This is a genomic window from Hyphomonas sp. (genome assembly GCF_016125515.1).
GTDB lineage: Bacteria > Pseudomonadota > Alphaproteobacteria > Caulobacterales > Hyphomonadaceae > Hyphomonas.
Window position 1 is genome coordinate 1 of the sequence record NZ_WGLO01000013.1, and the last position, 53,793, is coordinate 53,793.

A 53,793-nucleotide genomic window follows, 5' to 3' on the forward strand; every position below is an offset into this window, starting at 1 on the left:
AATCTCGGCTCGACTATGCGGTGTGGTGCGGGCATTCTCGTGGATGTCCATTCGGTGTCCTTTCCTGGAGTTGAAGTCTCGCAACCTCAATCTCCTCGGTCAGGCCCGAATGGACAACCTATTGAAAGATCACACCTAGTCGCCGACGCGAATCACACGGGACTGGGACGAGCTGCTGAAGTCCTTTTTGGAACTTGCGGAGACCCCTTTGTTGCCCTCGCCGCGTTTCACTTCGCGGACCGTGATGGAGCTCTCGCCGACTCGGTGGAGCACGAATGCCTGGTTGGCGCCGTCGCATTTGACGCGCACAACCGCCGTGCGGCGACCTGCGTCAGCTGCGCGGTCCAGCGCCGCGCGCGTCGCGGCTTCGGTGGCGGCAGAGCAGGTATCGGCGAAGGCAGGAGCGGCGAGGCAAAGAAGCGCTGGAAGGGCTACGAGGCTGCGTTTCATCGGTGGGCTCCCTGGACGGCAACCCGGACACGCTAACCCATACTTTACAATCCCTTAACCGGTTACGCCCCGTGCGGGAGTTCACACGGGCCGAACAAGCCGGACCCGCGAGAAATTCGCGTCCCATGCCGCTCGGCGTCCGCGCCGGAAGAGGTCACCGCGGCGGCGCCTAATTAACGGCGCGCACGGCCCAGGCCGCGAGGCCCGCTAGGATTGCGATCAGGCCGAACCAGCCCCACCAGGGCGCAAAGCGCTCCGGTGCGGGCGGCGGCGCTGGCTCCACGTCGAGGCTTTTCTCGAAACGGTCCATCAACTCCGGCAACCGTTTCAGCCGGTTCGTCACTTCACGGACGTTTTCGGTGATCATCCGCACGGCGCCCTCGGGACCGAAATTTCGGCGCATCCAGCCTTCGATGACGGGCTCGGATGCGTTCCAGATATTGTGCGACGGATCGATCGTACGGGCCACGCCTTCGACCTGCACCATCGTTTTCTGCAGCAGGACGAGCTCAGGCCGCAGCGCCATGCCGAACGTATGCGTGTAATCAAACAGCTGCAATAATACCCGGCCCATTGAGACTTCTTCGGCCGGCCGGCCGAACAGGGGTTCACCGATCGACCGCAGCGCCTGCGCAAAATCGCCGACCGACTGGTTCGGCGGCACATAGCCCGCTTCGAAGTGCACTTCGGCAATGCGCATGTAATCGCGCTTCAGGAAGCCCCACAGGATTTCCGCAAGGAAACGGCGCTCCATCGGACCGATCCGGCCAATGATGCCGAAATCGACGAGCGCGATCCGGCCTTCCGGCGTGAGGATGGCGTTGCCTTCGTGCATGTCGGCATGGAACACGCCGTGTTCGATGGCGCTGGCGAGGAAGCCTTGCGTGATGTCGTTGGCTAACTTTTTCCGGTCAAGCCCCGGGCGGTCAAGAACACCGGGCGCGGTCAACGGCGTACCGTCGATCCAGGAGATCGTGAGCACACGGCGGCCCGTGCGTTCCCAATCGACTTTCGGGATGTCGAAATAGCCTGTCTTCTGGTGGATGGCGTGCATCTCGTCAGCGCCGCCCGCTTCGAGGCGCAGGTCCAGTTCGCGCAGCATGGCGTTCGAGATGGTCTCGGTGAAGGCTACCGGGCGAAGGCGCCGGCTTTCGCTGGAGACGCCTTCGAGGGTGCGCGCGGCGCGCCGCATGGCCGAGAGTTCAAGTTCGAGCTGGCGTTCGATGCCGGGGCGGAGAATCTTCACCGCCCGGTCGCCGTCCGGCAAGGCCATCTGGTGGACCTGCGCCAGCGAGGCGGCAGCGACGGGCTCCGACAAGCCGGGAAACAGGCGCGCAGCCTCTGCGTCGCCGAACTCGGCGACCAGTGCCGCGCGGGCTTCTTTCATGGAAAAGGGCGGAAGCTGGTCTTTCAGGCGCGACAGGTCGCCGGCCACTTCGGAGCCGAAAACGTCCGGCCGCGTGGCTAGAAACTGGCCGAGCTTGATATAGGCGGGCCCGAGCCCTTCCAGCGCGCGCGCAAGTCTCTGGCCGGGCCGACCCTTGGCGCCGCCGCCAATAAGGCGCAGCACGCTGCCCGCGATGCGCGCCGGCAAAGGCAGGCGGGATTGGTACGCACCCGGCAGAACGACATCATGCCGGGCGAGCGCTGTGCCCGCCCGCATGAGGCGCCTGTAGTCGGAGAGCGCCTTCAGCACCTCTAGACCGCCCAGCCGAAATGGAGCGCGGCGATGCCGCCGGAATAATTGGTGACGGAGACTTGCTTGAAACCGGCGTCTTCGATCTCGGCCTTGAACACGGATTGCTCCGGGAACCGGCGGATCGATTCGACAAGGTATTGGTAGCTTTCCCGGTCGCCTGCAACGAGGCTGCCGAGCGGCGGGATCACGGCAAAGCTGTAGCCATCGTAGGCCTGCTGGAAGAGCGGCGCCGTCATGTGGCTGAACTCGAGCACGGCAAGGCGCCCACCGGTCTTCAGCACGCGCCGGAATTCGCGCAGGCCCGCCACACGGTCGGCAAAATTGCGGATGCCGAAGGAAACGGTGACCACATCAAAGCTCTTGTCCGGATAGGGCAGCTTCTGGCCATCCGCGCACACCCAGTCTAGCCGGCCTGCCCATTTGGCATTGTCGGACCGCGCCTTGCCGGCTTCCAGCATGGCATCGTTGATATCGCATACGATGGCGGTCGCCTGACGGGTATCGCCGCGCCGTGCGCCCGCCTTGTCCGCGAGATCCAGGAAAGCCCGCGCCAGCTCCCCGGTGCCGCCGGCGACGTCGAGATGACGTTCGCCCGGCTGCGGGTTCACCTTGTTCATCGCATCATGCTTCCACAGCCTGTGGACGCCGGCGCTCATCAGATCATTCATCAAGTCGTAGCGGGAAGCGACCGAGCGGAACACGCCTTTGACGCGGGCGACCTTCTCGGCCTCCGTCACCTCTTCGAACCCGAAAGAGACTTTGCGCTGTGTTTCGTCCGTTCCAGCCATGCCGAGCCACCTTACATGCCGCCGCCTGCTTAGCGTATATGCGATAAGGATGCCTGAATTACCTGAAGTCGAGACAGTTCGCCGCGGACTTGCCCCCGTCATGGAGGGTAGGCGCATCCTGCGGCTGGAACAGCGGCGAGCGGACCTGCGCTTTCCCCTCCCCGACCGGTTCGCGGAGCGGGTAGCCAATGCGCGGATCGACCGGCTCGCGCGGCAGGCGAAATTCCTGGCGGCGTATCTCTCCACGGGGGAAGTGCTGGTGATGCACCTCGGCATGACCGGGCGCTTCACGATTGCCGGAGGGCAGCCGGGCAGCTTCCATCACACGACCGGCGGCGCACTGGCGCACGACCATGTCGTCTTCCACATGGAAGGCGGCGAGACGGTCACCTACAACGATCCGCGCCGGTTCGGCTTCATGGAACTCTGGCCGGCCGAGCATTTCGGGGCTTATCCAAGGTTAAAGGATCTCGGGCCCGAGCCACTTTCGAACGGATTTTCAGCCGCTTACCTGGACCGGGCACTCGCCGGAAAGGCTGCGCCGATCAAAGCGGCCCTGCTTGACCAGTCGATCATCGCTGGGCTCGGCAACATTTATGTCTGCGAGGCGCTCTACCGGGCGGGCATTTCGCCCAAACGCCTGTCGCGCTCCGTTCCCGGTCAACGCGCCGCGCGGCTCGCTCCGGCCGTCAATGCCATCATCGCCGAGGCTATTGCGGCTGGCGGATCTTCTATTTCGGACTTCGCCGCGACGGACGGTGCGCTCGGCTATTTCCAGCACCGGTTCGACGTCTACGACCGCGAAGGTGAGCCCTGCAAACATTGCGGATCGATCGTGAAGCGGATCGTGCAATCGGGGCGGTCGACCTTCTACTGCCCGGCCTGCCAACGCTGAGGCCGCGTTGTCTGACGGATGCGGCCAATCCTGCTTTGCAGAGTTCGGCTGATTGCTCAGTTTAGCCCGGCGCCTTGTGCGGGGAGCTGGCCTGCGTAAAGGTAAGTTCCGAAAAGAAACGGGAGAAGGCGATGTCACAGAGCGCAGCATTGATCGTGGGGGCCGGCGATGCGACAGGCGGCGCCATCGCCCGGGCATTTGCAAAGGATGGTCTCGTGGCCTGCGTCACGCGCCGCCCGCGCAATCTCGACTCCCTCTCCAGCCTTGTGTCCATGATCGAAGCGCAGGGTGGCAAGGCGCGCGCCTTTGGCGTCGATGCGCGCGAGGAAGACACAACCATTGCACTGGTCGACCAGATCGAGGCCGAGGTCGGCCCGCTTGAAGTCTGCGTGTTCAATATCGGCGCCAATGTCCGCTTTGGCATTACCGAGACAACGGGGCGCGTCTACCAGAAGGTCTGGGAGATGGCGGCTTATTCCGGCTTCCTTGCCGGACGCGAAGCGGCGCGCGTGATGAAACCGCGAGGACGCGGCACGATCCTGTTCACAGGCGCGACGGCAGGTGTCCGCGGCCGGGACGGCTTCTCAGCCTTTGCCGGCGCCAAGCACGCGTTGCGGGCGCTCGCCCAATCCATGGCCCGCGAACTCGGCCCCCAGGGCATCCATGTTGCGCATGTCGTGATCGACGGCGCCATCGACAGCGGGTTCATCCGGGAAAACCTGCCCGATGCAGATGAACGCCGCGCGCGTGACGGTTTGCTCATTCCAGACGAGATCGCGAAGAATTATGTCTGGCTGCACCATCAGCACCGTTCGGCATGGACCCATGAACTGGACCTGCGCCCCTGGTGCGAGATGTGGTAGCGGGCCTTCGGCTCAGCGCAGGCTGCGTAGGAACTTGACCAGCGATTTGAACCAGGCCGGCCGGGAGGCCGGATTGACCTCATAGCCGAACACCTGCTTGCGCAGGCCCGTGGGCAGGTAGCGCAGCAGAGTGAAGCGCGCTGCGCGAACATGGCGGAACAGGCCCGTGCCTTGCGACAGTGTCAATTCCCGGCAGCGGCGCAGAAGATCGGGAATCGTGTCTGTCGGCACCGGATGCAGGTCCGGCGCATACATCAGCGAAATCAGGCGTTCCTTGATGTGGTAAGAGTCCGACTCGCCCAGCGCAGCGCCAACGGGCAGGTTCAACCGCGCGGCATGATCGCGCAGCACGGCATAGCGCGCATGGTCGTGTTCGATCCGCCAGCGAGCCCGCCTCGCCAAGGCTTCGAGGCTGGCGCGGGTGTGTTGCGCGTCATGCAGCCGATAGGCTGATATGACATCCGCTTCGCAACTGACCGCGCCATACAGCGGCGCAGCCACAGCAACGTGTCCGTCGCCGCCATATCGGAAGGCTTCCGCGTCCATCGGCATATATCTTTCCATCCGCACACGGTCGAAAACCATGCCTGACGTGATGGTGCCGTCATACCGTCCGCGCTCGCGCAGTTCGGCCGAAATGTCGCCCTTGGAAAACCCGCGCGGCGGATGGATACCGCCGAGTTCGGCTTTGGGGTTCGTATAGCGCATCGGGTAAAGGTACAGCGAAACGCCCGGCTTGCGGTTGGCGAGGATACGTTTCACTGCGCCCGGCAGGAGAAAGTCGTCCGCATCAAGGAACATCACCAGTTCGCCATGCGCCTGGGCGAAGCCGGCATTGAAGCCCGCGCCCTGCCCGCTGTTGACCGGCAGGAAGACCGGGATCAGCTTGTCCCCGTAAGACTCGATCACTTCACGCGAATTGTCGGTCGAACAATCGTCCACCACGATCAGCTCGATTGCCTCACCCTGAGACAGAACGTTTTCAACTGCAGCAGGAAGGTATCGGGCGTAATTGTAGTTCGTGATGATCACGGACAATGCAGGTGCGGGCGCCTTTCGAGCGGCGTCCGAGGCCGTCGGCGGCGGCAACGTGTCCAAAGTCCTTGCCTCTTGCGTGAGCATTTATCGATAGCAGCAAATATCAGGCCACGCCGAAAACGTCACCCCCCCCGCTGAGCGGGGTGGTTAACGAACGCCGATCAGATCATGCCGCCATCAGTCGGCAGACCGAACAAGACCCGTCCGACAAGCTCCAGCGTCGAGGGCGCCGTTACGATATGTTGCGTGATCGCATGCGCGTCGCGGAACCGCCGCTGGAGGTCACTCGCCTCGAACAGGGCCGCGCCGCCGCCGAGGTCATACATCGTGCGGCAGATATCGGCGCCGGTGCGCGTCAAATGGGTGCAGGCAAGCCGGAGATCGGCGCGAACACTCATGGGAATGTCGTCCGTTTCCTGCGCGATCGACCAGACCCGGTCGATCTCGGAATATAGGTAAGCCCTCGCGGCCCGCCATTGCGCTTCGCACGCGGCGAAGTCCGCCTGCATGGATTGCCGCTCGGAAAGCGTCTTGGACGAGCCCTGGCTCTTCTTGACCGTCGCGAGGGCATGGAACGCGTCGAGCGCCCCGCGCGCATTGCCTAGCGCAACGGCGCAGACGCCCAATGACAACAGCCCGAACGCCGGAAACTTGTAGAGCGCGCCCGCTTCCCGCGGCTTGTCGGATACGAGCGAGACCGAGCGGCCGGCCGGAACCAGGATGTCCTTCACCTCGAAGTCGCCGGACCCGGTGCCCTTCAGCCCCATCACATGCCAGGTGTCGATCAGCGTGGCCTCGGCAGCGGGAAACACCATCATCCGCGTATCCGGCGCGCCGGACGGCAGGCGTTTCATCTCGCCATTCTCCCAGATCGTGCAACTACCGCACAGCCAGGTGCAGTTGGCCGAACCGGAGCCCCACTGCCACCGGCCGCTGACCCGGTAATGATCGCCCTCGGCCACGGCGCGGCCCATGGGCGCAAACACGCCGCCCGTGATCGTCATCGGATTAGCATAAATTTCCGCAGCATACTGCGGCGCCATATAGGCGGCATTGAGCGCTGTCGTGGAGGCAATCATGGCGCACCATCCGGCGCTGGCATTTGCGCGCGCCAGGGTCTCGGTGATCTCGACGATCTCGCGCGGCGTCGATTCCAACCCGCCGAAACGCTTCGGCGTCACCATACGGAACACCCCTGCGGCGGCGAGTTTCTGCGCAAGGTCGGCCGGCAGGCGGCGGGCGTCTTCCATCTCGGCGGCGCGGGCCGCGAGTTCAGCCAGCAGAGGTTGGACGGCAGAGATCGGATCGTTGGACGGGACGGTATCGGGCATGGGCTGACGCTAGCCGCTTTGTCGCCGGGTTCAAGGCTTGAGTTCGCTGTGCAGCCGCGCCGGCGCCGCATGACGCCAAGACATCGCCAGTACCGAGCGCAGCGTGGCGGCGTCGCAGGCCTTGAGATGGATCGAGGTCGCGCCCTTCTCACCCCATTTGTTCGGCACGGGAAAGAAGATCGATGGCTTGACCGAGCAGAGCATCTGCTGTTCGTCCGGCGTCAGGAACACGTTCGCGAATTCGTTGTGTGGTGGCAGCGTGCAGAAAATCTTCCCCTTCAGCGCATCGACGCGGAAACTCGTCCAGTCAAAATGGGGCTTCTCGATCGCCCGGGGCAATGCCAGCGCGGCGGCACGCAGAGTGACGGGCTCGATCACACCATCCTCCTCACAGGGACAGGGCACCCAGGATTGCCGCTGCAAGCAGGGCTGAAAGGATGATGCCGAAATAGACACTGTCCAGCAGGGCGGTTCGCACAATCGAAGCAAACTTCCCGCGCCCGTAGACGACCCGGTTCAGCCGGTAGAGATACCAGTTCGAATAGACCACCAGCGCCAGAACCACCCACCCCATCCCGATCAGCATCGACACCAGAAATCCGGCCGACATGGCAAGAAACAGCGCCGCATGGAAATGCAGCGACACGATCAGATGATCGAAGAACAGGAATTGCCGCCGCCAGAGGTAAACCACACCCAACAGGCAGGCATAGACCGGAAGCAGCACGAACATCATCCGAGGGATCCATTCCTGCGTCTTGGCGGCCAGGCGCATCGGATCTTCCATGACCTCGGCGAAGGAAGCAGCTTCCGGATTGCCACGCTCGCCGGCCTCCCGCATCGCATCAATGGCTTCCTGCGGCACGAAGCCAGCCCATTCTTCCTGCGGCGCACTGTCGGCACTCACATCGCCCGGCGCAGCCGGCGGTTCGGGCACCAGACCCGGGATGCCGCCCTTCCAGGCGGCCTCAACCGCGTCGAGCGCATGCACCTGCTTGAGATATTCTTCTTCGGTGGTCTCTCCGTCCGCGTAGGATTGTTCGATCTCTGCGCGAGCCTCTGCGATGGAACGCCCGCCATCGGTCCGGATGCTGATCCCCTGCCCTGTCACCAAAGGCAACAGGACAAAGAAAACCAGTGACGCGAACACATACAGGCGGAAAGGCGGGATGAACCGGGTGCGCTGGCCATCAAGATAGGCGCGTGTGATCCGGCCCGGATGCAGCATCAAGTCCGGCAGGGTGTGGGCAATCCGGCCATCCAGCGAAAAGAACGTCTCGAGACTTTCGCCAAGCAGCGACCAGAACGGCTTGCGGATGCTGCGTCCGCTCTGGCCGCAATCCTGGCAGAAATCACCCGCAAGCATGGCGCCGCAATTGAGGCAGGTTTCGCCGCCCGGACCCGGCTTTGCCCCCGCAAGACCCGCAACCGAATCGGCCGCCAGATGCTCGAAGGCCCCCTCCGCCGCGCCGCTGAACTCGTCACTCATGCCTGTTCCCCTGAACGCATCCAGACATAGCGCACGTCCGGTTCACGCTCTTCATTCGCTGATCCATCGGTGAACTCAACAACCTTGAACCCAAAGGATTCGTAAAACCGGCGCGCGCGATCATTGCGCTGGAAGGTCCACAACTCAAGTTCGGCGCGGGTTGCCATCGCTTCCTGCAGCAGCCGCCGACCCAAACCTTGGCGCCAGGTGTCCGGCGCGAGGTAGAGATGATCGATCCAGTTACCGCGAAGCGCCATGAACCCGGAAATCATACCATCGATCTTGGCAACCCGGACATCGGTACCGGGCAAGACGACCGTCTCGAAATGGTGCCGCACGTCGCGGGGCGAGTGCACGACCGTCAGCCATGGCATCGCGGCCGCGCGCGCCGCCCTGTGGATCTCAGCAATTTCCGACGCATCTTCCGGCTGCGCCGAACAGATCTCGACGCCGGGCTTCATCTGAAGATCTTCGGCTTGTTGGCCTGGAACCTCGCGCCCGCCTCGCGATAGCGCGGCGCTTTGCCGTCAGGCGCCAACGCATAGGTCTGCTCGCGCAGGTATTCCATCAGGCCACGGCGCTTTCCGGCCATCTCGATGGCCTCAGGCGTCAGGGTTTCGCCGATCTCGACGCGCAGCGTCTTGCCCATACGCCTGCGCACTTCGCGGAAAACCAGCGCAAGCCGGAGTTCCAGCGACAGGTGGGAGGCGATCTGAAACAGGCGCGAGTTCTGGCCATCAAAGAAGACCGGCGTGACGTGCGCACGTGACTGCGTGATCAGTTTCGCCGTAAAGGGCTTCCATTCATCGTCCACCGCCAGCGGATCAAAAGGCCTCGGCGTCGTCGCTACACCGCCGCTTGGAAATACCACAATACACCCGCCGCCTTTCACATGCGCGAGCGCGTCCCGCCGCATGGTCACATTAGCCTCGACGGCTTCGCGCGTTCCGGCAAAGTCTACCGGCAGCAAGTATGGCCGCGCCTCGGGCAAGGCGTCGAGCACGGAATTGGTCAGCACCTTGAAGTCCGTTCGGCGCAGGCTGATCAGCCAGCTGATGATCAGACCATCGAGTACGCCAAAGGGATGGTTTGCGACGACGACCAGAGGACCGTCGCGCGGGATCAGTGCATGTTTGCTGGCGGAGAACTGGACGTCGAGATCCAGTAGCCGGATCGCCGCCTCAAAAAAGGGGACATCGCGCGACAGGTCGGCGCGGTAGTGATCATACAGTTTCTTGATTCTGGGCTGGCCAGACAGGCGCTCAACCGCCTGGACTAGGCGCCGCTTCAGCGGATCGCCGAAATACGCGGCGTAGGACAGCTCCGGGACGTGGTCCACGTTGCTCAAAGCCGCCACATCCGCGCCAGATTGTTCTTCTGCATGTCCGACGAGCCGCCGACGATCGGCATACTGAGCAGTTCGCGAACGTTGCGCTCGATGTCATAGGCATCAGACAGGCCATACGCTCCGATGACCTGCTGGCAGATCAGGCCGATCTCTATGCCTGTATCGGCGACGAACAGTTTTGCCATCGCGGTCTCGGCCGAACAGGGCTTTCCCTCCCCCGCCAGCCAGGCCGCATGGTAGAGCATATGCCGGCAGGCCGCGAGCTTGGTGCGTGCCGTCACCAGCTTATGCGCGACCGCCTGATGCTTGCCGATGGGTTTTCCGAACTGGACACGCTCGCCGGCATATTTCCAGGCTTCTTCCAATGCCGCCCGTGCGATGCCGTAGGCCACAGCCGTGATCTCGATCTTCTCGACGTCCAGGGCGCGTCCCGCCAGCGCTTCCCAACCCTTGTTCCACTTTTCCGGTCCGCCGACGATGGCCGTTTCCGGCAGGCGCACATCGTCCAGGTAGACGTCCATCGAATGGGTGTAGCGCAGGTTCGAATGTTCGATGGGCTGCATCGACACGCCCTTGGCCTTGGTCGGGACCAGCACGAATGTGAGATTGCCGTGCCGGTCGCCCGGTTCGCCCGAGCGACACAGGCAGTAGATATAGTCCGACCAGTCCGCGCCTGTGCACCAGCGCTTCGCGCCGTTGAGGACGAGCTCTCCGTCTTTGCGCACTACCCGCGTCTCGACACTCGGCAGGTCCCCGCCCACGTTCGGTTCAGACAGACCGTAGCAAAGGAACATCTCACCGCGCGCCAGCTTCGGCAGCAGCGCTTCCTTCTGTTCCTTCGATCCGTTCTCGGAGATATTCAGCCCGCCATAGAAGGCCGCATGAATGAACGGCCCGGCCATGCTTGGCCCACCTTGGCAGAGCTCCTCGATGACGGCCGCGGCCGCATAGATATCTTCGCCCTGTCCGCCATATTCTTCGGGGATGGTCAGTCCGATCAGGCCCATCCCGGCGAGTTCGCGGAACAGGATACGGTCCCAGGTGGCGGCCTTGTCCCATTCCCGCCGTTTCTCGCGCGGCATCTTCTCCGCCACCCAGCGCGACAGCTGGCGGCGGATCTCGGTCACGTGTTCAGGCTCGGCGGCAAAGCTGGTGGTCATGGCGGGATTAGAGCCTTCTTTGGCGCGGTACGAAAGGGCCTGGTGTCGCCATCTTCAAGCGCGAAGCACGCAGTCGTCACGATCAGCCGTGCCCATGGGCCGACTCGCCATGCGTGGAGGAATCGAGTCCATTGGTTTCATCTTCGGCACTAACCCTCAGCGCGACGACGCGACGGATCGTCAGAAGGATCCCGGCCGACAGGATCGCCGAATACAAGCAAACACTGACGACGCCGGTCAATTGAGCCAAAAGCTTGTCGGCGAATGTGATGTCACCCAGACCCGGCGCCAACGGACCGAAGGAAGCCAGGAATGGAATCAGCAATGTGCCGAGGATTCCCCCCACTCCGTGAACCGCGAAGACGTCGAGGCTGTCATCGATCTTCCAGCGGCCTCGGACATAGACGACCGCCATGTAGCAGGTACACGCCGCGGCCGCGCCAATCAGCAGCGCTCCGGCAGGACCGACCGAGCCTGCGGCCGGCGTGATGGTCGCAAGTCCGGCGATTGTGCCGGTTGCAATGCCGACAAGGGTCGGCTTGCCATACTTGACCCATTCGATCGCCATCCAGACCAGCGCCGCAGTTGAGGCTGAAAGATGCGTTATCAGCATCGCGTGTCCGGCCGCCGCATTTGCGCCGAGCGCGGAACCTGCGTTGAATCCAAACCAGCCGACCCAGAGCATCCCTGCGCCCAGCATAACGAAAGCCGGATTGTGCGGCGGGCGCAATTCGGCTGGAAAGATAGCACGCTTACCCATCAGCAGTACGAAGACGAGTGAACTCACTCCGGCCGTCGCGTGCACAACCAGACCTCCGGCAAAATCGCTCACGCCCAATTCGGCCAGCCAACCACCACCCCAGACCCAGTGGGCGACTGGCGCATAGACGAGGAGAAGCCAGAGGCCGCTGAAGGCCAGGACGGCCGCAAAGTTCACGCGTTCTGCATAAGCCCCCACTATCAAGGCTGGCGTGATGATCGCAAAGGTCATCTGGAACATCACGAAGACCGTCTCGGGTATCGTTCCGACAGTGGCACCAGGCGCAATTCCGGCAAGGAACGCTTTGCTGAACCCGCCCCAGATCTGGCCCGCGCCTGCCGCCGGCCCGTTTCCGTCACCGAACGCAATCGAATAACCGGCAACGAACCAGAGAACCGACATCAGGCAGGCAATCGCCAGACACTGCGACAAGACCGACAGCAGGTTTTTCCATTGGACCAGGCCGCCATAGAAGAGCGCCAGGCCGGGCAACGTCATGAACAGCACCAGCGCGGTCGAAGTGAGGATCCAGGCCGTGTCACCCGTGTCTGCCCAAGCGGCGCCAGCGCCGGACAGCATCATCGCGAGCATGATCGCCGCGCGCGCCAGACCGGCACGGGAAGCTGGTTTGGTATTCATCATCGGAGCCCTCCCAAAGCGTCCTGCTGCAGCGCTATTCCCGAACGCGGGCGTTGTGACCGCCCGCTATTGAGTCCGCCTGCACTCTGGTTGGACTGACCAAAATTTCGACGCGCGGGCAAGCACACATTTGTGCTCGCGCACCGTGCCGCTACGGAAGGCGGGACGCCGTTCCGATTTCTTCGATCAAATAGGGCGTCGACTGGTAAACTTGGTTGATCCAGTTGCCGAACAGGAGATGCGCGTGGCTACGCCAGCGGTTGAGAGGCGGGCGCGACGGGTCATCGCCCGGGAAATAATTATGAGGCACAGTGATCGGAATGTTCTGCGCCCGGTCACGCTCGAACTCTTCCTTCAGCGAGAAGGAATCGTATTCAACATGGTTGAACATGAACAGGCTGCGCCGGCCGGCATCCTGCAGGAGGCACGGCCCCGTCTTCTCGCAATCGACCAGCAGGTCGAGCGACGGGCGCGCCAGCACGTCTTCGCGTTTCACCTCGGTCCAGCGCGAAACGGGGATCAGGAAATCATCGGAAAAACCGGAAAGGTAAGGCGACGCCGGGGCCAGGTTGCGCTGGCGGAATACGCCGAACGCCTTCTCCGCGAGCTGGTATTTCGGCAAGCCATGGAAGTGGTATGCCGCGGCCATCGCCCCCCAGCAGATGTAGAACGGCGAATGCACATGCGTGCCCGTCCAATCGAAGATCTGCCGCAGCTCGTCCCAGTAGGTCACTTCTTCGAAGGGCATCTGTTCCACCGGCGCACCAGTCACGATGAAGCCGTCAAACTTCCGCTCACGGATCTCTTCCCAGGTCTGATAGAAGCTGATCAGGTGTTCCGCAGACGTGTTCTTCGGCTGGTGCCCGCCCACCCGCACAAGCGTGAGCTCGACCTGCAAGGGCGAGGCCCCGATTAGACGGGCAATCTGCGTCTCGGTACGGATCTTGTTGGGCATCAGGTTGAGCAGCGCGATCTGGAGCGGGCGGATATCCTGCCGGATGGCATCGGAATCACGCATCACCGCCACGCCCTCTTTCAGCAGCGTTTCCGCAGCCGGAAGCGAATCGGGAATCTTGATCGGCATGACAAACTCGTCCTCATCGGCCCGCTTCAGAGGACAAACAGCCGCTATGGAGGGTGAAAGGCGGGAGCTTTTCCCCGCGTCTCGGCCCTTTAGCGACTTGTTTAACGTGGCTGCAAGCCGGCCGGCCAAATCACCACGAAGGCGCATTTAGCGCGGGCCGGGTGGCGCGGCAAGTCCTGGCGTGACGGCGGCTCGCCCGCAAAGATAGCCTGAAATTGCGAACCCACCCGCGATCACCGTATGGAACATCAGCATTACCGGCGCCTGGGCATTGCCGGCAACTGATATTGCCGCCAAGCTGGCCGCCCCCGTCGCCGTCGACAAAGCATACAGGCTTCGTCGCATGCCCCCCGGGCTGAAGCGCACGGCGCAGGCCGCGACAAACCCGCCAAACAGGATGGCCGCATACATCAGATCCGCCGGATCCCCTTCATCGCCCACAATGCCGACCGCAAGCGCCGACCATATTACGGCGAGGCCCGTGAGCAGAGCCAGCGCAAAGCCAGCCCTGTAGGACCAACTGTTCGAAGCCCTGAGGCCCATTACGAATACGCCGCCGAACGCAGTTATCAATCCGCCAGCGACCAGGAAATCCACCAAGCCCCAGCTCATCGGTCACCCACCGGTCAGTTTCGGCGCGCGCTTTTCCTTAAATGCGGCCACGGCCTCACGCCGGTCGCCCAGATAGTTTGACACGCTCTCCCAGCCGATACTGGCATCCATCAGCTGGGCCGCAAGCGCCCGCAGCGGGATGTTCGCTGTCGTCTTGGTCCAACGCACCGCCCATTTCGGGTTGGCAAGGATCTTGCCGGCAATCTCATCGACTTTCGCGTCGAGATCTGATCCGGGTACGGCATAATTAATCAAGCCGAGACGCTGGGCTTCCGGCGCGCTGAGCAGGTCGCCGGTCATCAACAGCTCCTTGGCCTTGGCGAAGCCGATTAGCTGCGGCCAGATCAGCGCGCCGCCATCGCCCGCCACCAGCCCAACCTTCACATGTGGATCGCCGATCTTCGCTGTCTCGTCGGCAATGATTACATCGCAGAGCAGCGCAATCGTCGCACCGAGGCCGGCCGCCGCACCGTTCATCCGGCAGACGATCGGCTTCTCCATCTGCAACAGGGTGACCACGATCTGCTTGGCGTCCCATCCGATCGCGCGGAAGCGCTCCGGATGCGCGATCTGTTCCTCGAACCAGTCGAAGTCCCCGCCTGCACAAAAGGCCCTGCCCTTGCCGGAGAGGATGATGAGGTCGCTTTCACTGTCCCGCTGAAGACAATTGAAGATCAGGGCGAGTTCCGTATGCATCTGTTCGTCGACGCCGTTCACCGGATGGGACGATGTGATGAAGGCCGACAGCACACGGCCTTTCCGCTCGAACGTGAACCGCTCCCATTTGTCTTTCGTGATGTCGTAGTTCGCGCTCATGCTATCCTCCGGCGTTCTTGGACCAGACTAACTGTGTCGGCGCCAATGTCACGGGGGATGACCGCGACTTGCCGCCGGGCTAGAAGACGTAGTCCAACAGAGAGCGCCTATGATCAGAGACACCCTCTTCCTCCTGCCGCCCGGTTTCGAAGCCAATGGCCGGCGTGAATTCTGCCCCGAATGTGCCGAGATCTGGGGCGTGCTGTCCTGGTTTCCCGCCCTCAAGGAGACGCTGGACATCGTCTATGTCGGCATCGACCATCCCCGCGGGCCCATCTCGGCCCTTCTGGGTGAGGGGCGCCACAATGCGCCGACCCTCGTGTTGCACCCCGCCAGCCCGCGCGGGCCCGGCCTGGACTATGCCGAAGCGGGCGGCCGCGCCTACCTGCCGTCCGCCCGCCTGATTGCCCGTCATTTCGCCGCCGTCCACGGAACGCCTGTGCCGCGCGGGCATTGATGCCCCCTTGCCTCCCGCTGCGTCAGGCCGTCCAACTCACGCCCGATAACACTGAGGAAGAACGACATGCCCGCAGCGCCGATCAGAACCCGCATCACCGACATGCTCGGCATCGACAAGCCGATCATCCAGGCCGCTATGGGATGGATCGCCCGCTCGCAGCTGTCCTCCGCCGTCTCGAATGCCGGCGGCATGGGCATCATCGAAACCTCTTCGGGTGAACTCGACGCCATTCGCGAAGAGATCAAGAAGATGAAGACCCTCACCGACAAGCCCTTCGGTGTGAACGTCGCGCAGGCCTTTGTGCGCGATCCGGGCATCATCCCCTTCATCATCGACCAGGGCATCCGCTTCGTGACCACCTCGGCCGGCGACCCGATGAAATACACCGCCGCGCTGAAGGAAGCGGGCCTCACCGTCTTCCACGTCGTCCCCTCCCTCGCCGGCGCCTTGCGCGCCATCGAGGCGGGCGTTGACGGCCTGATCGTGGAAGGCGGCGAAGGCGGCGGCTTCAAGAATCCCAAGGACGTGGCCTCGATGGTCCTCATCCCGCAGGTCTGCGAACAGGTCTCCGTGCCGGTCGTCGCGGCCGGCGGCATCATGGATGGGCGCACTATGGCCGCAGCCTTTGCCCTCGGCGCCGAAGGCGTATTGATGGGCACCCGCATCCTCTCGTCCGCCGAAAGCCCGGTCCACCCGAACTGGAAGGAGGCCATCATGGGCGCCGATTCCACCGACACCGTCTTCCTCAACCGGTCCGGCCCCGGCCCGGCCCTGCGCGCGCTGCGGACCGAGCGCACCACGCGTCTTGAAAAAGAAGGCAGCCCAAACATCTTCGGCGAGTTTGCCGGCACTCAGGAAGTCTATTTCGGCGGCAATCTTGAAGCGGGCATCGCCCTCACCGGCCAGGTCGCCGGACGGATCCACGCGGTGAAGCCGGTCGCGCAGATTTTCGAGGAGACGCTGGAGGAATATCACCGCGTCGTGGCGCGCCTGCCGGCCTGAGCCGACTCTGCCGACCGCACTGGATATCCGCGCCGAGCCCCGCTAGATCCCCTGCAAACGTCTTTTGCTGAGGATCCGTGATGACCATGACTGAAGCCCTGAAAGGCGGCGCTGCCGCCCTCGCCCTTGCTGCCGCGACCGCCTGCGCCAGCACGCCCGCCGAAGCGCCGGTGGAGCGCATTGCCGAGGAAGCCAAGCCGGCGCTTCCGGAGATCCAGGTCACCGACGCCGAACTCGAGGGCAATCCCTTCCGCGCCGAGTGGGCCACGCCCTATGGCCTGCCGCCGTTCGCCGATATCAAGGACGAGCATTTCAAGCCCGCCATCCTCAAGGGCATGCTGGAATCGCGCGCCGAGATCGCTGCGATCGTCAACAATCCGGAAGAGCCCACGTTCGAGAACACCATCCTCGCGCTCGAAGTGTCCGGCGAGTCACTCAACAAGGTGCTCAACGTGTTCGGCAACCTGTCCAACACCGACACCAACGACACGATCCAGGCCCTCGAAGCAGAAATCTACCCAATGCTGACGCGCGAGCGCAACGCCGTCACCTTCAATCCCGTGCTTTTTGCGCGCGTGAAGTCGGTCTACGACCGCAAGGACAACCTCGGCCTCGATCAACAGGACGCGCGCCTCGTCGAACTGACCTATCGCAACTTCGTCCGCGCAGGCGCCGGTCTTTCGCCGGACGTGCAGGCCGACGTCGGCGCCATCAACGAGCAGCTTTCGACCCTGACCACCCAGTTTGGTCAGAACCTGCTCAACGCCACCAAATCCTTCAAATACGAAGTCACCGATGAAAGCCGCCTGGCCGGCCTTTCGCCCGACCTCAAGGCTGCTCTGAAGGTTCCCGGCGAAGACCGCTGGCTGATCGGTGTCGACCGCGCCGTGTTCGAGGACGTCATGAAATCGGCCGAAGACCGCGAGCTGCGCCGCGCGCTGTTCGACGGCTACCGCCTGCGCGCCTCGTCAGGCGAATATGACAACGGTCCGACCGCTATCAAGATCGCCCAGCTGCGCGCCCGCAAGGCCGAACTGATGGGCTACAAGAGCCATGCCGACTATGTGCTCGAGAACCGCATGGCGAAAACGCCTGACGTGGCGATGGACTTCCTCGCCCAGGTCCTGGCGCCCGGGCTGCAGCGCGCAGATGAAGAGATCGCCGACATGCAGGCCCTCGCCGGCGACACGTTGACGATCTCCGGCGAAGACTACTGGTACTATTCGGAGAAAGTCCGCGCACAGAAATATGCGTTCGACGAATCCGCGCTACGCCCCTATCTCGAAGCCAGCGCCGTGCGCAAAGGCACCTTCGCCGTGGCTTCCAGGCTCTTCGGCATCGAATTCACTCCGGTCGATGTGCAGGCCTGGAACCCCGTCGTCGAAGCCTGGGACGTCACGGACAAGGAAACCGGCGAGTCGCTCGGCCTGTTTCTGGCCGACATCTATGCCCGCCCGTCGAAACAGGGCGGCGCCTGGATGAGCGCCTACCGCGAGGAATCCAATATCGGCGGCAAATCGATCCGTCCACTGATCACCAACAACCTGAACCTCACCCAGCCGCCGGCCGGCGAGCCCACGCTGCTGGCGTTCACCGAAGTTGAAACCATGTTCCACGAGTTCGGCCACGCCCTGCACGGCCTTCTGACGAATGTGCGCTACGCGTCCTACTCGGGCACCTTCGGTGGGCCGGACTATTCGGAATTCCCGTCGCAGGTTCTGGAACACTGGGCGATCGAGCCGGAAGTGCTTGCGATCTACGCCCACCACTACGAGACCGGCGAGCCGATCCCGCAGGACCTGGTCGACAAGATGAACAAGGCCGCGACCTTCAACCAGGGCTTTGCCACCACCGAGTTCATCGCCGCCTCGCTGATCGACCTCAGCTGGCACATGCTGTCCTCGGAAGAAGCCGAGAAGATCACCGACGCGCGCGCTTTCGAGCTTGAAGTCCTCAAGAAGTACAACTTTCCTGAAGTCATCGAGCCGCGCTACCGGACGAACTATTTCAGCCACATCTTCGCCGGCGGCTACTCGGCCGGCTACTACGCCTATCTCTGGGCCAATATTCTGGACTCGGATGGTTTCGCTGCGTTCAAGGAAACCGGCGACATCTTCGACCCGGCACTGGCCGCGAGCCTGAAGCAATGGGTCTTTCAGTCCGGCGGCCTGCGTGAGACGGATGAACTCTACCGCAATTTCCGCGGCGCGGATCCGTCGATCGAGCCCCTGCTCCGCGACCGGGGCTTTACCGAAGCCGCGCCGAACTGAAACAGCGCCTGCCTCGACAAACAAGAGCCCCGCCAGCGAAGGCGGGGCTTTTTCTTTCCGGCGCGAGATCGCCGCGCGTCAGCCGCTGACTGATTCCTTGCAGATCACGGCACGCACATCCTCTTCGGTCCGCGCCTTGCGCAATGCATCGCGCACCGTGCTCTGGCGGAACACGCGGCTTACCTGGGCCAGCGCCCGCAGATGATCCGCGCCCGAACCATCAGGCGCCAGCAGCATGAAGACGAGATCGCAGGGCCGCTCATCGATGGCTTCGAAGTCGACGCCGTGCAGCAGGCGCATGAACCCGCCAACCGGCTTTTCCAGACCCGGCAAGCGCGCATGCGGAATCGCCACGCCTTCGCCGACACCGGTAGACCCCAGTCGTTCGCGTTCCATCACGGCATCCTCGATGGCCCGCGCGCCGATCCCGGTGGCCTCGCTGAGCGCTTCACACAGGACATGAATCGCCTGTTTGCGGCTCGAAACGTCCTGAAGGGGGATGATCACCCCACCATGAAGCAGGGCACTCAAATCGGTGGCCATCAATCTACCGTTCCGTTTCACTCAAGTGCGAGGTGCGTTTTCTGGGTCGACCCAGCCAATGTGCCCGTCGGGGCGGCGGTAGACCATATTCAGGCCGTCATGGCCAGCGTTCCTGAACATTAATGCTGGGACATCTTGCAATTCGAGCTGCATTACTGCCTCCGAAACAGTCATTGTGCGGATCTGCACGCTCGTTTCTGCAACCGTCAGGGGAGCGTCACCTGCTTCCATACCCCCATCTTCTGAATCTTCCGTTTCCGACACACGGATCAGGGCCTCGGAGGCCGGCATCGCCGGCATGGGCTGCGGGGCGGATGCATGGTGGTCCTTCAGGCGGCGCTTGTAGCGGCGCACCCGTTTCTCCATCTTGTCGAGGCTGACCTCCAGCGCAGCATAGGGGTCGTCGGCGCGGCCGGTCGATTGCAGCACGATTCCAGACGGCAGGTGCACGTTGCAATCGACTTCCACGAACGGGCCATGCTGCGAGACGAACACGTTGGCTTCGCCGGTCCGGTTGAAATACTTGGCGACCGCGGCTTCCAGGCCATCCTCGATCCGTCCTCGCAGCGCCTCACCCAGGTCCATATGCTTACCGGTGATCTGAATCTGCATGGGCGTCTCCTTTGCGCATGTCGGGTCTGAAGTATGGCGCAAACTAAACCCCGGCGCGACCCCCATTAGGACCGCGCCATGGCAAAAATCTGTAACCTTCAAGCGTTTGTGTGGCGCACAGCCTGCCAGATCCGGAAGATGGCCGGCCCTTCGACCAGGTGGCGCCAGGCGAGCCGCCGGGGCTGCGAGGCCAGCAGGAACAGCCATTCCAGACCCGCCGCCCGCATCCAGCGCGGCGCCCGTACCACCCGGCCCGAGAGGAACTCCGGGCTCGCTCCGCACCACAGCGCCACGCTCCCTGCGTCGCCGCGTCCCAGGGCGGCGGCAGCCAACATTTCCTGCTGGGGGCCGCCGACACTTAGGAAGTGGAACCGCGCCGGGTGTGCAGGGATGAAGGCGGCTGCCGCCGAGATCGCCTTCGGATTCTTGCGTCGAGGGTTGGGCGGCTGATGCCAGCGGATGTCGGTCAGGCCATACCTCGCCCTGAGTGCCGCGATGTCCTCGTCCACGCCGCCGATGATCACCACCGGCACATCGGCGCGGATCACGTTCTCGAACAGGCCGGCCACGACATCGGCGCCGGGCGAGGCCGGCAGGTCCATCCCGTCAAACCCGGCCAGCCGGGCCAGGATCCGGCTGTCATTCAGCATGAGGCCGTCTGACCGGTAGAGCGGCCACAGGTCCGGCTCCCGCTCCGGCTGCACCCGGTGATCAGTATTCGGCGTCACGACATAGGAAAACGGCGCCCCGGCAGACGCCGTCGCCGCCAACCACGCCACCGCCGCCGCCGTCTCCATGGGCTCGAACGCGAGCCCATGGACCAGACCTTGCCGGCGTGTGCGTTCACCTTGTCCATCCCTGCCCTTTCACGGAAGCGTCCAAGCCAAGCAAGCCACGTTCCAACTCACGCGCTTTTCTTCTCCGCTTTCGCGTAGCCGTGTTTTTTGAGGAGGCCGCGCAGCTGGTGGTAGGTAAGGCCCAGCGCTTCGGCGGCGCGGCCCTGGTGGCCGCCGGAACGTGCGAGCGCCGCGTCGAGGAGGCGCAGCTCGTAGAGGCGCACCGCCTCCGGAAATCCGCCCGGAACAGTCCATAAGTCAGGGGTCTCTACAGGGCCGTTTTCTGGACGGTTTATGGACTGCTTTTCGGGCGCGCCTGACGGTCTCCAGGGCGAGGCAAACGGGTCCAGTGCGGCGGGGTCGAACTGCACCGGATCGTCCGGCGCGGTGATCAGCGCGCGGTGCGCCAGCCGCTCGGCGAAGTTGCGCAGCTCGCGCACATTGCCCGGCCAGTCATGCGTCTCGATTGCGGCAATCGCTGACGGAGCAAAGCCCGGAAAGTCCTGCGCCAGCTCCACCGCCATGCGTCGGGCGAAGAAATCCGCCAGCAGGCTCTTGTCGCCCGGCCGCGCCCGCAGCGGCGGCAAGGTGATCACGTCGAAGGACAGACGGTCGAGCAGGTCCCACCGGAACTTGCCCGCCTCAGCGAGGCCCGGCAGGTCCGCATTGGTGGCCGCTACGAGCCGCACATTCGTGTTCAGCACCTTGGAGCCGCCGACGCGCTGGAATTCGCCATACTCGACCACGCGGAGAAGCTTTTCCTGCAGCGCCTGGCCGGCTGTGGCGATTTCATCGAGAAAGATGGTGCCGCCATCGGCCAGTTCGAACCGGCCGCGGCGCATTTCGGTCGCACCGGTGAACGCGCCGCGCTCATGTCCGAACAGTTCGGAATCAAGCAGGGTCTCGGTCATCGCCGCGCAGTTGACCTTCACAAACGGCCCTTCCCAGCGCTTCGACAGGAAGTGCAGACGTTCGCCCACCAGTTCCTTGCCCGTGCCGCGCTCGCCGATCACCAGCACCGACCGGTTCAACGGCGCGACGCGGCTCGCATGCTCGAGCGCGGTCAGCCAGGCCGGGGATTCACCGATGAGCTGTGTCGGACGGTCCATGATGCGGTGTATTTAGCCAATATTGATTGCGAAAACGACTATTTTTTTAGCTATTTTGACCAACCAAGTCGCTCACGCAGGCGCTCGAAAACTTTTTTATCAAGCTTTTTCAATGCACTATAAAATTAATTTTGAACTGGCACGGACCTTGAAAACAGAAAAGGCATCAGGCGACGGGCGTTGCCAACCCCATGAAGGACCAGAAAAGACCATGAGTGACCACGACTACCGCTACCCACCCCGTTCCGACTCCGGCCGTTTCGGCCGCTGGCTGTCCACGCGGTCGGCCGAAACGTGGATGTTCTTCGCCGCAGGCGTGTTCCTCGGCGGCTTCTTCTTCTGATCCCGGCTAAAGAAAGGAATTCAAGATGGGTCTGTTCTCCCGCCTCAGCGACATCATCAACTCGAACCTCAACGCGATGCTCGATGGTGCCGAAAACCCCGAAAAGATCGCCCGCCTGATCATCCAGGAAATGGAAGACACGCTGGTCGAAGTCCGCACCGCTGCCGCCCGCGCAATGGCCGACAAGAAGGAGATGGAACGCGACATCGTCCATTTCTCAAGCATGCGCGACGAATGGGCCGCCAAGGCCGAACTTGCCATCGACAAGGGCCGCGAGGACCTCGCCCGCGGCGCGCTTCTGGCGAAACAGAAAGCGGAATCGGAAATCGAACGCCGCGTTTCCGCCATGGGCTATGCCGAGGAGGCTTTCGCCAAACGTCAGGAAGACCTCACGAAGCTGCAGGCCAAGCTCGACGAAGCCAAGTCCAAGCACCGCGCCTTGGTGATCCGCCGCGAGGCCGCCGAGCAGCGCATCCGCATGCGCAGCCAGCTTTATGATGGCCGCGCGGACGAAGCGATCGCCCGCTACGCCCACCTCGAGCGCAAGGTCGACGAGATGGAAGCCTATGCAGATGCCATCCGCGGCGCCGAGCCGAACCTGGCGCAGGAGTTTGCCGAACTCGAGCAGAACGAAGCAATCGAGAAGGAACTCGCCGCATTGAAAGCCCGCAAGGGCAAGACCGCTGCGAAGAAAGCGGAGGGCTGATCCATGCTGATGTCCGTAGTCACCCTCATCGGCGTGCTTGCAATCATCTGCGCACCGGGCCTGATCGCGGAAAGCCGCGCCAATGCCCGGACCCGCAAAGCTGAGGCAGATGCCTGATGGATGAAGCCGCCATCGTCCTTGTTGCGATCACCGGTACGGTCGCGCTGTTCATCATCCTTCCGGGCATGATCCTGCACTACGTCACCCTGTGGCGCCGGCAGAAGACCTTGCAGCCGGATGATGAACGGATGCTCGAAGACCTGTGGCGGTCCGCCAAGGCCATGGAGCGCCGCATCGAGACTCTCGAGGCCCTTCTGGAAAAAAACGAGGCGGACGCGCCGCGCCGTCCGCCTCGCCCCACCCGATCAACTTTTGAAGACTGAGGAAACACCTCCATGTCCCGCTCTTACGATCCTTACGGTTCGCCCAATCCCAAGCGCTTCTTCCGTTCACGTACAGACAAGGTGGTGGCCGGTGTATGCGGCGGCCTTGCCGAACGCTACGGCTGGGATCCACTGCTGGTGCGCATTGCGGCCGCCGTGATGTTCTTCTTCATGGCCGGCCCGCTGATTGTCGTCGCCTATGTCGTCGCCTGGGTGATCACCCCCTATGCGCCGATCGGCTATGGCAGCTTCAGCGCCGAGGAAGACGCTTTCTGGCGCGGCGTATCTGATCGCCCGCGCGCGACGTTTGGCAACATCAAATACACCTTCATGGATCTTGACGAGCGCCTGAAGAACATCGAACGCACCGTGACTTCGGACGAATGGCGCCTGCGCCAGGAATTCCGCGACCTTGAAAAGGGCAACTGAGGACAAGCCTCATGCAACCGTCTCAACCACTTCTTTTCAGACCAAGGACCGGACCAATGACCAAGGGGACACTTCTTCGCAACAACCGAGTTCTGGGCGCGCTCGCCTTGACGGTCCTGATCGTCGCGATTGGCCTGACCCAGTTGCAGGGCGGCCTGTCGATGGAACTCGGCGACTTGCTGCTCAGCGTGCGTCCGCATCAGGAAGGCGGCCTTCTGGTCTCCTTCGTCCGGGCCTCCTGACGCATTCAGGCGCGGCGCAGGCCGCGGAACACGAAGCGCATCGGGCTGACAGCCTTCAATGCGCCGAGTGACGCCGGACGCGGAGCGCCCGTCAGCTGCGCCGCCAGAATGCCGGCGGCCCACGGCGCCCAGGTAAACCCCCGCGCACCATACCCACCCGCCACATAGATACCCGGCAAGAGAGGGGCGTCCGAATCCACGGAGCGCCCCTTTTTCATGGGCTCAAACAGGGCCGCGGCAGCCGACTCATCGGGCACCGCGCCGATCAGCGGCAGACGATCCGGCGTTGTGGCGCGCAGGCTGGCGCGGGACGAGACCTCGCCGTCCCTTGCGTCGCGCACCCACCAGGGCGACAGGTGTTCGAGGCCTGCGAGATTTTCAGCGCGCGCCGCTGGCGTGCCGCCGGGCGCATAATCCGGGCCAGAACGTTCGAACGTGGCGCCCCAGAGGCGCAGCGAGCCGGCCGCGAGCGCGTAGGTGCCCGAGGCCATGCCGGATGGCGGCGCCAGGACCGGACGCTCCACAAAATCCACCTGCCCCAGTCGCGCTTCAAGCGGCAGGACCGGCGCAAGCGCGGCGGCGCCCATGCCATTGGCCAGGATGACAGCGTCGAATGTCCGTCCGTTCACGGACTTGTTTTCCAGCCGCACATCTACGGCGCTGCCGAAATGGCACGTCACATCTGCAAGCAAGCGGGTCACGAGCGACGCGGGGCGCAGCACCAGCGCCCGCTTGTGCAATAGCCTGCCGCCGCGCACGACTTCCAGATCCTCGAGCGGCAGCGGCGGATCGGCCAGCAGCTTTTCGAAGCGGGCGACTTCAGTCGCATTGCGCGGCGATTGCAGGACGTCGGCCGCCTCGGCCTCGGGAAACGCCTCATAGAAACTGCGGGCTGCGAGGTAGGCGTCCAGCAGCAGCCCGGCTTCGACCGTATCCCCGGCATCGAGACGGGGCATCAGAAGGCCGAGCGGGTTTCCGCTCGCGCCGTGAGCCGGACCGGGCGCCGGATCGAACAGTTCGACCTCGATGCCCAGGCCTGAAAGCGTGTGCGCCAGCGAGGCGCCCGCGATGCCCGCGCCCAGGATCGCCACACGCCGCGGCGACTGCGCCGGGCTGCGCAGGCCGAACGTGTCCGCGCTTGCGGCCGGCGCCGAAGCGAGGCGGGCTTCGAGGCGTTCCCGCTTGCGGCCATGACCCCCTGCCTTCGCCACATCGAAACCCGCTTCCGATAGGCCCCGCCGCACTGCGCCGGCGACCGTGAACGTGCCGAGGCGCGCACGCGGCGCAGAGCGGGCGGCGAGCTCCGGATAGATCCACGCGCCCCACATGTCGGCATTTTTCGCCGGGCTGAATCCATCGAGGAACCAGGCATCGGCGCGCAGCACACTTTGCGGCAGCGTCTCGCTTATGTTGCCGAGATGGAGGATCAGGCGGAGACCGTCTTCCGGAAAGTGCAGCGTGCGGACACCGCGCACCGGGCCTGGCCATTGCGCGATGAGCTGGTCTGCCAATCCGGCGAGCTCCGGCCAAGCGCCGAGCGCGCGGCGCGCATCGTCCTGCCTTAGTGGATAACCTTCGAAACTGACGAAGGTGAGCTGCGCATCCCGCGCCGGACGATGCGCCCGCCAGAGCTGCCAGAGCGAAAGAAAGTTGAGGCCCGTGCCGAAACCGGTTTCAGCGACCGTGAACTGATTGCGGCCCTCCCACGCCTCCGGCAGGCCGCAGCCTTTCAGGAAAACCGTGCGCGTCTCCGCGAGCCCGTCCTGCGCAGAAAAGTACACATCGTCATGTGTTTGCGCGACGGGCGCGCCGTCTGCGCTCCAGTTGATTATGGGAAAGGTGAGGAGGCGTGCCATTGAGTCCCCCTACCCCGGACCCCATCTGTTGAGTAGAGGCTGCATGCTGGGACGTTTCGTTCCACCGCCCTCCGTTGACTGAAGGGCCGCATTCCTTGCGGTTCACTGAAAGGAGACACTCATGGACAAAGAACATCTCAAAGGCACTGCGAAACAGGCAGAAGGCCAGGTCAAGGAAACCGCCGGCAAGCTCACCGGTGACAAGAAACTGGAAGCCGAAGGCAAGCTCGACAGAGCCGAAGGCGAAGCCCGTAAAGCTGTCGGCGACGTCAAGGACGCGCTGAAGAACTAGGCCTGACAGGCCATTTCCGGGGCTGGGGCCCTGTCGCTGCATAAGTGCTATCGCGCACCCCCCATTGCTGAATGCAACAAGCCACTCCACCTTCTGCCCGGCACGGCGCATGAGGAACCCGAGATGAGCGAACTTGTCGTCACCCGCGAAGATGGCCCGACTGGCGGACGCTATCTCACGACCATTGATGGCCACACCGCCGAAATGACCTACTCGAAAGCCGGCACGACCCGTGTGATCATCGATCATACGGGCGTGCCGGATGCGCTGCGCGGCAAGGGCGCGGGCGTTGCGCTGGTCAAGCGCGCGGTGGAAGATGCCCGTGCGGCCGGCGTGAAGATCATTCCGCTCTGCCCCTTCGCGAAAGCACAGATCGAAAAACACCGCGAATGGCAGGACGTGCTGGCATGACACCCGAAATCCGGCATGACGCCGACCGGCGCCGCTACAGCCTCGTGATCGACGGCGTGGAAGCTTACCTCACCTATGAGCGGCCCCGCCCCGGCGTGCGCCACATCACCCACACGATCGTGCCGGATGCCGTCGGCGGCCGCGGGATCGGCAAGAAGCTGGTGACCCGGATCATGGATGACATCCGCGCGAAGGGCGAGACTGTGTCATCCTCCTGCTGGTTCGCCACAGGCCTTATTGACAAGACGCCGGACTGGTCCCAGCTGCGCGCATGACACGCCTGCCCTTCTGGAAAACCAAGACCCTCGACCAGATGGACGAGGCCGAGTGGGAATCGCTCTGCGATGGCTGCGCCAAATGCTGCCTGCTCAAACTCGAAGATGAGGACACCGGTGAGATCGCCTACACGCGGCTGCACTGCAAGCTGCTGGATGCAGGCACCTGCAAGTGTTCGGACTATCCCAACCGCAAGCAGCACGTGCCCGACTGCGTGAAGCTGACGCCCGCCGGCATTGAAGAGCTGCGGTGGATGCCGAAGACCTGCACCTACCGGCTTGTGCACGAAGGCAAGGACCTGCCGGACTGGCACCATCTCGTCTCTGGAGACCGGATGCGCGTGCACACCGAGGGCCATTCCATCCTGGGCCGGACGGTTTCCGAGGAGACCGTGTTCGACGAGGACCAGGAAGACTGGATCGTCGATTGGGAAGGCAACGAACCCTAGACGACCGGAGGATTCGAGAGATTCGAGGGGCTGGCGTGGCGGCGCAGGAACGGCGCCGTCACGAAGCGGACGAGTGCCGGCGTGCTTTCATCGACAACCCAGCGATAGACCCGTGCAAACGGATGGCGCGATTTCCGGATGAAGTTCGAGTCGCGGACCCTTGCATAGACAACGCTCAGCGACAGAGCTGCGGCAGAGGACCAGGCAAAGCGGAACGGATCGGCCGGCGCAGCCGGATCCCAGAGGTGGATGGCATAGAGCAGGATATTGCCGAAGCAGAAGGTGAACAGGCTCGTCCGCCCGAAGATCATCCAGAAGGATTTCGTGCCCATGCCCGACAGGCGGCGGATGGCTGTGAACGCTTCCACGAAGATCACCGTCGCTGTGCAGCCGAACAGCAGGTAAATTGGGTGGTTGGTGTTGCGCAGCAGGTTGCGCACATCCGGCAGGCCGATGTTGTAGTTGCCGAGGATCAGCCAGAGCGCTGTCACGCCGAACAGGGCGGCAAAGGCGAGTCGGAGGGTCCAGCCTGGTCCGGACAGCAGGAATTCCCGCCCCGGACGAGCCTGCCACAGCCGGCCCAGCAGCATGCCGAAGACGACAAAGCCGAGACCGTGGATCACGGACGGGCCAGTATGGCCGAGATACTGCCCGCCATAAAGGAAGGCCGACAAGGTTTCCGAACCGGCAAAGCCCTGCAGCGGCGGAAGTTTCGAGATCAACGGGAAGCAGAGCTGGACCAGCACAACCATCGCCACCAGGGGCGCGATGCCCCGCGTCACGCTGACATGTACGAGCAGCGGCGCGGCCAGAAGCAGCATCGAATAGAACTTAAGGATGTCCGTGAACGGCGTATCGCCGAGGAACAGTGCGCACCGGATGAAATAGGTGAACGGCAGGCCGGCGGCGATGCACATGCCGGCGCAGGTCAGCACGTAGAGCAGCCAACATTGCAGCGAACGGGTCAGCAGGCGCTGGGTGACTTCCACCTGACGCCCGGCTTCATACTGGCGCGCATAAACGAGTTGTAGCATGCAACCGAAGAGGCAAAAGAAGACCGGCGGCGAGACACCCAGGAAAAACCGCAAGGAATAGATGGCAAGGCCGCCCTCCCCCATATTGGTCGCCGTCAGGGCATGCCCGATGATCACGAATATGATCGCGACTGATCGTGCAAGGTCGATCCCCAGATACCGCATGCGTCATTTCTCCAACCCGGTTCAACGCAGGCCCTAGCAAATTCGGCGCCAGATACACCGCGACGGCGAGGCCGCCGGCGCTAAACGGGGCCTTAAGGTAAACCGGCCTAACTGGCGCTATGGACGTCTTGCCCGCTTTCCTGTCCCATCTTGGGAACGAGCGCCGAATGGCGGTCAAAACGGTCGAGGCCTATGGCTCAGACCTCTCTGCTTTTTTCGGTTTCCTGCGCGGCCATCTTGGCGCCGAGCCGACACTGAAGGCACTGGGCCGTCTCCAGGCACGCGATATCCGCGCCTATCTCGCAGCCCGCCGGCGGGACGGCCTGTCGGATGCGTCGATCGCCCGGCTGCTGTCCTCGATCAAGGCGCTTTACCGCTGGATGAGCCGGGCACACGGAATCGAGAATGCCGAAATCGGTTACCTCCAGGGGCCGCGCCGAGCGCCGCGCCTGCCCCGACCCGTCTCGATCGAAGCGGCGAAGGACATCCTGCACGAAGCCGACACCGAGCCCGATGCTGACCCCTGGGTCGCCGCGCGCGATGTTGCCGTGTTGTCGTTGCTCTATGGCGGCGGCCTGCGCATTTCCGAAGCGCTCAGCCTGACAGGCGCCCATCTGCCAGCACCCGAGCGGCTGCGCATCACCGGAAAAGGCGGCAAGGTGCGGATCGTGCCACTGATCGCGCCCGTGCGCGAAGCGATCGACGCCTATGGGAAACTGTGTCCCTATACGCTGACCCGGTCGGGCGCATTGTTCCGAGGCGCCAAGGGCGGACCGCTCAGCCCACGGATTATCCAGGCGCGGATGCAGATGCTGCGCGGTGTGCTGGGCCTGCCCGAAACGGCGACGCCGCATGCGCTTCGCCACGCCTTTGCGACGCACTTGCTCGCCAATGGCGCGGACCTGCGTGCGATCCAGTCCCTTCTGGGCCACGCCTCGTTGTCGACGACCCAGGTCTACACCGCTGTGGATTCAAGCCGGCTGCGCGCCGTGCATGCCGCCGCCCACCCCCGGGCCTGACGTCAAGGACTGAGCGCTGCCGTGATGGCATCGGCCAGCAGACGCCCCGCCGGTGTGAGGCGCAGCTCTGCGCCCTGCATCTCCGCCCAGCCCTTTTCGACGAACACATCGATCTTGTCCTTGGCGAGCGGCGCGCCCGCCACCGTTTCGATCCGGCGCAGGTCAATGCCCTCCCCCGCCCGCAGGCCCATGGCGAGAAGCTCGCGGGAAATCTCGAGCTCGGTCAGCTTGGCGGCATTTCCCCAGCCATTCTGCAAGGCTTGGATGTTGGCGATGTAGGGTTCGGGGCGGCGTTCCGCCTCGCTCGCATAACGGCTGCCGCCGACCGTGATCCGGCCATGCGCGCCGGGGCCGACACCGATCCAGTCACCACCGCGCCAATAGATCAGATTGTGCCGGGACTGATGCTGCGGTGAGGCGGCATGGTTGGACACTTCATAGGCCGGCATCCCGGCGGCCTGTGTTACGCTCTGCGTCAGTTCGTAGAGGTCCGCCTGCGCATCATCCTCCATCGGCTTGATATCGCCGCGGCCGACAGCCAGGCCGAACGGCGTCTTCGGCTCGAAGGTCAGTTCGTACAGGGACAGATGAGGCGCGCCGAGTGCCAGTGCGTCCTTCAACTCCATCTCCCAGCTCGCCGGGCTTTGCCCGGGACGCGCATAGATGAGGTCGATCGATACCGACGGAAACACTTTCAGCGCCCGGCTGACCGCCTCGGCGGCCGACACCGCATCATGATCGCGCCCAAGAAAAGCGAGCGACGCATCGCGCAGCGACTGCACGCCGATCGAAAGACGCGTGACACCGGCGCGCTGCAGTCCCACGAGATCGGCCCGCAGCACATCGTTCGGATTGGCCTCCAGCGTGATCTCAGCGCCGCGCTTGATGCCGAAGGCCTCTGCGGCGGCCAGAAGGATCGTGCCCATCTCGTCCGGTCGCAGCAAGGCCGGCGTGCCGCCGCCGAAATAGATCGTGTCGAGCGCACCGTGATCGGGCATCCGGGGGCGGTGCGCGTGGACGTCTGCGGCAATGGCCTCGACCAGCGGGCCACTGTCGCGGTCCTTGGCGGCGTAGACGTTGAAATCGCAATAGGGGCATATGCGGGTGCAATACGGCCAGTGCACGTAGAGCCCGAAGCCGAAGTGCGGTCCGAAAGGCGCAGGGGTTGGGGTCACGGCAGGAGCGCCGCGCGAAGTTTCTTCACCGCAGCGGCGCGGTGGCTCATCGCATGCTTCCGGTCGGGGTCCATTTCACCGAACGTGATCGTCTCGCCATCGGCGACGAAGACCGGGTCATACCCGAAGCCATGCGTGCCCCTCGGCGGCCAGACCAGCTTGCCGTGCACATCGCCTTCAAACACGGCCTCTCGTCCGTCCGGCCAGACGACCGCCAGGGCGCAGACAAACCGGGCCGACCGGTCGGCCGATCCGCTGGCGGCCAGTTCGGCCTCGACGCGCTCCATGGCGCGGTAAAAATCGCGCGGCTCGCCCGCCCAGCGGGCGGAATATATGCCCGGTGCGCCGTCCAGCGCAGTCACCGCCAGTCCGGAATCGTCCGACAGGGCCGGCAACCCGGTCGCCTTGGTCGCGGCGCGCGCTTTCAGCAGCGCATTTCCCGCAAAAGTTGCTTCGGTTTCCTCGGGCTCATCCAGGCCCAACTCGAGTGCCGAGACCACCTGAAACCCGTGCGGTTCGAACAGGGCCTTCAATTCTTCGACCTTGCCGGCGTTATGGGTAGCCGCCAGAAGGCGTCCGGGGGCGAGCCTCTGCGACGATTCGGCGGAAATAACTGCCATAATGGCTCCATTCTTGCGTTGTGCGCGAACTCATATATCGTTATTCGGTAATATTGGGACAAGGTTCACGCTGAGTCCCGTTTCATAAACCATCAAGGATAGAGGGTGAAAAGACCACGCATGCCAATCACCGGTCGCAACTCCATGGCAGAAATCATGACCGTGCTCGTCACGGTCGCCATGTGGATCGTGGGCGCGATGGGCGTGATCGGCATTCCGGTCCTCGGAATCGGCCTGGCCGCCAGCCTGTCGGGCGGCACGACCGAGTTCTCCGGAATCAAGGCGCTGGCGGACGGTGTGGTGCCGGGCCAACTGGTGATCGGGCTTGCGGGCCTCATCGTCATCGTCCCTGGCGTGATCTACATATGCCTGCAATTGCGCCGCATCCTCCTGACCCTGGCCGACGGCGACCCGTTCGTGCCGGAGAATGCCCGGCGCCTGTCGAGCATCGGCATTGTGATCGCGATCATGGAACTGATCCGTATCCTCACCGTGATGGTCGTGCGCCTGGTTCCCACGCTGGTGGGAGACGAGCCGCCGCGCATGTCGACTCAGTTCATACTGTGGATATCGGTTGCAGCACTGTTCGTGCTTTCCCAAGTTTTCCGCGAAGGCACCCGCCTGCGCGACGAAGAAAAAATGACCATCTGAGGAGCGCCCTAGGCATATGACCATTCGTGTGACCCTCGACCGAGTTCTGCTGGAGCGACGCATGTCGCTCACGGAACTTTCCGAACGCGTCGGCGTGACGTTGGCCAATCTCTCCATCCTGAAAACCGGCAAGGCCAAGGCCATCCGCTTCTCGACGCTGGAAGCCCTTTGCCGGGAGCTGAAATGCCAGCCCGGCGACATTCTCGTGTTCGACACGGAAGACGAAGAAGGTGCCCGGCGGGTTGCCGCGGAGTAAATTGCTCTGTCGCCGCGGCTAGATTCAAGGCATCTTGCCCCAGACCGGAGCTCCGAAACGGCGCTCATGGGCGAAAGGAATGGACAACCACCAACCGGTATTCGGACGCCTTCGGCGTGACCTGAATTCGGCTGTCCGGCTTTCCGAGATCAATTTTCAATGCAGAGGTTCTGCGACACGCTCGGCCTCCGGATGATGAGCATTTACATGTTCCTCCTATCAGCGCGGCCGATTTCGGGTCGGACATATTCATCTATGCCTTCGGCTATCCACAGGAATGGTCGGCGAAATACAGGAGTGAGATTCTCAAGTACGTCGACCCGCTACGCCGGCTCTCCATCCAGCGCACCCATCCATTCTGGTGGTCGGAAATTGCATACCTGACTCGTCTGGCCCCGGATGAAACCGAATACATAAAGGCTGCAAGAGCGGCAAACCTTCCGGAAGGCAGTTGCGTTCCAGTTTTCGGACCGAACGCCCACAATGGATATTGCACCGCGAGTTTTGGAGAGGAACCGCCGCATACTGACGATCAACTGATCACGGAAATCCACGCAGCCTGCCAGTTTGCGCACCTGCGCTTCTGCGACCTGATCCTGAAATCCCTTCCCGCGTCGACAACATTGTCCGACCGTGATCGGCAGATCGTTGGCCGGGTGGTCCGTGGGCAATCAAATCAGAATGTTGCTTCGCAGCTCGCGCTGTCCACGAACACGATAGATACCTACGTGCGTCGCTGTTTTGACAAGCTTGGTGTTAATGATCGGGTCACTGCAGGATTGAGAGGGCTCGCCCTCGGACTTGTCGATTGATCCTGCGCCCGACTGCACGGCCTTATGCCTCAGTCAGCTTTTTCGCTGGTGTCATGGATTTCTATGGCAAGCGACATTCTTGGATCAGATATAATGAGTCCCATGAGTTGGATGAACGTCATTGCGTCGGAGTTGCCCCGTATGCGGCTCTATGCGTCCGCAGCGCTGGGCAGCCCGGTCGACGGCGATCTCGCCGTCGAAAAGGCGCTTGGCCCATTTTTCATCACTTACCTGCCCGGAAAGCCGGACCGGATGGTCCTGTTCCGGCTGCTCGACCTCGGCATCCGCAGCACGACCTCCCTGACGGACTTCGAACGCGAAGAGCTGCTCAAGCACATGGCCGGTTTCGATCCGTCCGAAGCGGGTGACATTGTCGAGTGGGATCCCACCCGGTCGCTAATGCGTTCAACCAGCTAAGACGGCGCGCTGGGCGGCAAACAGCTCATTGCAGCCCTTCTCCGCCAGCGCAATCATCGCCTCCAGCTCAGCGCGCGTCATCGGGCGGGCTTCGCCGGTGCCCTGCACCTCGATGAACCCGCCATCCGAGCTCATGACCACGTTCATGTCGGCTTCACCGCTGGAATCTTCAGGATAATCAACGTCCAGCACCGGATGGTTCTGGAAGAGGCCGACCGAAATGGCCGCCGCCTGTTTCTGGACCGGATCTGCCTTGATCACACCCTCGCGCTGCAGGTAGCGGCAGGCGAGCGCCAGCGCGACAAAGCCGCCGGTGATCGAGGCCGTCCGCGTACCACCATCCGCCTGCACCACGTCGCAGTCGATGGTGATCGTGTTCTCGCCGAGCGCGGCAAGATCGATGACCGAACGCATCGAGCGGCCGATCAGGCGCTGGATTTCCTGGGTCCGGCCGGACTGCTTACCGGCGGCCGCTTCCCGGCGTCCCCGCGTATGGGTGGCGCGCGGCAGCATGCCGTACTCGCCGGTCACCCAGCCCTGCCCCTTGCCTTTCATCCAGCCCGGCACACCCTTTTCCCAGCTGGCCGTGCACAAGACCTGCGTATGGCCGAACTTGGCGAGGCAGGATCCTTCGGCATATCGGGTCACCCCGGTCTCGAGGGAAATGGGGCGCAATTCGTCGAAAGCGCGCCCGGACGGGCGGAGAAGGCTGGGCATGACGCGGAATCCTTATAGGTTCCGGCCTGATTTGCGGGTTTTGTGCGGCATGTCCACACCCAAAGGACGTGCTGGAGGAGTAAAGGCCGGACATGGCGAGTGATATCGAGATTGCGCGGGCCGCCAAGAAGCAGCCCATTCTGGACATTGCCGAACGCGCCGGCATCCCTGCAGGCGAAGTCATGCCCTACGGCCACGACAAGGCCAAGCTGTCAGCCCGGTTCATCAAGGGCCTGCGCCCGCAGAATCTTGGCAAGCTGATCCTCGTCACCGCAATCAACCCTACCGCCGCCGGCGAAGGCAAGACTACGACCTCGATCGGCCTCGCCGATGCGCTCGCCCGTATCGGTGCCAGGACGATGCTCTGCCTGCGCGAGCCGTCACTTGGCCCCTGCTTCGGCATGAAAGGCGGCGCGACCGGGGGCGGCCTCTCGCAGGTCGTGCCGATGGACGATATCAACCTGCACTTCACCGGCGACTTCCATGCCATCACGGCCGCGCACAACCTGCTCGCCGCCATGGTCGACAATCACATCCATTGGGGCCACAGCCCGCGGATCGATCCGTCGCGGGTCACCTGGCGCCGCGTGCTGGATATGAACGACCGCAGCCTGCGCAGCGTCGTGTCCGGACTGGGCGGACCGAGCAACGGCACGCCGTCCGAAACCGGATTCGACATCACGGTCGCCTCCGAAGTGATGGCCATCCTGTGCCTCGCCCGCGATGCTGGCGACCTCGAATCCCGCCTTGCACGGATCATTGTCGGCTACACCCGCGAACGCGAGGCCGTCACGGCAGCAGACATCAAAGCCGTGGGCGCCATGATGGTGCTGCTCAAGGACGCGATCCAACCCAATCTCGTGCAAACGCTGGAGAACAATCCCGCGCTCATTCATGGCGGCCCTTTCGCCAACATCGCGCACGGTAGCAATTCGGTGATCGCCACACAGGCCGGCATGAAGATGGCCGACTATGTTGTCACCGAAGCCGGCTTCGGCGCCGATCTCGGTGCCGAGAAGTTCCTCAACATCAAATGCCGCCAGGCCCATCTGACCCCGGACGCGGCCGTGCTGGTCGCGACTGTCCGTGCCCTGAAGATGCATGGCGGGCTTGCGAAGGAGGATCTGGCGACTGTGAGCTACAGCGCACTCGAAAACGGATTGTCCAATCTGGGCCGCCATATCGAAAACCTGCGCCAGTTCGGGCTTCCGGTCGTCGTTGCCGTCAACCGCTTCACCACCGACACCTCCGGCGAGCTGGCCGCAATCGAAGCCTACTGCGCCAAGGTCGGCGTGCCGGTGGCGCTGTGTACGCACTGGGCCGAAGGCGGCCGCGGCGCCGAAACGCTCGCCCGCACGGTCATCGACCTGACCGCCCAGCGCCAGGAGCCGTTCCAGCTGCTCTATCCGGACGACATGCCCCTCTTCGAGAAGATCGAGACGGTCGCCAAACGCATCTACCGCGCCGCACGTGTCGAGGCGCCGCGCGCTGTGCTGAGCCAGTTGAAAGCCTGGGAAGCCGCCGGCTTTGGCAAGCTGCCGGTTTGCATGGCCAAGACGCAGTACAGCTTCTCCACCGACCCTTCCCTGCTGGGTGCTCCGGAAGGCCATGTCGTGCGCCTGCGCGAGGTGCGCCTGTCCGCGGGGGCAGGTTTCGTGGCCGCGATCTGCGGGGACATCATGACGATGCCCGGCCTGCCCCGCCGCCCCGCCGCCGAGGGCATGCACCTCAATGCAGGCGGCCAGATCGAAGGCCTGCACTGAAGCTGTTTAGCCAAAATAGAAAATAGGCTTGCTGGCGATTAGCATTTTTGCTAATTAGCAGACATGGAAAATTCCGTCTTCAAGGCCCTGGCCCACCCGGCCCGCCGTCAAGTCCTGACAATGCTGCGCAAAGGCCCCCGCCTTGCCGGCGATCTTGCGGCCGAATTCGAGGCGAGCTGGCCGACGATGAGCCGGCACCTCGCCGTGCTCAAGGACGCCGACCTGATCACCGCCGAGCGGCAAGGCAACCAGATCCTCTACCGCGTCAACACGAGCGTCCTGGAGGACGCCGCCTCCGCCCTGCTCGGCCTGATCGGCCGGGACGAAGGAGACGATCAACTGAAGGAAGCTGCCGAATGAAACCCTTTGCAAAAACCGGACTCATCTGGACCGCAGGCGCAGTTCTCGTCACGTCGCTGATCACTGCCGGAACCTGGACCTCGCTGCCTGCCACCGGCGAAATCCCGGTGCATTGGGGACCGGACGGCACGCCGGACCGCTTTGGGGGGCATCTGGAAGCGGGCCTGACCCTGCTGGCGATGCCTGTGATCAGCCTGTTCGTGGGCCTGATCCTCGCTTTGGCGCCCAGCTTTGATCCCCGCAAGGAGAATATCGAAAAGGGCCGGCGCGCCTATCTCGCGGTCTGGATCAGCGTCATGCTGCTGCTCGTGCTGGTACACGGCGGCGTCGCGCGCATGATGACCGCGGGGCCGGAGGCCGAGTCGGGCAGCTTTGTCCGCTGGGTGATCGCAGGCAGCGCGCTCATGATCATCGTGATCGGCAATTACCTGCCCAAGACGCGCTCCAGCTTCTTTTTCGGCGTCCGCACGCCCTGGACCCTGTCTTCGGACATCGCCTGGGAGAAAACCCACCGGTTTGCCGGCCCGCTGTTCATGCTGGCGGGCGGGCTGGGCCTTGCCGGCGCCTTCCTGTTCAACGGCATCTGGCTGGCCCTGCAGCTGTCGGCGCTGATCATGGCGGCGGCCCTCGTTTCGGTCGTTTACTCCTATTTTGCCTGGAAAGGCGCCGCCGACCGCGACGATGGCACCGGCCTGACCGTCTGAACGGCTATTGAACACATGGCCTGCGCTCCTTACTCCATGAGCATGGCCGAGCGTTTCGAAACAGAATCCCTCATGCAGCGCCTCGATCAGCGCTCCCGCGACATTTTCCGGGAGATAGTCGAAGGCTATCTCGCAAGCGGCGAGCCGGTCGGCTCACGCACCCTGTCCAAGGGCGGCATCCACCTTTCCCCGGCCTCCATCCGCAACGTGATGGCCGATCTCGCCGAACTGGGCCTGCTGGACGCGCCCCATGTCTCGGCTGGCCGCACGCCGACCCACAAGGGGCTGCGCCTCTTCGTGGACGGGTTCCTCGAGTATGGCGAGCCATCCAGGCAGGACAAGAATGCGATCGAAGAGCGCCTCGCGGCCGCCGGGGCTGACCTGGAACGTGTGCTGGGCGAGGCGTCCGACATCCTGTCCGGCCTGACTGGCGGCGCCGGGCTCGTCTCCTCCCCCACCCGCGACGCCCCCGTGCGCCATGTGGAATTCGTTCCGCTGGCCGGCGGCGACGCGCTGTGCGTGCTGGTCACCGACGACGGCGACGTCGAAAACCGCTTCATCAAGGTGCCGGAGGGCCTGCCGGTCACTACGCTGATCGAAGCCGGCAATTACCTCTCCACCCGCCTCAAGGGCCGCACCCTCGCCGAAGCAACTAATGAAGTGCGCGAGGAATTGCGCACCCGCCGCGCCGCGCTGGACAGCGCCGCCGCCACGCTGGTCGAAGCCGGCCTTGCCCAATGGGGCGGCGATGCGCCCGGCCGGGGTCGCAGCCTGATCGTGCGCGGGCGCGCCAATCTCCTGGAGGACTCCAAGGCGGCTGAGGATCTCGACCGTGTGCGCCAGCTGTTCAACGAGCTTGAACGCCAGCAGAGCCTCCTCGAAATACTCGACACGACACGGGGCGCCGAGGGCGTGCGCCTTTTCATCGGGTCGGAGAACAGGCTTTTCCCGTTATCGGGTTCAAGTGTGATAGTGGCTCCCTATATGGGGGGCACTAAGCAGGTGATCGGGGCACTCGGCGTGATCGGGCCAACACGGCTCAATTATGCCCGGGTTATCCCGATGGTCGATTATACCGCGAAAGTGGTCGGCGAAATCCTCGCTGGCCGGCGCGGCAAGGATGGGAAGTCATGAGCGATACTTCGAACACAGGCGAAACGACGGATATCGAAACCGCCCCCGAGGCTGCGGCCGCCGAAACCCCGGCGCCGGCCCCGACACCCCAAGAGGTGATTGCAACCCTTGAGGCCGAGAAGCGGGAACTGAACGACAAGTTCCTCCGCCTCTTTGCGGACCTCGACAACACCCGCAAGCGCGCGGAGCGTGAAGTGGCCGAAGCGCGCGTCTATGCCATCGGCAAGTTTGCAGCCGACCTTCTCAACGTGGCCGACAATCTCGCCCGCGCCCTGGCCGCCCTGCCGCAGGCCGAGCGCGAGACGCTGACCGATGCGGGCAAGAACCTGCTCGGCGGCATCGAGATGACCGAGAAGGAACTGCACACCGTACTGACGCGCTACAATGTCGTGCCGGTCGACGCCGCCCCCGGCGCCCCGTTCGACCCGAACGTGCACCAGGCTGTGGCGCAGATCCCGTCCGACCAGCCCGCCGGCACCATCGCGCAGCTCTTCCAGCCCGGCTGGCGCATCGGCGAACGCACCCTGCGCGCCGCCATGGTCGCCGTCAGCGCGGGCCCGGCGAACTAGGGAATGATCTTCCACGCCGTGACGGTGCCGGGCTCCCAGTTCGGAACGATCACGATATCTCCGTACACGTTCAGATCGTTCTGAAGGATGCCGTCGGCCTTGGTGTCGATCACCTTGGTGACTGTTCCGTCTTCGCCGACATGGTAGATCTCGCCCGGCCAGCTGGACACGAGATAGCCGCCGCCGGGGACGAGGCCGATCCCGTCTGCATCCTTCATGCCGGTGGCGATCACGGTCTCGGCGCCGGGCCCGCGATAGTCGATCAGTTTGCCATCCGCCATCGTCGCGATCAGCAGCCGGTCGCCATCGCCGAGAACGCCATTGATACCGGCCCAGCCGTCTGACTGGGCGAAGACTGACGCCCCCTCTGGGGTGATCTTGTGGATCGTCGCGGTGCCGGAATCGGAGACGAGCACATCGTCCTTCCACACCGTCATGTCGTTCAGGAAGCCCGCGCCTTCGATCAGCGCCTTTCCCTTCGCCTCACCCGTTGCCGCGTCAAACATCGCCACACCGTCCCGGTCTGCGGCATAGAGGATGCCGTCCTTGACGGCGAGACCCGCCGGGGCGTCCATGCCGTCCACGAACCTGGCCGCCGCCACCGTGCCATCCGCATTCAGCCGCGAGATATAACCGTTGCCGTCCTTGGCATCTTCCGGACCCGGACCGATGTTCGAGATGAAATAGCTGCCATCCGACGCGAGCGCCGCGCCCTCCGGTGCCTCGAAGCCCGAGGCGGTCCACATCAGCTCCAGTGAGCCCGGAATGGGCGCGGGCGGCGCGGCGTCTTCGGCAGGCACAACGAGTTCCGGCTCAACCGGCGCCGGCTGGCTGCAGGCGGCCATCATACCGAGCGAAGCGGCCAGAATCAGAAATGTGCGCATGCGTTTGTCTCCCCGAATGGCGTGTCGGGGAAACTATGACACGAGTGACGCCCCCAGAGCCAGCCTTCCGGGGCCCCGAGCAGGCTCAGACCTGGCTGCGCCGATCCATGCCCTGGCGGTCCAGCATCCAGCCCGGATATTCCGGCGCCAGCGCCGAGACGGCGTCGAGCGCAGCAAGGTCATCGCTGTCCAGCGCCACATCCAGCGCGCCGAGATTGTCCGCCAGCTGGTCCATCGTCCGCGTCCCGATGATCACGCTGGTCACATGGCCCTGGTGCAGCAGCCAGCCGAGCGCCACCTGCGGCACCGTCGCGCCGTGCTTTCCGGCGATCCGGCGCATCTCGTCGATGATGTCGAAGCCTTTTTCCTTGTTCACGGGCGGGAAGTCGAAAATCGTGCGGCGCGCATCATTGGGGCCCGCGCCGTCCCGGCTGAACTTGCCGGACAGGAATCCGCCGGCCAGCGGGCTCCACGGCAGGATGGCCAGCTGCTGGTCTTTCGCCATCGGCACGACTTCGCGCTCGAGATCGCGCCCGGCGATCGAATAATACATCTGGCAGCTTTCGAACCGGGCCAGCCCGCGCCGCTCGGCATAGGCCACCGCCTTCATGATCAGCCAGGCAGGCATGTTGCACAGGCCGACATAACGCACCTTGCCGGACCGGACGACCGCGTCGAGCGCCTCGACGGTTTCCTCGATCGGCGTGAGCGGATCGGTGCCGTGCACCTGGTAGAGGTCGATAAAGTCGAGGCCGAGGCGCTGCAGGCTCGCATCGACCGCATCGAAAATGTGTTTGCGCGACAGGCCGGAAATGTTGCGGGCCGCCGTCTCGCGCCGCTCGGCCTCTGCCTTCTGGGCCCCGGTCGCATCGTCCGGCACCCGCATCGAGACCCGGCCGAAGACCTTGGTGGCCACGACGACCTCGTCGCGCGGCAGCCCGTTATTGCGGATAGCCTGGCCCAGCATCGTCTCGGACACGCCCGCCGAATAGACGTTCGCGGTGTCAAAGAAGTTGATCCCCGAATCCCACGCCTTGCGCACCAACGCGTCGGCCTCGTCCTGCTGCTGTTTGCCGATGAATTTCCAGATGCCGCCATCCCCGCCAAAAGTCATCGTGCCGAGGCAGAGTTTCGATACGATCAGGCCGGTCCGTCCAAGTTTCGCATATTTCATCTAGGGCAAATCCTCTGTCTGGCGGGCTAAGATGGGGGGCAAAACGGATATGTCGAGCCAAACCGCCGGCCAGCTCCTCGCCGGATCGCCCGGCAGGGCGCCTTCTCGCGCCTACTGAGAACCGTTTTCAAAGCCGCGCAGGCCTGTGCTTGCTGGGAACGCGGCAGATCGTCCACGTCATCCAAATGTGCATCCGCCCCTTGAGCGGCGGGGTATTCTTCCCATATCGCAGACCGAACAGGTGAGTGGATTTAAAATCCGTCGTCACCGCTCAAAACGTGAAACTTGAAAGAGCCATTGGCGGCCGGGGCTGCTGAGCAGACCGAACCCAAACCCCGCGAACGGCAGCTGACAGAAGAGAGAGACAGTATGAGCAAGATCATTGGCATCGACCTCGGCACCACCAACTCGTGCGTGGCCGTCATGGAAGGCGGCGAAGCAAAGGTCATCGAGAACGCCGAAGGCAACCGCACCACCCCCTCCGTCGTGGCCTTCACCGAAAGTGGTGAGCGCCTGATCGGCCAGCCCGCCCGCCGGCAGGCCGTCACCAACCCAGACTTCACCTTCTACGCCATCAAGCGCCTGATCGGGCGCACCTTCGACGACCCGACGGCCCAGAAGGACAAGGCGATGAGCCCCTTCGGCATCGTCAAGGCGCCGAACGGCGACGCCTGGGTCAAGGGCCGCGACAAGGACTACGCCCCGCAGGAGATCTCGGCCTTCATTCTCACCAAGATGAAGGAAACCGCCGAGGCCTATCTCGGCGCGAAGGTCACGCAGGCGGTCATCACGGTTCCGGCCTACTTCAACGACGCCCAGCGTCAGGCCACCAAGGATGCCGGCAAGATTGCCGGCCTTGAAGTGCTGCGCATCATCAACGAGCCAACCGCAGCCGCCCTCGCCTATGGCCTCGACAAGTCGGGCAACAAGACGATTGCGGTCTACGACCTTGGCGGCGGTACGTTCGACGTCTCGCTGCTCGAGATCGGCGACGGCGTGTTCGAAGTGCTCTCCACCAACGGCGATACCTTCCTCGGCGGTGAAGATTTCGACCTGCGCATCGTCGACTTCCTGACCAGCGAGTTCAAGAAGGATCAGGGCATCGACCTGAAAGCCGACAAGCTCGCCCTTCAGCGCCTGAAGGAAGAAGCCGAGAAAGCCAAGAAAGAGCTGTCCTCGACCACGCAGTACGAAGTGAACCTGCCGTTCATCACGGCAGACGCGACCGGCCCGAAACACCTCAACATCAAGCTGACGCGCGCCAAGTACGAAAGCCTTGTCCAGGACCTCGTCGACCGCACGATCGAGCCTTGCAAGAAGGCCCTGAAAGACGCGGGCAAGACCCCGGCGGACATCGATGAAGTCGTCCTCGTGGGCGGCATGACCCGCATGCCGGCCGTGCAGGACGCGGTGAAGAAGTTCTTCGGCAAGGAACCCCACAAGGGCGTGAACCCGGATGAAGTGGTTGCCATCGGTGCGGCGATCCAGGGCGGCGTCCTGCAGGGCGACGTAAAGGACGTGGTCCTGCTCGACGTGACCCCGCTCTCGCTGGGCATTGAGACGCTGGGCGGCGTGTTCACCCGCCTGATCGAGCGCAACACGACCATCCCGACGAAGAAGTCCCAGGTCTTCTCGACCGCCGAGGACAACCAGCCAGCCGTGACGATCAAGGTTGCGCAGGGCGAGCGCGAGATGGCCGCTGACAACAAGCAGCTCGGCCAGTTCAACCTCGAAGGCATTGCCCCTGCCCCACGCGGTCTGCCGCAGATCGAAGTCACGTTCGACATCGACGCCAACGGCATCGTCTCGGTCTCGGCCAAGGACAAGGCCACCGGCAAGGAACAGCAGATCACCATCCAGGCGGATGGCGGCCTGTCGGAAGCCGACATCAAGAAGATGATGGCCGAAGCCGAAGCCAATGCGGGCGCCGACAAGGCCCGCCGCGAACTGGTGGAGGCCAAGAACCATGCCGAAGCGCTGATCCATCAGACCGAGAAGCAGCTGGTTGAGCACGGCTCGAAAGTGTCCGATGCGGTCAAGGGCGAAATCGAATCGGCCATTGCCGACCTGAAGACAGCCGCCGCCGGTGACAACACCGCCGACATTCAGGCCAAGCATCAGGCGCTCATGACGGCCGCGATGAAACTCGGCGAAGCGATCTATGCTGCCGCCGGCACGGCCGCTGCCGAAGCGGACGGCGCCAAGGATGACGGCGTGGTGGACGCCGACTTCGAAGAAGTCGACGACGCAAAGAGCGCTTGAGGCATCCTCCTCTCAAAGACAGAACCCGCCGGAGCGATCCGGCGGGTTTTTTCTTTGGAGGCGCCGGCGCTCCTGCCGGAAGACGCGGCCAGAATCCTAGATCACCACAACCACCTTGCCGGTCGCCTTGCGCTCCATCAGCTCACGGATGGCCTCGCCGCCTTTTTCGAGCGGATAGGTGTTCGAGATGTGCGGGCGCACCTTGCCGGCCTTGTAGAGCTCGAACAGTTCCTTGACGTTCTGCGCATGCGCCTTGGGATCGCGCGCCACGGCGGCGCCCCAGAACACACCGCGCACGTCGCAGCTTTTCAGCAGCGTGAGGTTCAGCGGCAGTTTCGGAATACCGGCCGGGAAGCCGATCACGAGGAAACGCCCTTCCCAGTTCAGCGCGCGCACCGCCGGCTCGGCATAATTTCCGCCCACACCGTCATAGACGATGTCAACGCCGCCGCCGGAGATCGCCTTGATGTCGTCGGCAAATTTCTTCTGGCCGTCGCGGTCAAGCTCGCTCGCATAGACGAGGCCGAGATCAGCGCCCTTGGACAGACAGAAATCGACCTTCGCCTGCGACGAGGCCGCAGCGATCACTTTCAGGCCCATCGCCTTGCCGAGTTCGACCGCGGCAATACCGACCCCGCCCGCCGCGCCGAGCACCAGCAGCGTTTCGCCCGGCTTGGGATCAGCCCGGTCCTTCAGCGCATAATACGAGGTGCCGTAGGTCATCATGAAGGCGGCAGCCTCATCGAACGGCATGTTGTCCGGAATCGGCATCACGGAGTGGGCGGCGGCCAGCGCGTATTCCGCCATTCCGCCGCTACCGACCGAGGCCAGCACCCGGTCGCCCGGTTTCACATGACTGACGCCTTCGCCCAGCGCGGAGACAAATCCGGCCACTTCGCCGCCCGGCGAGAACGGGCGCGGCGGTTTGAACTGGTAAAGGTCCTGGATCATCAGCGAATCGGGGAAGTTCACCCCGCACGCCTTCACCTCCACCAGCACCTGGCCTTTGCCCGGCGTGGGCGTGGCTACGTCTTCGATCACGAGGGCCTCCGGCCCGCCTACGGTTTTCGACAGCACGGCTTTCATGCGCCACTCCCTTCACGGCTTGTTGTTTGTCCGCCCTGACGGTAGCCATGCGCCACACCCACGCCAAGCCTGACGCGAGGGGAAAGAGGCAAAAAGAGATGGCAAAAATCTGGGCACTGGCCCTGCATGGCGGCGCGGGACCGATCTTCGGGCGCGACTATGCGCCGGAAGAGGCGCACATCCGGGGCCTTCTGCGCGACGGCGCCGGCCGGCTGGCCGCCGGCGAGGCCGCCCTCGACGTGGTTGAAGCCATGGTGATGGAGCTCGAAGCCTCGGGTCTCTACGTGGCGGGGCGCGGCGCCAGCCCCAATACGGCCGGAAACTGGGAACTCGACGCTGCCATCATGGACGGGCGTACCCGCCGCGCCGGCGCTGTCGGCGCCCTGCAGGGCTTCGAGAGCCCCATCCAGGCCGCCCGGGCCGTGATGGAGCGCACGCCCAACGTGATGCTCGTGGGCGATGGCGCCGCCAGCCTCGCCGACGCTGCGGGTCTTGCGCGCGTGCTCGACCCCTACAGCTATTACGGTGCCGTCGATGAAGACACCGTCCAGGAAGATGATCCGCCCCCCGGCTCGAACATGGGAACGGTCGGCGCCGTTGCGCTCGATGTCTACGGCGACCTGGCTGCTGCCACGTCCACCGGCGGCGTTCTCTCCAAGACGCCCGGCCGCATCGGCGACACGCCGATCATCGGCGCCGGCACCTGGGCCGACGAGCGCTGCGCGGTCTCGTGCACCGGCCTCGGCGAGTATTTCATCCGCGCCAACGCCGCGGCCGACGTCTCCGCACGGATCCGCTATGGCAACCAGCCGTTTGCATCCTCCGTCCAGGGCGCCCTCGATGATGTGAAGCGCCTCGGCGGCAATGGCGGCATGATCGCTGTCTCCGCCTCCGGCGAACTCGCCTGGGGCTTCAACTCGTCCGGCCTGAAGCGCGGCCTCGCCGACTCGCGTGGCCGGTTTGAAGTGGGCACATTCCTGTGATCGCCGTGTTCTGGATCCTTGTCGCCGCGCTCGGCTTCGCCATCCTGCTGGCAGCGCAGATGCGGATGCTCTTGTCCATCGTGCTGCGCCGCGCGCTCGCGGACAAGTTCGGCGGCAAGCACAAGGACGCGCGCTATCGCACCGCCCTTTTTGAAGTCGGGCGCGGCGCACCCACCAGCGAAGACACGCTTTACCTCACCACGGAATATCCCCGTCCCCTCGCCCATCTCGCACTGGCGCGGCGCGTGTCGCTGATCGCACCCGGCCTCCTGCTGATCGTCGTCCTTGCCGGGCGCTTTGCCCTTGGAGTCTTCGGACCATGAGGGGATATTTCGCCATCGGCGCCGAACGCATTTCCAAGCCGCGCAACCTGGGTGCCCTGATGCGCACAGGCCATGCCTTCGGCGCGAGCTTTGTCTTCTCGATCAATGCCGCCAAGGACATCAAGGCCGCGCATTCGGCGGACACGTCCAAGAGCGATGGCCAGATCCCGTTCTACCAATGGGACTCGATCAACGAAATGCAACTGCCGCGCGGCTGCCAGCTGGTGGGCGTGGAACTCACGGACGACGCCGTGATGTTGCCGACCTTCCGGCATCCTCCGCAGGCGGCCTATATCCTTGGACCGGAAAAGGGAAACCTCTCACCCGCGATCATGGAACGCTGCGCCCACATCGTGAAGATCCCGACCAAGTTCTGCATCAATGTCAGCCTGGCGGGCGCGCTGGTCATGTACGACCGTCACCTTTCGATGGGCAGCCATGCGCCGCGCCCGATCATGCCGGGCGGGCCGGATGCACCGCGCCGGAAACATGTTCCGGGCCCGGATCGTCAGAAACCGGGCAGCGAGTCCTGATCAGTCGCCCAGCAGGCGCTGCAGGAAGCCCATCACGCCAGTGAAGCGCAGGCCGCCATCGCGCACCGCCAAGGCGTAGCAGATCTCGCCCTCGTCCCCGACCGGCTGGTGCAGGTCGTTCGGGCCGTTGATCACCACTTCGCCCGGACCATAGCTGCCGCGCTCGTCAGAAAACCCGCCGGCCACGACCAGAGTGTATTCGTTGCCCGCATGGGCGTGGCGCGGAATGCGCGCGCCCGGCGAGATCCGGTAGAGTTCGGTTTCAAGCTGGTCGCCGCTGCGCAGGTTGAGGCGTTTCAGGCCCCGCCCCATCGATTGCCAGCCGGTCTGCACAATGGCATCCAGCGCCGCGCTGCGCAGGGGTTCAGGCAGCGCCAGAACCTCGTCCATGGCCTCGCCGGCCGCGCGGCCCGCTTTGACCGAAAGGTCGGCGCTCACCTCAATCGCATCGATTTCCGCCAGCGCCCGGTCGAGCGCGCCCGCACTCAGCGCGGCCTCCGGCGCAGTCTCCAGCAGACCGCCGGCGATCATTTCGCTGGCCGCCACAGAGCGGCGGATTTCGGGCCGCAGCACGCTCTGCGTCTCCACCATCAGGGTGAAGGCGGGATCAAGGCAACCGGCCGCATAGGCGGCATAGAGTTCGCTGAAAGAGGGGGCGGCAGTATCTGTCATTGGGTCTCGGTATTCTGGGCGTCTGTCAGGAAGATTGTCCGGCAGGGGCAATCGTCAAGGCCGGCCGGTCATTCACGTTCATGCAGGCCTCCCCTAAGCTTCTGGAAAGCCAGCCGGATCCGGGATTTTACCGTGCCCAGCGGCAGATTGAAGGCTGCGGCGATCTCGGAATGGGACAGCCCCTCATAGAAAGCCGCCCGCAGCAGGTTCTGCTGGTCCTGCGGCAGTTTCAGCAGTTCGGCCCGCACGGCCTCTTCCATCTGGTCCTGCGCCATCAGCGCATCCGGCTGCTCGATCTCCGGCGGGCGCAGGATCGGGTCATCGGCGGGCAGTTCCGGCCGGCGTTGCCGGCGCTGCGCGTCGATGCGGCGGTTACGGGCGATCCGGAACAGCCAGGTCGACACCGAGGCCTGCTTGCGATCGTAGAGATCTGCCTTGCGCCACAGCGAGACCATCACGTCCTGCGCCAGCTCCTCCGCCTCCCCGTCCGAGGCGCCGAGGCGCAGCATGTAGCTCTTCAGGCGGGGCGCGTAGAAGGCAAACAGCTCCGCAAAGGCCTCGCGCGAGCGCGTCTGCGCGATCGCCGCGATACAGTCGGCGTGCCGCTCACGTTGAGCGGTGTCCCCTGTACGGACCGGTTTATCGAACACGCGTAAGCTCTTCCCCTGGGCAGTCGTCGCAGTTTCAACTGCTCATGGCTGTAAAGCAACCAGGGTGGTTAACCCATCCGTGCGAGACGCGTTATATGTGATTCCCGTGGTCGCGCACGCGCGCGACTGCCCTTACAGTTAAGTCGCAGCCAGCCTATGGGAAGAGACCATTGAACACACCTTTCAAGCCCTTGCGCCGCTTCTTGCAACTCGCGCTCATGATCGCGCCCATCTGCCTCGCCGCGCCGGCCTTTGCTGAGCCGACCGCCGTGGGCCGGTTCAAGGACTGGGCGGTCTTCACCGAACCGGCTGGCGACGACCTGATCTGCTATGCGGCGACCGAAGCGACCTCCAAGTCGCCCTCCAAGGCCAATCACGGTGCGGTCTGGTACTATGTGACCAGCTGGAAGTCCGGCAAGGCGAAGGCCCAGCCGAGCATCAAGGTCGGGTTCAATTTCAGGGAAGGCTCCAGTCCGAAGGCCAAGGTCGGCCGCTCCGTCTGGACCCTGTTCACGGCCGGCGCCGAAGCTTTTGCCGAGGATGCGGATGACCCGGCCATCGTTGAAGCGCTGCGCAAGGGCTCCAGCCTCGCCGTCGAAGGCACGTCTGCGCGCGGCACCAAGGTGTCCTACAAGTTCTCACTGAGCGGCTCCTCCGCCGCCATCGACAAGGCCGCCGAGGCCTGCAGGTAAGCGCTACCAATCCGGCCGCACGAAGCGTTCGGGGAACTTCCCGTCGGCTTCGGCGTAGTAGGACAGCACCTTCGCCATGTCGCCGGCCGCATCATCGGTCACCGGCAACGGCCCCTCGAGGCGCAGCACATGCGTGCGATAGTCCAGCACCGCCATCAACAGCGGCACACCGGCCGAGCGCGCGATATGATAGAAGCCCGTCTTCCAGTTCGGATTGGCCTCCCGCGTGCCCTCCGGAGCGACCGCCAGATGCATCGTCTCGCGGCTCGCAAAGGCCTGGCGCATCTGCTCGACATAATCGTTAGAGCTTGACCGTTCGACCGGCACGCAGCCCGAGCGCTTCACGAGCCACCCCAGCGGCCCGCGCACCAGCGCGGCCTTGCCCATCCAGTTCAGCTTGACGCGGTACCAGCCCGCCACCGCCACCATCGTCAGCCCGTCCCAGTTCGACGTGTGCGGCGCGGCCACGATCACCGATTTGGGCACCTGCACGGGCCAGTCTGACCCCACCCGCCAACCGGTGGCCTTCAGGTAGAGCCAGGACAGGCCCCGGATAAACTCGGAAAAGACGCCGCGATACGGCGCGCTGCGCCCGAATGGCCCCTTGGGCCGCCGCGTCGGTGCTGGACTGGTCATCACCGCACACGATCCGTGCTTTGCACACGATTACCATATACCGGTACGCGAATTCCTGCACAAAACGAGGGAAAAGACAGCGCGTGCGGGAAAAAGAAAGCGGGCGGCGATCCTGAGACCGCCGCCCGCCTGTCAGCCTTAAAGGCCGGACACGATTACTGGGTAATCGGCGTCAGGATGATTTCCACGCGGCGGTTGGCAGCGCGGCCTTCAGCGGTCGAGTTGTCCGCGATCGGCTGGGTCTCACCCATGCCGATGGCGTTGATGCGGACAGCCTGGGTGCCCCGATTGATCAGGTAGGTGCGCACCGCGGCGGCGCGCTGCTGCGAGAGGGTCATGTTGTAGTCGTCAGCGCCGTCAGAGCTTGCATGGCCGATGATGTCCACGGCGGTCGACGGATATTCGACCAGCGTTTTGGCGACATCGTTCAGCGGGCCGTAGAAGCCCGGCTGGATGGTGGCCGAGTTGACCGTGAAGGTCACGTTCGACGGCATCGTCAACTGGAGCTGGTCGCCCTGGCGGGTCACTTCGATACCCGTACCGGCGGTCGCTTCCTTCAGCTTGCGCTCCTGCTCGTCCATGTAGCCACCGACAGCAGCGCCGGCGATTGCGCCGACTGCGGCGCCGATCGCAGCGTTGCGCTTGTCGTCACCGCCGGCCGCCATGCCGACGCCAGCGCCGAGGATTGCGCCAGCTGCGGTGCCGGTCAGGACGCGCTGGCTCGGGCCGTTCTGACAGGCCTGGACCAGCGGAAGGACCAGAGCGACGGCAATAAATGCGTATTTCTTCATGTCTTGGACTCCCTTGCATGAAACTGTTGGCCGGGCTTGTGCCGCATCCGACCTGAACCCTGCCCAACGGAGCCGGAAATCACCCTGAATCTAGGTCAGAATAAGGCTTTTGCAGGAAACCCGAGGCTTAAAATCCGTCCATGTTGGGCGGGTTTTCCTTAATCCACAGCCCATGATATAGGCCCGCCGATGAGCACGACCCTCGATCTTTCCCGGCGCCCGGCGCCCCAACCCGGCCCGCGCACGCTGGCCGGGCTGTCGATACCAGCCCTCAAGGCCGAAATGGAATCGCTGGGGCTGGATGGTAAACAGGCCGGCATGCGCGCCAAGCAGCTGCGCCGCTGGATTCACCATTTCGGCGCTCGTGATTTCTCGGTGATGACCGATATCGCGAAGGATTTGCGCGCCCGCCTTGCGGACACCTACACGCTGACCCGCCCCGAAATCGCCGACCACCAGATCTCGAAAGATGGCACGCAGAAGTGGCTCACCCGCTTCGCCCCCGGCGTCGAAGGCGAAAGCGTCTATATCCCGGATGTCGGCAAGGCGGGCGCGCTCTGCGTCTCCAGCCAGGTCGGCTGCACCCTGAACTGCACCTTCTGCCACACCGGCACGCAGGCCCTGGTCCGCAACCTGACCGCCGCCGAAATCGTCCAGCAGGTGCTGATCGCCCGCGACGCGCTCGATGAATGGCCGAGCGCGGACGAAGACCGCCTGCTCACCAACATCGTCTTCATGGGCATGGGCGAGCCGCTCTACAATCTCGACAACATTGCCGAGGCCATCGACACGATCTCCGACGGCGACGGGCTCGCCATCGGCCGGCGCCGCATCACCGTTTCCACCGCCGGCGTTGCGCCGAAGATCCCTGAACTCGGCGCACGCACCAATGCCATGCTCGCCATCTCGCTGCACGCGACGAATGACGACCTGCGCAATGAACTCGTGCCGATCAACCGCAAGTACAACCTGGCCGAACTGTTCGACGCGATCCGCGCCTATCCCGGCGTCGGCAACTCGCGCCGCGTAACCTTCGAATATGTCATGCTGAAGGGCGTCAATGACACGATTGCCGAGGCGCACGATCTCGTCCGCCTGCTGAAGGGTGTGCCGGCGAAGATCAACCTGATCCCGTTCAACCCCTGGCCGGGCAGCCCGTATGAGTGTTCCAGCTGGGACACGATCGAGGCTTTCGCCGAGATCCTGAACCGCTCGGGCTACGCCTCCCCGATCCGCACCCCGCGCGGACGGGATATCCTCGCCGCCTGCGGCCAGCTGCGCTCGGAAAGCGTCAAGAAGTCCGCCGCTGAAAAGCGCCGCGAAGCTCTCACCGCCGCGCCCCAACCCGACGCCTGAGGCGCCGCCTCAGGGCGCCGCGCCGTCCTGGCCATTCCACACCCCGTGCAGGACCCGTGTTTGCGAATCCGTGCATGCCCGTTAGAATTGTGTTGATGATACGCCCCCTCCTCCTGGCAGCCATTGCGGCGCTCCTGACCGCCTGCTCGGGCCGGATCGAGGGGCCCTGCCGCAACCTGACCTTCGAGTCGGTGCCCTACCTCGTCTGCACCTTCGACCCCGCCGCCGACGACATCCGCCTCTTCCTGCGCGACGAGACCGGCGCCCCCTTCGGCCAGTTCGACCGGCTGGCCAATTATGTCGCTTCCAAGGGGGGCAGCCTGGTCTTCGCCATGAATGCCGGCATGTACCATGAAGACCGCCGCCCGGTCGGCCTCTATGTCGAGGAGGAGAAGTCCGAGATGGGCCTCGTCCGGAATGCCGGTCCCGGCAATTTCGGCATGCTGCCCAATGGCGTCTTCTGGATCGATGGCGGCAAGGCGGGCGTCACCGAAACCCTCACCTATGACGCGCAGTTCACGGACGATGTGCCCCGTTTCGCCACCCAGTCCGGCCCGATGCTGGTGATCGACGGCGAGCTGCATCCCGTGCTGAACCCGGACGGCACCAGCACGCGCCGGCGCAACGGCGTCGGCGTCAGCGCCGATGGCCGCCGGGTCTATTTCGTCATCTCCGACGCGCCGGTGAACTTCCATTCCTTCGCCCGCCTCTTCAAGGAAGGTCTCGGCGTGCCCAATGCCCTCTACCTCGACGGCGCCGTCTCGAAGGTCTACGCGCCGGCGCTCGAGCGCGACGAATCCGGCCTCGATATGGGCCCCATCGTCGGCGTCGTGCGCCAGACGAAGAAGTAACGCGTGTGAAACAGATCAAGCTCTCGCCCGAACGCCGCCAGCGCCTGATCGAACAGGTCCAGACCCTCTTCGCCCGCGACTTTGACGAAACCCTCAGCAGCTTCCGCGCCGGCGAGATCGTGGACCGGATGACCGCCCTGATCGGCCCAGGCGTCTACAACCAGGCGGTGGAGGACGTGCGCGCACATCTGCAGGCCCGGCTCGACGACCTGAACGGCGAAGTCTTCGTCGACGATCCGGCCTGACCCTTCAGCCTGCCTCAACCGTCGCTTCAGACGGTTGCGTGCCGGCTTCTGTCACCCCACTTGCCGCTCACGCCGCTCAGGAGCCCCCATCATGTCCACCAAACTCTTCGGCCTGAAGAATTGCGACACCTGCAAGAGGGCCCTGAAGGAGCTCGAAGCCAGCGGCGCCGCGCCGGAATTCGTCGATATCCGCGCCGAGGCCGACCTCAAAACCCTCCTGCCCCGCTGGATCGCGGCGGCCGGCGACAAGCTCGTGAACCGCTCGTCCACTACCTGGCGCGGCCTCTCGGAAGAAGACAAGGCGCGCGCCTCCGGCTCCAGCCTCGAAGGCCTCCTCCTCGGCAACCCGACCCTGATCAAGCGCCCCGTCATCGAAACGGAGCGCGAAATCCTGGTCGGCTGGACCGCTGAAACCAAAGCCCGCCTCGGCTGAGCGCCGTTCAAGCGACGGAAACCCGGACCGGATACGTTCAACCCCTGAGCCGCCAGCCCGGAGCCCTCCCATGCGCCGTCTTTTCCTCGCCCTTGCGGCATTCGTCGCGCTCGCTGCCCCCGCCTTCGCCGCGCCCGAAACCCTCACCGTCAAAGCCGGCAAGGCCGACAGGGAGCTGATCCTCTACGCCCCAGCCGGCGCCAAGGGCCCCGCCCCCCTCGTCATGGTCTTCCATGGCGGCGGCGGCGGGGATGACTGGATGGCGGGCAAGTCCCGCGCCCTGACCCGCACCCTCAACGACGCAGGCTACGCCGTCGCCTTCATGGACGGCTCCTCGCGCCGCAATTCCGAAAAGCTGCGCACCTGGAATGCCGTCCATTGCTGCGCCTATGCCCAGAAGGCCAAAATCAACGACGCCGCCTATGCCGACGCCGCCATCGAAGCGCTCGACAAGCGGATCGGCATAGACCGTTCACGGATCTTTCTGATGGGCCATTCCAACGGCGCAATGCTGAGCTACCGGCTCGCCGGTGCCATGAAGGAGGCGCCCCGCGCCATCGCCCCGGTCAGCGGCGCCATCTTCGCCGACCAGCCGGACGTGCCGGACCGCACCTCGATCTTTATGTACCACGCGCAGGACGATGACGTGCTGAGCTTCAACGGCAATCCGGACGACAAGGCCGAGCGCTGGCGCACCGCGCCCCACCTCGCCTTCCCCAAGGCCGAGGCCAAGCTTGCCGATCTCAAATCCTGCGGCCCGGCCACGCCCGTGCCCGCCCCCGCCGGCCTTGCCACCACCACCCGCGCCTGCGCCGGCGGCTCGGTCCTCGTCGCCACCGCCGCCGAAACCGGCGGCCATGAATGGCCCGCCCGCCCGCAGGCTGATTTCAGCATCGAACAGGCCCTCCTCGCCTTCTTCGACAGCCAGCGCTGAGGCCGGCCTCCCTTCGGTAAAATCCGGATTGCAGGCGCGCCGCGGCGCACGCTAAACATCGGGCCTGCGTCCCACCTCCCGGAGTCTGCATGCGCGTCCACCTTCCGCTGCCCATGCTGGCAGCCGCCCTGAATGATCGCAGCAAGTCCGGCCTTGTGGCCGCCATGATGCTCCTCGCCTGCGGGACCGCCTCGGCAGATCCCGGCGCAGCGCTTGTGGACCGGTTCGACCCGGAAGTCCTCACCGCCATCGCGGCCGAAAAAGGCTGGACCGGCGAGACCATCGCCGGCGCATCGGACCCGATCCGTGTGCGCCTTACCGGCGCCAGCGGCATATCCTTCTTGCTGCAGGGCCATGCGTGCGAAACCGGGATCTGTCGTCAGGCGCTGGTGCGGGCCCACATCGTCACGGATACGCCGCCGGATGCACCGCATGAAATGGCTGACTACTGGAATTCCAATTCCGGCCCGGTCAGCGCCGCCTGGACCGGCAAGGACTACACGCTCAACTACCATATCATTTTCACGGGCGGCCTCACGCGAGCGAACCTGTCCGCTTTGCTGGACCAGATTGACTCCAACGCCAACTCCCTGCGCTGGCTCCTTGAACCATGAACCTGAAACGCACCGCCGCTCTCCTCTGCAGCGCACTTTGTCTGGGCGCTCTTACAGCCTCCCCCGAAAACGACCGCCTCGTCACAAG

Annotated in this window: 66 protein-coding genes and 1 riboswitch (1 of these 67 only partly in view); of the genes, 36 read left to right on the plus strand and 30 right to left on the minus strand. The window is 64.1% G+C overall.

Translation table 11 applies throughout. The features are described 5' to 3' along the window. Positions 1-135: 135 nt before the first annotated feature. The 3 genes from GC148_RS11490 to GC148_RS11500 all read right to left on the minus strand — a co-directional run bounded on the left by GC148_RS11490 (position 136) and on the right by GC148_RS11500 (position 2,937). Complete coding sequence (locus GC148_RS11490; protein ID WP_291070898.1) at positions 136-450, minus strand: hypothetical protein; 315 nt, start codon at positions 448-450, stop codon at positions 136-138. 169 nt (positions 451-619) lie between these two features. Then, positions 620-2,146 carry an AarF/UbiB family protein gene (locus tag GC148_RS11495; RefSeq protein WP_291070899.1) on the minus strand — a complete coding sequence of 509 codons (1,527 nt, stop codon included), beginning with the start codon at positions 2,144-2,146 and terminating at the stop codon, positions 620-622. A gap of 2 nt (positions 2,147-2,148) precedes the next feature. Further along, positions 2,149-2,937, minus strand: coding sequence for a class I SAM-dependent methyltransferase (locus GC148_RS11500; RefSeq protein ID WP_291070900.1), 789 nt, complete (start codon positions 2,935-2,937; stop codon positions 2,149-2,151). Positions 2,938-2,986: 49 nt separating this feature from the next. On the opposite strand from GC148_RS11500, the gene mutM reads away from it, so the two are divergent. Together mutM and GC148_RS11510 are read left to right on the plus strand one after the other, a co-directional pair. Then, positions 2,987-3,832 (plus strand): bifunctional DNA-formamidopyrimidine glycosylase/DNA-(apurinic or apyrimidinic site) lyase, encoded by an 846-nt coding sequence (gene mutM, locus GC148_RS11505; RefSeq protein WP_291070901.1) that lies wholly within the window; start codon positions 2,987-2,989, stop codon positions 3,830-3,832. Between the two features lie 131 nt (positions 3,833-3,963). Next, positions 3,964-4,695: an SDR family oxidoreductase gene (locus GC148_RS11510; protein ID WP_291070902.1), complete on the plus strand. Its 732-nt coding sequence runs from the start codon at positions 3,964-3,966 to the stop codon at positions 4,693-4,695. A gap of 12 nt (positions 4,696-4,707) precedes the next feature. Here the strand turns inward: GC148_RS11510 and GC148_RS11515 are convergent, their stop codons facing one another. The 11 genes from GC148_RS11515 to GC148_RS11565 all read right to left on the minus strand — a co-directional run bounded on the left by GC148_RS11515 (position 4,708) and on the right by GC148_RS11565 (position 14,972). Next, complete coding sequence (locus GC148_RS11515; protein WP_291070903.1) at positions 4,708-5,793, minus strand: glycosyltransferase family 2 protein; 1,086 nt, start codon at positions 5,791-5,793, stop codon at positions 4,708-4,710. 101 nt (positions 5,794-5,894) lie between these two features. Further along, on the minus strand, positions 5,895-7,064 hold the full coding sequence (locus GC148_RS11520) for an acyl-CoA dehydrogenase family protein (protein WP_291070904.1): 1,170 nt from the start codon (positions 7,062-7,064) through the stop codon (positions 5,895-5,897). Positions 7,065-7,094: 30 nt separating this feature from the next. Then, positions 7,095-7,442, minus strand: a complete 348-nt coding sequence (locus GC148_RS11525) for an MmcQ/YjbR family DNA-binding protein (RefSeq protein ID WP_291070905.1) — start codon at positions 7,440-7,442, stop codon at positions 7,095-7,097. 10 nt (positions 7,443-7,452) lie between these two features. Then, positions 7,453-8,553: a DUF3667 domain-containing protein gene (locus tag GC148_RS11530; protein WP_291070906.1), complete on the minus strand. Its 1,101-nt coding sequence runs from the start codon at positions 8,551-8,553 to the stop codon at positions 7,453-7,455. Next, on the minus strand, positions 8,550-9,014 hold the full coding sequence (locus tag GC148_RS11535; protein ID WP_291070907.1) for a GNAT family N-acetyltransferase: 465 nt from the start codon (positions 9,012-9,014) through the stop codon (positions 8,550-8,552). Before GC148_RS11535 ends, GC148_RS11530 begins: the two co-directional genes overlap by 4 nt. Next, positions 9,011-9,892 carry a lysophospholipid acyltransferase family protein gene (locus tag GC148_RS11540; protein WP_291070908.1) on the minus strand — a complete coding sequence of 294 codons (882 nt, stop codon included), beginning with the start codon at positions 9,890-9,892 and terminating at the stop codon, positions 9,011-9,013. Before GC148_RS11540 ends, GC148_RS11535 begins: the two co-directional genes overlap by 4 nt. Positions 9,893-9,897: 5 nt before the next feature. After that, on the minus strand, positions 9,898-11,061 hold the full coding sequence (locus tag GC148_RS11545; protein WP_291070909.1) for an acyl-CoA dehydrogenase family protein: 1,164 nt from the start codon (positions 11,059-11,061) through the stop codon (positions 9,898-9,900). 82 nt (positions 11,062-11,143) lie between these two features. Next, complete coding sequence (locus GC148_RS11550) at positions 11,144-12,463, minus strand: ammonium transporter (RefSeq protein WP_291070910.1); 1,320 nt, start codon at positions 12,461-12,463, stop codon at positions 11,144-11,146. A gap of 148 nt (positions 12,464-12,611) precedes the next feature. Beyond that, positions 12,612-13,544: a homoserine O-succinyltransferase gene (gene metA / locus GC148_RS11555; protein ID WP_291070911.1), complete on the minus strand. Its 933-nt coding sequence runs from the start codon at positions 13,542-13,544 to the stop codon at positions 12,612-12,614. Between the two features lie 69 nt (positions 13,545-13,613). Then, positions 13,614-13,691: riboswitch (SAM riboswitch) on the minus strand. Next, positions 13,692-14,156, minus strand: a complete 465-nt coding sequence (locus GC148_RS11560; protein ID WP_291070912.1) for a hypothetical protein — start codon at positions 14,154-14,156, stop codon at positions 13,692-13,694. It abuts the riboswitch before it with no gap. Positions 14,157-14,159: 3 nt separating this feature from the next. Next, positions 14,160-14,972, minus strand: coding sequence for an enoyl-CoA hydratase-related protein (locus GC148_RS11565; protein WP_291070913.1), 813 nt, complete (start codon positions 14,970-14,972; stop codon positions 14,160-14,162). A gap of 109 nt (positions 14,973-15,081) precedes the next feature. Here GC148_RS11565 and GC148_RS11570 point away from each other — a divergent pair, with 109 nt between their 5' ends. From GC148_RS11570 to GC148_RS11580, 3 genes are all read left to right on the plus strand, one after another. Continuing rightward, on the plus strand, positions 15,082-15,429 hold the full coding sequence (locus tag GC148_RS11570) for a DUF3088 family protein (RefSeq protein WP_291070914.1): 348 nt from the start codon (positions 15,082-15,084) through the stop codon (positions 15,427-15,429). Between the two features lie 66 nt (positions 15,430-15,495). Continuing rightward, positions 15,496-16,434 (plus strand): nitronate monooxygenase, encoded by a 939-nt coding sequence (locus GC148_RS11575; protein ID WP_291070915.1) that lies wholly within the window; start codon positions 15,496-15,498, stop codon positions 16,432-16,434. 80 nt (positions 16,435-16,514) lie between these two features. Further along, entirely contained in the window at positions 16,515-18,704 is a 2,190-nt protein-coding gene (locus GC148_RS11580; protein WP_291070916.1) for a M3 family metallopeptidase, read from the plus strand. A 78-nt stretch (positions 18,705-18,782) separates the two neighbouring features. Here the strand turns inward: GC148_RS11580 and GC148_RS11585 are convergent, their stop codons facing one another. From GC148_RS11585 to pspF, 4 genes are all read right to left on the minus strand, one after another. Beyond that, positions 18,783-19,247, minus strand: a complete 465-nt coding sequence (locus tag GC148_RS11585; RefSeq protein WP_291070917.1) for a PTS sugar transporter subunit IIA — start codon at positions 19,245-19,247, stop codon at positions 18,783-18,785. A 21-nt stretch (positions 19,248-19,268) separates the two neighbouring features. Next, positions 19,269-19,859, minus strand: coding sequence for a ribosome-associated translation inhibitor RaiA (gene raiA / locus GC148_RS11590; RefSeq protein WP_291070918.1), 591 nt, complete (start codon positions 19,857-19,859; stop codon positions 19,269-19,271). A gap of 98 nt (positions 19,860-19,957) precedes the next feature. Further along, on the minus strand, positions 19,958-20,656 hold the full coding sequence (locus GC148_RS11595) for a WecB/TagA/CpsF family glycosyltransferase (RefSeq protein ID WP_291070919.1): 699 nt from the start codon (positions 20,654-20,656) through the stop codon (positions 19,958-19,960). Between the two features lie 107 nt (positions 20,657-20,763). After that, a complete protein-coding gene (gene pspF / locus GC148_RS11600) occupies positions 20,764-21,804 on the minus strand; it encodes a phage shock protein operon transcriptional activator (RefSeq protein ID WP_291070920.1) in 1,041 nt (346 codons plus the stop codon). A 211-nt stretch (positions 21,805-22,015) separates the two neighbouring features. Between pspF and GC148_RS11605 the strand changes: the two genes are divergently transcribed. From GC148_RS11605 to GC148_RS11625, 5 genes are all read left to right on the plus strand, one after another. Continuing rightward, positions 22,016-22,147, plus strand: coding sequence for a hypothetical protein (locus GC148_RS11605; RefSeq protein WP_291070921.1), 132 nt, complete (start codon positions 22,016-22,018; stop codon positions 22,145-22,147). 25 nt (positions 22,148-22,172) lie between these two features. Beyond that, complete coding sequence (pspA, locus tag GC148_RS11610; protein WP_291070922.1) at positions 22,173-22,853, plus strand: phage shock protein PspA; 681 nt, start codon at positions 22,173-22,175, stop codon at positions 22,851-22,853. 116 nt (positions 22,854-22,969) lie between these two features. Next, a complete protein-coding gene (gene pspB / locus GC148_RS11615) occupies positions 22,970-23,236 on the plus strand; it encodes an envelope stress response membrane protein PspB (RefSeq protein WP_291070923.1) in 267 nt (88 codons plus the stop codon). Between the two features lie 12 nt (positions 23,237-23,248). Continuing rightward, on the plus strand, positions 23,249-23,665 hold the full coding sequence (pspC, locus tag GC148_RS11620) for an envelope stress response membrane protein PspC (protein WP_291070924.1): 417 nt from the start codon (positions 23,249-23,251) through the stop codon (positions 23,663-23,665). Between the two features lie 56 nt (positions 23,666-23,721). Beyond that, complete coding sequence (locus GC148_RS11625; RefSeq protein ID WP_291070925.1) at positions 23,722-23,907, plus strand: hypothetical protein; 186 nt, start codon at positions 23,722-23,724, stop codon at positions 23,905-23,907. Positions 23,908-23,912: 5 nt separating this feature from the next. Here GC148_RS11625 and mnmC read toward each other — a convergent pair whose 3' ends face one another. Next, positions 23,913-25,763, minus strand: coding sequence for an FAD-dependent 5-carboxymethylaminomethyl-2-thiouridine(34) oxidoreductase MnmC (gene mnmC, locus GC148_RS11630; RefSeq protein WP_291070926.1), 1,851 nt, complete (start codon positions 25,761-25,763; stop codon positions 23,913-23,915). 121 nt (positions 25,764-25,884) lie between these two features. Between mnmC and GC148_RS11635 the strand changes: the two genes are divergently transcribed. From GC148_RS11635 to GC148_RS11650, 4 genes are all read left to right on the plus strand, one after another. Beyond that, a complete protein-coding gene (locus tag GC148_RS11635; protein ID WP_291070927.1) occupies positions 25,885-26,055 on the plus strand; it encodes a CsbD family protein in 171 nt (56 codons plus the stop codon). 123 nt (positions 26,056-26,178) lie between these two features. Beyond that, a complete protein-coding gene (locus GC148_RS11640) occupies positions 26,179-26,466 on the plus strand; it encodes a GNAT family N-acetyltransferase (protein WP_291070928.1) in 288 nt (95 codons plus the stop codon). Beyond that, entirely contained in the window at positions 26,463-26,741 is a 279-nt protein-coding gene (locus tag GC148_RS11645) for a GNAT family N-acetyltransferase (RefSeq protein ID WP_291070929.1), read from the plus strand. The genes GC148_RS11640 and GC148_RS11645 overlap by 4 nt, the downstream gene beginning before the upstream one ends. After that, positions 26,738-27,190 carry a YcgN family cysteine cluster protein gene (locus GC148_RS11650; protein WP_291070930.1) on the plus strand — a complete coding sequence of 151 codons (453 nt, stop codon included), beginning with the start codon at positions 26,738-26,740 and terminating at the stop codon, positions 27,188-27,190. Before GC148_RS11645 ends, GC148_RS11650 begins: the two co-directional genes overlap by 4 nt. Here the strand turns inward: GC148_RS11650 and GC148_RS11655 are convergent. Continuing rightward, positions 27,187-28,389 (minus strand): acyltransferase family protein, encoded by a 1,203-nt coding sequence (locus GC148_RS11655; protein WP_291070931.1) that lies wholly within the window; start codon positions 28,387-28,389, stop codon positions 27,187-27,189. The two genes, GC148_RS11650 and GC148_RS11655, sit on opposite strands and share 4 nt — an antisense overlap. A gap of 119 nt (positions 28,390-28,508) precedes the next feature. Between GC148_RS11655 and GC148_RS11660 the strand changes: the two genes are divergently transcribed. Further along, on the plus strand, positions 28,509-29,408 hold the full coding sequence (locus GC148_RS11660) for a tyrosine recombinase XerC (RefSeq protein WP_291070932.1): 900 nt from the start codon (positions 28,509-28,511) through the stop codon (positions 29,406-29,408). A 2-nt stretch (positions 29,409-29,410) separates the two neighbouring features. Here the strand turns inward: GC148_RS11660 and hemW are convergent, their stop codons facing one another. Together hemW and rdgB are read right to left on the minus strand one after the other, a co-directional pair. After that, a complete protein-coding gene (gene hemW, locus GC148_RS11665; protein ID WP_291070933.1) occupies positions 29,411-30,583 on the minus strand; it encodes a radical SAM family heme chaperone HemW in 1,173 nt (390 codons plus the stop codon). After that, the gene (gene rdgB / locus GC148_RS11670; protein WP_291070934.1) at positions 30,580-31,203 is read right to left on the minus strand and encodes an RdgB/HAM1 family non-canonical purine NTP pyrophosphatase; all 624 of its coding nucleotides are present in this window, start codon (positions 31,201-31,203) and stop codon (positions 30,580-30,582) included. The genes hemW and rdgB overlap by 4 nt, the downstream gene beginning before the upstream one ends. Positions 31,204-31,323: 120 nt before the next feature. On the opposite strand from rdgB, the gene GC148_RS11675 reads away from it, so the two are divergent. The 4 genes from GC148_RS11675 (at position 31,324) to GC148_RS11685 (ending at position 33,339) form a co-directional block, all read left to right on the plus strand. Further along, complete coding sequence (locus GC148_RS11675) at positions 31,324-31,854, plus strand: DUF2975 domain-containing protein (protein WP_291070935.1); 531 nt, start codon at positions 31,324-31,326, stop codon at positions 31,852-31,854. Positions 31,855-31,870: 16 nt separating this feature from the next. Further along, positions 31,871-32,110 carry a helix-turn-helix transcriptional regulator gene (locus tag GC148_RS11680; protein WP_291070936.1) on the plus strand — a complete coding sequence of 80 codons (240 nt, stop codon included), beginning with the start codon at positions 31,871-31,873 and terminating at the stop codon, positions 32,108-32,110. Between the two features lie 251 nt (positions 32,111-32,361). Then, positions 32,362-32,922, plus strand: a complete 561-nt coding sequence (locus GC148_RS15955; protein ID WP_366063772.1) for an autoinducer binding domain-containing protein — start codon at positions 32,362-32,364, stop codon at positions 32,920-32,922. Between the two features lie 102 nt (positions 32,923-33,024). After that, positions 33,025-33,339: a hypothetical protein gene (locus tag GC148_RS11685; protein ID WP_291070937.1), complete on the plus strand. Its 315-nt coding sequence runs from the start codon at positions 33,025-33,027 to the stop codon at positions 33,337-33,339. On the opposite strand, the gene rph is transcribed toward GC148_RS11685, so the two are convergent. Continuing rightward, positions 33,328-34,056, minus strand: coding sequence for a ribonuclease PH (gene rph / locus GC148_RS11690; RefSeq protein ID WP_291070938.1), 729 nt, complete (start codon positions 34,054-34,056; stop codon positions 33,328-33,330). The two genes, GC148_RS11685 and rph, sit on opposite strands and share 12 nt — an antisense overlap. A 92-nt stretch (positions 34,057-34,148) precedes the next feature. On the opposite strand from rph, the gene GC148_RS11695 reads away from it, so the two are divergent. The 5 genes from GC148_RS11695 (at position 34,149) to GC148_RS11715 (ending at position 38,586) form a co-directional block, all read left to right on the plus strand. Beyond that, a complete protein-coding gene (locus GC148_RS11695) occupies positions 34,149-35,819 on the plus strand; it encodes a formate--tetrahydrofolate ligase (protein WP_291070939.1) in 1,671 nt (556 codons plus the stop codon). A gap of 63 nt (positions 35,820-35,882) precedes the next feature. Further along, positions 35,883-36,179, plus strand: coding sequence for an autorepressor SdpR family transcription factor (locus GC148_RS11700; protein WP_291070940.1), 297 nt, complete (start codon positions 35,883-35,885; stop codon positions 36,177-36,179). Next, positions 36,176-36,883 carry an SdpI family protein gene (locus tag GC148_RS11705; protein WP_291070941.1) on the plus strand — a complete coding sequence of 236 codons (708 nt, stop codon included), beginning with the start codon at positions 36,176-36,178 and terminating at the stop codon, positions 36,881-36,883. The genes GC148_RS11700 and GC148_RS11705 overlap by 4 nt, the downstream gene beginning before the upstream one ends. 42 nt (positions 36,884-36,925) lie before the next feature. Continuing rightward, complete coding sequence (hrcA, locus tag GC148_RS11710; protein WP_291070942.1) at positions 36,926-38,017, plus strand: heat-inducible transcriptional repressor HrcA; 1,092 nt, start codon at positions 36,926-36,928, stop codon at positions 38,015-38,017. Then, positions 38,014-38,586 (plus strand): nucleotide exchange factor GrpE, encoded by a 573-nt coding sequence (locus tag GC148_RS11715; protein WP_291070943.1) that lies wholly within the window; start codon positions 38,014-38,016, stop codon positions 38,584-38,586. Before hrcA ends, GC148_RS11715 begins: the two co-directional genes overlap by 4 nt. Here GC148_RS11715 and GC148_RS11720 read toward each other — a convergent pair. Both GC148_RS11720 and GC148_RS11725 read right to left on the minus strand, forming a co-directional pair. Continuing rightward, positions 38,583-39,470 (minus strand): hypothetical protein, encoded by an 888-nt coding sequence (locus GC148_RS11720; RefSeq protein ID WP_291070944.1) that lies wholly within the window; start codon positions 39,468-39,470, stop codon positions 38,583-38,585. The two genes, GC148_RS11715 and GC148_RS11720, sit on opposite strands and share 4 nt — an antisense overlap. 85 nt (positions 39,471-39,555) lie before the next feature. Beyond that, a complete protein-coding gene (locus GC148_RS11725; RefSeq protein WP_291070945.1) occupies positions 39,556-40,644 on the minus strand; it encodes an aldo/keto reductase in 1,089 nt (362 codons plus the stop codon). Positions 40,645-41,013: 369 nt separating this feature from the next. On the opposite strand from GC148_RS11725, the gene dnaK reads away from it, so the two are divergent. Then, positions 41,014-42,906 (plus strand): molecular chaperone DnaK, encoded by a 1,893-nt coding sequence (gene dnaK / locus GC148_RS11730; RefSeq protein ID WP_291070946.1) that lies wholly within the window; start codon positions 41,014-41,016, stop codon positions 42,904-42,906. 96 nt (positions 42,907-43,002) lie between these two features. Here the strand turns inward: dnaK and GC148_RS11735 are convergent, their stop codons facing one another. After that, positions 43,003-43,992, minus strand: a complete 990-nt coding sequence (locus tag GC148_RS11735; RefSeq protein WP_291070947.1) for an NADPH:quinone oxidoreductase family protein — start codon at positions 43,990-43,992, stop codon at positions 43,003-43,005. Positions 43,993-44,090: 98 nt separating this feature from the next. Here GC148_RS11735 and GC148_RS11740 point away from each other — a divergent pair, with 98 nt between their 5' ends. Genes GC148_RS11740 through GC148_RS11750 form a run of 3 tightly spaced genes read left to right on the plus strand, consistent with a single transcriptional unit; the run spans position 44,091 to position 45,831 of the window. Further along, a complete protein-coding gene (locus GC148_RS11740; protein WP_291070948.1) occupies positions 44,091-44,975 on the plus strand; it encodes an isoaspartyl peptidase/L-asparaginase in 885 nt (294 codons plus the stop codon). 5 nt (positions 44,976-44,980) lie between these two features. Further along, complete coding sequence (locus GC148_RS11745) at positions 44,981-45,298, plus strand: hypothetical protein (protein WP_291070949.1); 318 nt, start codon at positions 44,981-44,983, stop codon at positions 45,296-45,298. After that, the gene (locus GC148_RS11750; RefSeq protein ID WP_291070950.1) at positions 45,295-45,831 is read left to right on the plus strand and encodes an RNA methyltransferase; all 537 of its coding nucleotides are present in this window, start codon (positions 45,295-45,297) and stop codon (positions 45,829-45,831) included. The genes GC148_RS11745 and GC148_RS11750 overlap by 4 nt, the downstream gene beginning before the upstream one ends. Here GC148_RS11750 and GC148_RS11755 read toward each other — a convergent pair whose 3' ends face one another. Then, positions 45,832-46,503 carry a ChrR family anti-sigma-E factor gene (locus GC148_RS11755; RefSeq protein ID WP_291070951.1) on the minus strand — a complete coding sequence of 224 codons (672 nt, stop codon included), beginning with the start codon at positions 46,501-46,503 and terminating at the stop codon, positions 45,832-45,834. A gap of 68 nt (positions 46,504-46,571) precedes the next feature. Then, positions 46,572-47,153 carry a sigma-70 family RNA polymerase sigma factor gene (locus tag GC148_RS11760; protein ID WP_291070952.1) on the minus strand — a complete coding sequence of 194 codons (582 nt, stop codon included), beginning with the start codon at positions 47,151-47,153 and terminating at the stop codon, positions 46,572-46,574. A gap of 218 nt (positions 47,154-47,371) precedes the next feature. Between GC148_RS11760 and GC148_RS11765 the strand changes: the two genes are divergently transcribed. Beyond that, entirely contained in the window at positions 47,372-47,845 is a 474-nt protein-coding gene (locus GC148_RS11765) for an invasion associated locus B family protein (RefSeq protein WP_291070953.1), read from the plus strand. A 3-nt stretch (positions 47,846-47,848) separates the two neighbouring features. Here the strand turns inward: GC148_RS11765 and GC148_RS11770 are convergent, their stop codons facing one another. Next, positions 47,849-48,481, minus strand: coding sequence for a 1-acyl-sn-glycerol-3-phosphate acyltransferase (locus GC148_RS11770; protein WP_291070954.1), 633 nt, complete (start codon positions 48,479-48,481; stop codon positions 47,849-47,851). Between the two features lie 155 nt (positions 48,482-48,636). Beyond that, on the minus strand, positions 48,637-49,272 hold the full coding sequence (locus tag GC148_RS11775) for an OmpA family protein (protein ID WP_291070955.1): 636 nt from the start codon (positions 49,270-49,272) through the stop codon (positions 48,637-48,639). Between the two features lie 189 nt (positions 49,273-49,461). Here GC148_RS11775 and rlmN point away from each other — a divergent pair, with 189 nt between their 5' ends. The 7 genes from rlmN to GC148_RS11810 all read left to right on the plus strand — a co-directional run. Then, positions 49,462-50,628, plus strand: a complete 1,167-nt coding sequence (gene rlmN, locus GC148_RS11780; RefSeq protein WP_291070956.1) for a 23S rRNA (adenine(2503)-C(2))-methyltransferase RlmN — start codon at positions 49,462-49,464, stop codon at positions 50,626-50,628. A gap of 95 nt (positions 50,629-50,723) precedes the next feature. Beyond that, positions 50,724-51,479: a phosphodiester glycosidase family protein gene (locus tag GC148_RS11785; protein WP_291070957.1), complete on the plus strand. Its 756-nt coding sequence runs from the start codon at positions 50,724-50,726 to the stop codon at positions 51,477-51,479. Positions 51,480-51,484: 5 nt separating this feature from the next. Further along, entirely contained in the window at positions 51,485-51,724 is a 240-nt protein-coding gene (locus tag GC148_RS11790; RefSeq protein ID WP_291070958.1) for a DUF2164 domain-containing protein, read from the plus strand. A gap of 91 nt (positions 51,725-51,815) precedes the next feature. Continuing rightward, positions 51,816-52,157, plus strand: a complete 342-nt coding sequence (locus tag GC148_RS11795) for an ArsC/Spx/MgsR family protein (RefSeq protein ID WP_291070959.1) — start codon at positions 51,816-51,818, stop codon at positions 52,155-52,157. Between the two features lie 70 nt (positions 52,158-52,227). Beyond that, a complete protein-coding gene (locus tag GC148_RS11800) occupies positions 52,228-53,091 on the plus strand; it encodes a hypothetical protein (protein WP_291070960.1) in 864 nt (287 codons plus the stop codon). Positions 53,092-53,180: 89 nt separating this feature from the next. Continuing rightward, entirely contained in the window at positions 53,181-53,705 is a 525-nt protein-coding gene (locus GC148_RS11805) for a YbjN domain-containing protein (protein ID WP_291070961.1), read from the plus strand. Then, positions 53,702-53,793, plus strand: the 5' end (the start) of a protein-coding gene (locus tag GC148_RS11810) for a hypothetical protein (protein WP_291070962.1). It continues 757 nt past the right edge of the window; the window shows 92 of its 849 coding nt (coding positions 1-92); it begins with the start codon at positions 53,702-53,704; its stop codon lies off the right edge, out of view. Before GC148_RS11805 ends, GC148_RS11810 begins: the two co-directional genes overlap by 4 nt.

Bases quoted from the DNA above. Each gene is read 5' to 3' on its own strand.
- GC148_RS11640 (WP_291070928.1), top strand. From the start codon at position 26,179: ATGAGCGAACTTGTCGTCACCCGCGAAGATGGCCCGACTGGCGGACGC.
- GC148_RS11785 (WP_291070957.1), top strand. From the start codon at position 50,724: ATGATACGCCCCCTCCTCCTGGCAGCCATTGCGGCGCTCCTGACCGCC.
- GC148_RS11765 (WP_291070953.1), top strand. From the start codon at position 47,372: ATGATCGCGCCCATCTGCCTCGCCGCGCCGGCCTTTGCTGAGCCGACC.
- GC148_RS11565 (WP_291070913.1), bottom strand. From the start codon at position 14,972: ATGAGCGCGAACTACGACATCACGAAAGACAAATGGGAGCGGTTCACG.
- dnaK (WP_291070946.1), top strand. From the start codon at position 41,014: ATGAGCAAGATCATTGGCATCGACCTCGGCACCACCAACTCGTGCGTG.
- GC148_RS11585 (WP_291070917.1), bottom strand. From the start codon at position 19,247: ATGGCCACCGATTTGAGTGCCCTGCTTCATGGTGGGGTGATCATCCCC.
- GC148_RS11545 (WP_291070909.1), bottom strand. From the start codon at position 11,061: ATGACCACCAGCTTTGCCGCCGAGCCTGAACACGTGACCGAGATCCGC.
- GC148_RS11770 (WP_291070954.1), bottom strand. From the start codon at position 48,481: ATGACCAGTCCAGCACCGACGCGGCGGCCCAAGGGGCCATTCGGGCGC.
- GC148_RS11795 (WP_291070959.1), top strand. From the start codon at position 51,816: ATGTCCACCAAACTCTTCGGCCTGAAGAATTGCGACACCTGCAAGAGG.
- GC148_RS11740 (WP_291070948.1), top strand. From the start codon at position 44,091: ATGGCAAAAATCTGGGCACTGGCCCTGCATGGCGGCGCGGGACCGATC.
- GC148_RS11675 (WP_291070935.1), top strand. From the start codon at position 31,324: ATGCCAATCACCGGTCGCAACTCCATGGCAGAAATCATGACCGTGCTC.
- GC148_RS11595 (WP_291070919.1), bottom strand. From the start codon at position 20,656: ATGGAGACGGCGGCGGCGGTGGCGTGGTTGGCGGCGACGGCGTCTGCC.
- metA (WP_291070911.1), bottom strand. From the start codon at position 13,544: ATGCCGATCAAGATTCCCGATTCGCTTCCGGCTGCGGAAACGCTGCTG.
- GC148_RS11775 (WP_291070955.1), bottom strand. From the start codon at position 49,272: ATGAAGAAATACGCATTTATTGCCGTCGCTCTGGTCCTTCCGCTGGTC.
- raiA (WP_291070918.1), bottom strand. From the start codon at position 19,859: ATGCAGATTCAGATCACCGGTAAGCATATGGACCTGGGTGAGGCGCTG.
- GC148_RS11550 (WP_291070910.1), bottom strand. From the start codon at position 12,463: ATGATGAATACCAAACCAGCTTCCCGTGCCGGTCTGGCGCGCGCGGCG.
- GC148_RS11805 (WP_291070961.1), top strand. From the start codon at position 53,181: ATGCGCGTCCACCTTCCGCTGCCCATGCTGGCAGCCGCCCTGAATGAT.
- GC148_RS11635 (WP_291070927.1), top strand. From the start codon at position 25,885: ATGGACAAAGAACATCTCAAAGGCACTGCGAAACAGGCAGAAGGCCAG.
- GC148_RS11625 (WP_291070925.1), top strand. From the start codon at position 23,722: ATGACCAAGGGGACACTTCTTCGCAACAACCGAGTTCTGGGCGCGCTC.
- GC148_RS11645 (WP_291070929.1), top strand. From the start codon at position 26,463: ATGACACCCGAAATCCGGCATGACGCCGACCGGCGCCGCTACAGCCTC.
- GC148_RS11700 (WP_291070940.1), top strand. From the start codon at position 35,883: ATGGAAAATTCCGTCTTCAAGGCCCTGGCCCACCCGGCCCGCCGTCAA.
- mutM (WP_291070901.1), top strand. From the start codon at position 2,987: ATGCCTGAATTACCTGAAGTCGAGACAGTTCGCCGCGGACTTGCCCCC.
- pspC (WP_291070924.1), top strand. From the start codon at position 23,249: ATGTCCCGCTCTTACGATCCTTACGGTTCGCCCAATCCCAAGCGCTTC.
- GC148_RS11490 (WP_291070898.1), bottom strand. From the start codon at position 450: ATGAAACGCAGCCTCGTAGCCCTTCCAGCGCTTCTTTGCCTCGCCGCT.
- GC148_RS11750 (WP_291070950.1), top strand. From the start codon at position 45,295: ATGAGGGGATATTTCGCCATCGGCGCCGAACGCATTTCCAAGCCGCGC.
- hrcA (WP_291070942.1), top strand. From the start codon at position 36,926: ATGGCCGAGCGTTTCGAAACAGAATCCCTCATGCAGCGCCTCGATCAG.
- GC148_RS11695 (WP_291070939.1), top strand. From the start codon at position 34,149: ATGGCGAGTGATATCGAGATTGCGCGGGCCGCCAAGAAGCAGCCCATT.
- GC148_RS11725 (WP_291070945.1), bottom strand. From the start codon at position 40,644: ATGAAATATGCGAAACTTGGACGGACCGGCCTGATCGTATCGAAACTC.
- GC148_RS11755 (WP_291070951.1), bottom strand. From the start codon at position 46,503: ATGACAGATACTGCCGCCCCCTCTTTCAGCGAACTCTATGCCGCCTAT.
- GC148_RS11720 (WP_291070944.1), bottom strand. From the start codon at position 39,470: ATGCGCACATTTCTGATTCTGGCCGCTTCGCTCGGTATGATGGCCGCC.
- rdgB (WP_291070934.1), bottom strand. From the start codon at position 31,203: ATGGCAGTTATTTCCGCCGAATCGTCGCAGAGGCTCGCCCCCGGACGC.
- GC148_RS11660 (WP_291070932.1), top strand. From the start codon at position 28,509: ATGGACGTCTTGCCCGCTTTCCTGTCCCATCTTGGGAACGAGCGCCGA.
- GC148_RS11715 (WP_291070943.1), top strand. From the start codon at position 38,014: ATGAGCGATACTTCGAACACAGGCGAAACGACGGATATCGAAACCGCC.
- GC148_RS11575 (WP_291070915.1), top strand. From the start codon at position 15,496: ATGCCCGCAGCGCCGATCAGAACCCGCATCACCGACATGCTCGGCATC.
- GC148_RS11520 (WP_291070904.1), bottom strand. From the start codon at position 7,064: ATGCCCGATACCGTCCCGTCCAACGATCCGATCTCTGCCGTCCAACCT.
- GC148_RS11685 (WP_291070937.1), top strand. From the start codon at position 33,025: ATGAGTTGGATGAACGTCATTGCGTCGGAGTTGCCCCGTATGCGGCTC.
- GC148_RS11570 (WP_291070914.1), top strand. From the start codon at position 15,082: ATGATCAGAGACACCCTCTTCCTCCTGCCGCCCGGTTTCGAAGCCAAT.
- GC148_RS11655 (WP_291070931.1), bottom strand. From the start codon at position 28,389: ATGCGGTATCTGGGGATCGACCTTGCACGATCAGTCGCGATCATATTC.
- GC148_RS11735 (WP_291070947.1), bottom strand. From the start codon at position 43,992: ATGAAAGCCGTGCTGTCGAAAACCGTAGGCGGGCCGGAGGCCCTCGTG.
- GC148_RS11510 (WP_291070902.1), top strand. From the start codon at position 3,964: ATGTCACAGAGCGCAGCATTGATCGTGGGGGCCGGCGATGCGACAGGC.
- GC148_RS11580 (WP_291070916.1), top strand. From the start codon at position 16,515: ATGACCATGACTGAAGCCCTGAAAGGCGGCGCTGCCGCCCTCGCCCTT.
- GC148_RS11530 (WP_291070906.1), bottom strand. From the start codon at position 8,553: ATGAGTGACGAGTTCAGCGGCGCGGCGGAGGGGGCCTTCGAGCATCTG.
- pspB (WP_291070923.1), top strand. From the start codon at position 22,970: ATGGATGAAGCCGCCATCGTCCTTGTTGCGATCACCGGTACGGTCGCG.
- GC148_RS11705 (WP_291070941.1), top strand. From the start codon at position 36,176: ATGAAACCCTTTGCAAAAACCGGACTCATCTGGACCGCAGGCGCAGTT.
- GC148_RS11800 (WP_291070960.1), top strand. From the start codon at position 52,228: ATGCGCCGTCTTTTCCTCGCCCTTGCGGCATTCGTCGCGCTCGCTGCC.
- GC148_RS11605 (WP_291070921.1), top strand. From the start codon at position 22,016: ATGAGTGACCACGACTACCGCTACCCACCCCGTTCCGACTCCGGCCGT.
- GC148_RS11500 (WP_291070900.1), bottom strand. From the start codon at position 2,937: ATGGCTGGAACGGACGAAACACAGCGCAAAGTCTCTTTCGGGTTCGAA.
- rph (WP_291070938.1), bottom strand. From the start codon at position 34,056: ATGCCCAGCCTTCTCCGCCCGTCCGGGCGCGCTTTCGACGAATTGCGC.
- mnmC (WP_291070926.1), bottom strand. From the start codon at position 25,763: ATGGCACGCCTCCTCACCTTTCCCATAATCAACTGGAGCGCAGACGGC.
- rlmN (WP_291070956.1), top strand. From the start codon at position 49,462: ATGAGCACGACCCTCGATCTTTCCCGGCGCCCGGCGCCCCAACCCGGC.
- GC148_RS11560 (WP_291070912.1), bottom strand. From the start codon at position 14,156: ATGAGCTGGGGCTTGGTGGATTTCCTGGTCGCTGGCGGATTGATAACT.
- pspA (WP_291070922.1), top strand. From the start codon at position 22,173: ATGGGTCTGTTCTCCCGCCTCAGCGACATCATCAACTCGAACCTCAAC.
- pspF (WP_291070920.1), bottom strand. From the start codon at position 21,804: ATGGACCGTCCGACACAGCTCATCGGTGAATCCCCGGCCTGGCTGACC.
- GC148_RS11680 (WP_291070936.1), top strand. From the start codon at position 31,871: ATGACCATTCGTGTGACCCTCGACCGAGTTCTGCTGGAGCGACGCATG.
- GC148_RS11650 (WP_291070930.1), top strand. From the start codon at position 26,738: ATGACACGCCTGCCCTTCTGGAAAACCAAGACCCTCGACCAGATGGAC.
- GC148_RS11535 (WP_291070907.1), bottom strand. From the start codon at position 9,014: ATGAAGCCCGGCGTCGAGATCTGTTCGGCGCAGCCGGAAGATGCGTCG.